The organism is Oleiphilus sp. HI0067 (assembly GCF_001635735.1).
Genome location: NZ_LWFI01001322.1, coordinates 1 through 43,241, shown reverse-complemented (window position 1 = coordinate 43,241; position 43,241 = coordinate 1). Strand labels below are relative to the sequence as shown.

The window sequence follows — 43,241 nt, the reverse complement described above, 5'->3', positions numbered from 1 at the left end:
TATGATTATCGCGATGATGTATATATTTAAAAAAATTAAATCACTCACCGGCCTCGCGCTAGAAGACATATTGCACAGTTGAGATATTATGTATTACGCCATTATTTCTACAGATGTGGAAAACAGTTTAGAAAAACGCAAATCAGCACGCCCTGCTCACATAGAACGACTTGAGCAACTAAAAAATGAAGGCCGATTACTGATCGCAGGACCGCACCCTGCTTTAGATTCTGAAGACCCAGGACCAGCAGGATTTACAGGGAGCCTTGTCGTTGCAGAATTTGCCTCCCTTTCTGAAGCACAAAGCTGGGCAGACGATGATCCGTATATTGCGGCAGGCGTTTACGCAAACGTCGTCGTAAAACCATTTAAAAAAGTACTTCCTTAATTAATTTGTAGGACAAAATTAGCCATGAAATTCGCTTCTATCATCGCAATTATTCTAAGCTTTAGCCTGAGCGCTTCTGTTCACGCCAGCACGATGTATATCGATGACACATTACTCGTTCCACTCAGAAGTGGTGAAGGCACAGGATTCCGCATCGTACACAAAGGACTTCCAAGCGGCACAGCCATTGAAATCATCGAACAAAACAAAGAAACAGGGTACTCCTTTGTACGCACAAAAGGCGGAACAGAGGGTTATTTGCCAACACGCTACCTATCTGCAGAACCTATCGCGAAAGCGAAATTGGCCAAAGCAGAAAAAGAATTAAATCAATTGCGTACTAGCAATAAAGATCTGAATACAAAACTCAACGCCTTGCAAGGTAACTTCAATGCACTTGAGAAAGATCATGCACAAACGAGTAAAACACTAAACGCTAACAACACTGAGTTAGCGCGTGTTAAATCCGTATCAGCGGATGCTCTTAACCTAGACCGCAGCAACCGAGAGCTGCGTGAGAGCAATGAAGAGTTACGCAATCAACTCGAACTACTCGAGGTTGAGAATGCTCGATTAAAAGACAAGTCGGAATCCAATATGATGCTAATCGGAGGCGCACTTGTTCTACTAGGTGTCATTCTTGCGCTCATCGTCCCGCTACTTAAACCAAGCAAAAAGAACGATAGCTGGGCTTAAGCAACTCAACATTCCCCTTCATTTGTAAAACTTCGTAGCACGGTGAGACCTAGTAGACAGTCTCACCGTCACGCCTCCCTCTTGATCAAAACTTATCCGATTCTTGGATTATTCTTTATCTATCTGCTAGATATAAAAGAAAATAACAGGATCAAGTCGCTATGGCACATGTCGCTATGACCAATGTACAACGCAATTATTCTGAAAAACGCAATTTTCGGAGAATGGCATTAAACACTGACATTGAGATTCACATGCTCGACTCAAACAAAACATACCCAGCTATGTGCTTAAACTTAAGTGGAGCTGGTCTGATGTTTAGGCTGAAAGAACCACTTGATAAAGATGCTATTTTTCGCACCACGATCAAATCTGGCACCGAACAAACAGCAGATCTAACAGCGACTTTGCGCGTCATTCGATGCGCTCCAAACGGACCAGAGGGATACGTAGTTGGAGCCGAAATTGTTGAATTCAACTAATGAGTACAAACAAAAAAGGCGTGCTGAGCACGCCTTTTTTGTTTAGTGAAAACTAACTCTCTACAAACGCTCGTTCAATAACGTAGTGTCCTAAATTACCCTGCTTAGCTTCCTCAAACCCCATCTCATCAAGGATTTCACATGTCTCTTTTAACATGCTTGGGCTACCACAAATCATGAAACGATCATTTTCAAGATCTAAGGGTGGCAAACCGATATCTGAGGCTAATTTTCCGTTACGCATCGCATCGGTAATTCTTCCTTGAGTTTTGAATTCATCGCGAGTAACTGTTGGGTAATAGATTAGTTTCTCTTTGACCTCGTCGCCAAAGTACTCGTTGTTTGGCAAGTCGTTGAGAATTTCATCTTGATAAGCCAATTCAGAAACAAACCGCGTACCATGCGTTAGAATCACATTATCATACGCAGCGTAGGTTTCAGGGTCACGGATGATGCTCATAAACGGAGCTAACCCAGTACCTGTGCTAATCAAATATAGGTTTTTCCCGGGCAAGAGATTATCGAGAATCAAAGTACCAGTTGGTTTTCTGCTAAGAAGAATCTCATCTCCTTCTTTGATTTTTTGAAGCTTAGATGTAAGAGGCCCATCAGGAACTTTAATACTGAAAAACTCGAGCTCTTCTTCATAGTTCGCACTCGCAATACTATAAGCGCGCATTAGAGGCTTCCCCTCATGTGGCAAGCCAATCATTATGAAATGCCCATTTTTAAAACGAAACGACGGATCACGACTCGTTTTAAAACTAAACAAGGTATCGTTCCAATGTTTAACGCTTGTAACTTTTTCGGTCATGAAACCCATAATCTTCTCCGCACTTTCGTAAATCTTGATGAGAAGTTTAAAAGCCACTAACATATCTGTAAAACAGGATATATAAATAAGTTTATTCGGATTTGTCGATATGCGTTTTACATTGAAACAACTCGAAGTATTTGTCGCGATAGCACACTATGAAAATGTCAGCGTAGCTTCAGAACATTTAGCGATGTCTCAGTCTGCCGTCAGTGAATCGTTAAAAAACCTGGAGCACCAGTTCGACGTAAAACTATTTGATCGAATTGGAAAATCCTTACAACTAAATGCTTTGGGTAAAGCTCTCCAACAAGAAACAAATAACTTACTAGAACGTGCTCAAATTCTAGAGTCATCATTCGCCCAGCATGTAAGTGATGTTTCACTGAATATTGGAGCAACGCTAACCATCGGCAATTATCTAGCAGTGAATATGATCTCCGAATTTAAACAATCACATCCTGATGCAAGCGTTACTCTCAATGTCGCGAATACAACCGAAATCGCGGATCGTGTTCTAAATTATGAATTGGACATCGGACTTATCGAAGGCGAAATCAACAACAATAGTTTGATCGTAGAAACTTGGTTGACTGACGAACTGGTTGTGTTTTGTTCGCCTTCACACCCTTTAGCAAAACGTAAATCTCTAAATGATGATGAACTATTGAATTCAAACTGGGTACTGAGAGAAAGCGGATCAGGAACTCGCCAGGCCTTCGATCATGCCATGCATGGATTACTAAGCTCACTAAAGATATCCATGGAACTGGAGCATACCGAAGCCATCAAACGGGCCGTTGAATGCAATATAGGCTTGGGCTGCCTTTCGCGCATCACGTTGCAAGACGCCTTTAATCGGGGCACACTAATTGAATTAAGTGTCCCCGAACGCGACTTTCTTCGATCACTTTATCTCATTCATCATAAAGACAAATTTATCAACAACACCATGAGCGACTGGCTTACCTTGTGTAGAGACAAAAACTCACTACAAGTACGCTAGCTTAACATCCATGGAAATAGGACAGAGATGTATCAAAATATTGTTTTTGCTGGAGGGGGAAACAGATGTTTCTGGCAAGCAGGGCTATGGCAAGAGCTTGCAAAACACATCGATCTCGCCCCGACAAAGATTGCTTCTGTTAGTGCCGGCTCAGCGATATCTTGTGCCATTCTGGCTAATAGACTTGACGAAACACTCAATGCGACAATGGAAGTGCAAGCACAAAATAGTAAAAACAGATATTGGTCACACGCGCTTCAAGGAAAAAACATACATCCGCACTCAGAGTTATACCGAAAGATCATCCATAAAGCTCTAGATAAGCCAAGCCTCGTTACACTTCAAAACGCCACAAAAAACAAAGTACTCTTAGCCGAGCTACCTGCCTGGCTTGGACCTCGTTCTGGGGTTCTAGTTGGCCTTGCTAGCTACCAGCTTGAAAAAAAGATTCACCACAGAGTTCATCCCCAATGGGGTAGAAAGTTAGGGTTTCGCTCTCGATTTGTTGTCGCCAATCAGGCAAAGACTATTGACGAGCTCGCCGACCTTATTCTTAGCTCCTCATGCACTCCGCCTTTCACACCAATTATGCGACACAATAATACACACGTTCTTGATGGTGGGATGGTGGATAACGTGCCGGTTCATGGCGTCGATACGAATCAAAGCAAAACTCTTGTATTACTGTCGCGTCCCTATAAAGACCTACCGAATACAGAAAAAATCACATATCTCTGCCCTCTTCAAAAAGTAGAGGTAGAAAGCTGGGATTACACATCACCAAAGAAGGTCCACTCTACTTTCGAACAAGGTAAAAGCGATGCCAAACATTATCTTAAGCAACTATTAGGCTAAGACCACGTTACTTGTGTGACCCTTATCCCAATCGTTTGCCTTTGATTTCGCTTCAAAATCCTAGCTCTATATACTAGCTGGGTTAAATTACTTTTCTCAAAGGAATGTTGTGCCCATGAGTTTTAGCGTACTGCGAAGCACTCATCTGATCATTTGTTTGGTTGCCTTTCTCGCACTGAGTGCGTGTAGTGAAACTCCACCCGTCGCTCGCGAGGAAGACGAAGTGCAGAGCATCAATGTATTTTTCAGTACAGAAAATGAATCAGGTCAAGATGTCGGTAAAGCATTCCAATTCAATCCCGAAAGTGGTCGCATCAACGAACTAGCCACATTCAATGCAGAACCAAACTCCGTCGTGGTGCTCGATACTGACGAAGATGCTCCTGGCTACGAATTCGCAGCCTACGTTGACGGAAAAATGATTAAGTTGCTTAATTATTCGAAAACAGCAAACCGTCGTTCATACGACCTCAAAGAATTTATCGATGACGTGTGCGGCGTATACGCAGCCAAAAGACCTGCATTTTCAGTATTTGATTCAGATAGTGACTACTACCTGAAGACAATCGATGATACAGCAGTATATGTCGCGCTTAAAAATGGCTCTGACTGCTCATTTGCTACAAATCGATATCACTACATAGACTTTGATATATCTCGTTCGAACATCCTTAATGAAAGTTTTAACGTCAGTAGCTCAGAAGTCTTTGGAGCATTTCTGATTGATCCAAATTTTATTTACAACGATGATGATGGTGAGCAGCAAACAGGTCGCTCGATATGGGTATCACACAACGCTGAAACAGAAGCATTGAGCGGTAGGGTTTGGAATGGACCTACATTGTTCGATTTTCCATTTGAGTATAAGTCAGAAAATAAGCCGGCAAGCGACGAAGAAACTCCCCCACCATATGTTGTAAGTGCAGGTGATGACCGCTTAGTTATATTCCGAAACCAAAAAGAATATGACAATAGCCAAATCCTCCAAGCTAGTTATACAACTCTTCATGAGTTAAGTCTTGCCACGCTCAATACTCTTATTAACTCAGAAGATATTGTGGCTAGTGAAAATGCAATCAAAGCGTATTTATCACTTGCACGCTCAACATTTGATAATGCAAACCAAGGTTCCGTCCCAAACCATGCCTTAACGGATGGTTTTATTGCATATGAAGGCGATGACACTCTCTATCGATATCAGTTTGACTCTGGCAATGATGAAGAACTCTATACAAAACAAACAGGCCTAATCGCGTTAACTTTTGCTGCTTTAGATACTGGAGATATCGTAACAATAGAAGAATTTGCTTCTTATCAATCTTTGTTGATTTTCTCTAACGACTCGAGAGCAGAAACAATCTTCGCAGTGAATAGCGCTTCGGATATTGATTTAACGACCCATGAATCTCGTATTTATATCAACGCCTTAGCCCCCACAAACATACTTGCTGAAAACATTTCTACAAACACGTGGGTCACCGCGGAATTTGAGTCTAGTCGGATAGTTAGAGTTATCGAAGGCGCTAAACTTGGCTTTTTGAATAACCCCATTGGCGAAGCCGACTTATTGATATTTGTTTCTGACGAAGACAGTTCAGATGAATATCTGATTGATCCCTATGTGGCGAAATATGATGGAAACCAGATAGATGGAATTTTTAATTTCGAAGAACTGGATGAAGATGATGAAGAACGCGTCATCTCTACAACAGATGTGATTCTAGGTCAGATCAAAGGGGATGTAAGCTCCGTATCAAATAAGATTTATGGCGCCAACTTCACTCTAAACAACGATTTTGGTGGTTTCCAAGTTGATACTCGCTTAGGAACTGAAGGCTATTTCTTTGAACCCAAGCAAACTAAAGATGAGGAAGAAAACCGAATTCAAACATTAAGCTTGGTCAGAACCGTTACAACCGGTAACCCGATCACTTTAAATTTCGCGACCGTCACCGAGCAAAAAAATAAGACATCCATTAACTTATGATTCGATCTAATTTTTTATTCGCCTTGAATAAACTTGTATTACTGGCTGCAATATTGTTGAGCCTAGTTGGCTGTGGTGAACTCGGACTAATAAGTGACTCTGACACCATAGACACGACCATAACGCCAGACTACGTGGAACCAATAGAGGCTTTTAATATTGACTCGAATGACATAACAGTTATTGAGGTCACTAACGCACTTCTACCAACACCAAGAACAGTACCCGAACTCACAAATTTGGTTAGTAATAAAAACCAAATTTTACTCTTAGATATAGATTTATCTGGCGATCGCGATAACGAAGATTTCCCATCCGATAGAGGCGCAAGTCCTGAATTCATAAGCTATTTGGATCCAAGCGAAACAAGTAAACTATATTTTCTCGACCTAGCCTCTCGAAGAGAGCAAGTCATATTCGACCTAGAATCAAATACAAATATCATTGGAGATCGCATATTTTGCCAACTGCTGGCCAACCAGATACTCGACAATGATGCTTTGAGACAAGATAAGTTCGAGCCAAAGCAAGAGCTAAAGCTCTTAGCATCTACAGCCGACACAGACTGTTCAGACTTAGCGCAAGTAAATTATTTCCGTTTTAATATTTCGCCAAATGAAGATAATCAATACAGGGTTCAGCAGCCTGTAGAGGTAGAAGTTCCAGATCCCGACAGCTCAGACCCAGATGCGACAAAAGTAGAATTTGAACTGCAAAACATCTCCTATTCAATTTATCAAGCGACACGTGAGACTGCGCCAGAAAGCCTGTTTTATCAAAGCGATTTAATCGTAAACATCCCGAGCATTGGCTATGCACTTTTAAACTACAGCGAGAGCGATTCAGTTTTAACATCACCATCAACGCTCGCTTACGACCTGCAACAACCAATTGATTCAGACAACACAAACACCTTCCAACTTTGGGAGCATACGAGCACCAATAACATATCGCTGAACGCGGATTTTCAAGTTCTAAATCCTTACCCAAACGGCAGTGATGATTTTGTCATCTTACATGGTGACAAGTTGGTACGACTTAGCCAGTCCATTATGTTTGACAAGATACAAGGCAGTGCTCGTATTAATGCATTAGCAAACCCAATTTATACGTGGACAAATCCGGCCGACGCAGACATTTCAAAACTTAATATCTTAAGCAATGAAACAATTTTAGTGCTAGATGGAAATGATCTTAAGCAAATTGCGACGGATGGAACTGTCACTCTTATTCGCACACTAGCGAACGTTGAGGAGAGAGCGCTAGTTAAATCTGATGCTGATGCACTATTACTTGAGACCAACGCAAGTAAAGTGTCTTTTCTTCTTATCAATACGGGAAGTGGCGGTTTGACCAATATCGTAGGTCAAACCGAGTCGTTACAGACGTTCGATAATCAAGATATTTTTGATTACCACCAGCTAGATTCGATGGTAGACCAACGGATAGCTCGAACACAATCAAGTGGTACTGCCTCACCTGAAATCCACGACAGTGCATGGCTACCGATCAAAAACTACCTAACCGATACAACTGAAATGCATCTGCTGCACTCTAGCAATACCGCCGGCGGCATTTTGCGAAGTGCGAGCATTTATAAATATGACGCTATGGAAAGCACCGGGCAGGGAGAATTAAAAGGCGCTTTAGAATTAGAATACGAAATAGCTAAAGTGATTGATGCAGCTATCATTAACGAACGCTTTGGCATGATCTGGGCAACCAAAACCTTTGAAGAAGGTGCGCCGGTGTATGGATATTACTTTAATCCAAGCGATGAGCAATGGAGCGTTTCACTCTCGACCACGCCAGCAAGCTCTGATTGGCTCCCTTTCATAGAACCCTAGAGCCTGAAGTCAACAAATTACCCCGCTTGTTTTCCGTCCCCCTTGCGATTAACAGCTAAGGCCACCGCTGTGTAGCCTGTATCTACACAGGTTGCCATCAGTTTTTTCAGAAATGCGTAAGGCACGTCTTTATCAGCCATAATAGTGACTGCCGGCTCTTGAATATTCACTCCGTCTGAACGGCTCAATTGATACTTAAGCTCTTCGGATACAGAGGGTTCCACATCTCCAGCAAATGCACTGAAGTCATCTCTAGAAATGATAGTCCGCCCGCCAATAATAATATCCGACACACTGACGGTAATAACTAGTGTTTCCTCTGGTAAGGTTTCAGCCAAAGATACAGGAAGATATATTTTTCCGTCCTGATTCAACACCTGAATGTCAGAACTAGAATTGATCATCAAGAAGAAAACCAAAATGGTAAAAATATCCATCAGAGAAACAAGATTCAACTTGCCGCCCGAATTAGCTGCTCTGCGTTTATGCCGCGCTATACGCTTTGCTTTGACCGATTGCTTCAAAACGATTAGTTCCCTCCAACTTCTGGGGCATCAGCAATGCCAATATCCGGGAACAACTCAGCATTAACCACATTACCCGCTATCACTTTAGGATATGCCCTAACAGCATCCATGACGTTAATAATTGTTTGGTAGGATGAATCGGGCTGAGCGAGTAATGTTATATCTCGCTTATCAGGAACACGTCTTTTCAGCTCTTGCATCGCCAAGCTTAGTGCCGAAAGATTCGGCAAGTTCTGATCTGTATTTTCTATGCGCTTGATAAGAGTATTTGCGCCCTCTTTTAGCTCAATAGCTGTTGGCAAGATCAGCACTTGGAAAGAAAGCTGCTCGGCATCAATGTCTTGCACCTGATCTGCACTAGGGAAGTTTAGCTCTATGATCGCAGTGTGCGAGAAAATAAGATTTATAAGCAAGATGGGAACAAGAACGATCATCAAGTTCATGAACGCCGTGATATCTAAATCGGCTTCTTGTTGAGACCATCTGTGACGTCGGATCATACTAATACAAACAATAGGAAGAATGTGTCTGTATTATAGGGAGTCACTGATTGCTATCAAGAACGGTGCGCACAAAACAATCTTTCGATTAAGAAGTATTATGGCGCACATCAAATAAGTTAGCTCTTTTTGTTTAATTGAGCTTTCCACTTCTCGGCATATAATCGATGCTCATAATTTCTTTGAAGTTCGTATATCTGAACATTCGGATTAGCTGGAGAATTATTACACACCACTTTCACGCCATGTTGCATCGCAATAAACTTCACCTCGTCTGGCGAGATTTGTAGATCACGCGCAGCAACCCGATACTCCTGGCGCGGATGATTGGGATTGCATAGTTCGCGAATTCCCCAGCGATCCATGGCCGGTTTGTATGCGCGATAATACTTCACATAGGACAAGTAAAATGCCAATCCGGCAATGAGCGCGACGCCAAATATACCCTCTTCAGTACCATTGCGTGCAAGAGCCCAAATCAGCGTCCCCGCTAATACCAACAAAGCACAAGAGAGCTTAATTTCGTACGGCGTAAAAATGTTTGGTGCCATCACACCATAATTATCTCCGCGTAACATCCATTTAAGTAGTCGATGAATTCCTTTAAACATGAACACCTCCAAAAGCAGGACATATCTCTAAGGTCGACCATGTATATAGAAGAGCGAATCGCAGCCCGCAATTTTCGTTTGGTTAATTTTTGTTCCCGAGTGCATTCATACTTTACTGAAAAACAGATCATAATTTGTACGAATCTGACTTGTATTTAGGGTTTTGGCTTACTTATACTGAAACAACGCGCACTCAGTTAGTAGTCGAACGCTCCTTTAAAGGTTGCCCCACAGCGGCCTTCGTAATAACAATAATTTTGGAGTCATAAAAATGGGCGAACAATTCGCGACTTGGTACAAAGAACAAGGGGAATATGTCACCGGAGCACTATTCGGTTTAATTACTCTCGATCTATTTATGTTTTTAATGTATTGCATCACTGAACGAACCAGTGAAGGATACGGCTTAGGAACTCTCTTACTTACAGCGTGCATAGGGTTTCTAGCATGGGCTGAAAAATTATATTCCGAGCAAGAACAGCACTAATCGCACCTCTCAGCAGAGGCACCCGCCTCTGCTTAAGATTCATTCAACAATTCTGTTTATCCCATCATATGCAAATTTGGTATTAAGTTTGCTCTCAATCTATTAATCAAGGGTCTGCCAAAAAATCGGCAAATTCGTTCCCCTTTTAAGTGATGAGTAAACAAGAGCATGAACCAAATTTCCCCACGAGACACAATGTTAGAGCTAGGCACTCAGCTAAAGAATGCCTTCAAAACACTCTCATCTAGTTCATCAAATACTCCTCAGCCAATTGCGGAAAGCTCCGCCGAATCCGAAATCCCGAGCACTTCCAGCATACAAGGGCTAGAACAGATCGCTGAGCAAAAGAAACGAAAAGATGTGCAGGTTAAAAACTTAACAAAGGAGATCGGTGAGCAACGCGCTTACCTCAACGAAGTCATCAAGAATAAGCTTTCAGAGTATGGTCTCGCTCCTAACACTCAGTTAAAAATCGAGAAACTTGCGAATGGAAAACTTGCAGTACAAGGTCCTGTCGTTCAAAGTCAATTAGAACGAATCGGGTTTGAGTTAAGCCAAGACAACCATTTTGTATCAGCATACACCGCAGTGAGCAAACAAAACCCGACCCTGGAATATGCGAGCAATGTCAATAAGTTAACGCAAGCATACGGCCAAACAAACAAGGTATTTCAAAGCCTGCTCAGTGAGAAAAATGAATTCAACCAATTAAAAGATATTACCTTGCGCTACCAAAGCCTGTTATCTCAAACCGAATTCAAAAGTGCGAGCGAGGCCTAATTTTATTCAAATGCGAGGGTATCTCCGGCACCTTTGCGCAGAACCATAGCTTGATCATCAGATAGATCAATCACCGAACTAGGCTCGAGACCGCAATAGCCACCATCAATCACAAGATCTAATTGATGCTCTAAAGTCTGACGAATCTCATAAGGATCGGTAAAGGGATATTCTTCACCAGGCAGAATCAAACTTGTACTCATCAACGGAGTCCCAAGTTCTTCTAACAAATCTAATGCAATCTTATTGTCAGGAATACGCAATCCAATTTGTCGACGCTTTGGGTGCATTAAACGTCTCGGCACTTCACTAGTTGCCCGAAGAATAAACGTATACGGCCCTGGTGTATGCGCTTTAATTTGTCTGTACTCACTATTACCAACTTTCGCATAGACAGATATATCACTCAGGTCACGACAAACTAAAGTGAAGTTATGCTTGTCTGTCAGTTGCCTAATAGCTCTAATTTTATCTGCGCCAGCTTTGTTTCCGATTTCACACCCTAATGCGTAAGCAGAATCTGTAGGATAAGCGATGATGCCACCCGACCTTACGATGTCGACAGCCTGTCGGATAAGTCTTGCTTGCGGGTTGTCCGGGTGGATCTGGAAAAACTGGCTCATAAAATCATCCTTTTTTTGAACCGCCCATGCAGTTTGGGGAGGCTAATTGCTTATTATCAAGTTCAGCCCACTCTGTATTGGTGTACAGATGCAATGCCAAAGCGTGAAGACCACTTTGCATTTCGGTATTCACTGCTGAATACACCGCTTGATGACGAGCCACTTTTCGTTTCCCATCAAAGTCATCTGATACCAAGACAAGTTTAAAATGGGTTTCAGAATTTTCTGGCACCGAATGCATATGGCTTTCGTTTTCCAATAGCATATAGTCAATATTGAACGCTTCCGCCAAACTTGTTTTTAACTTCTCTTCTCGGGTCATCACCTATTCCAATGCTCTAAGAGTATCTATTTATACAATGCGCATGCATAGTAATGCGGCAGTGTGATCAATGCCACATTAAACAACTTAAATTAGGGCATAAATCCGTCACTAGTTAGTCTAGATGCTATTAATCCAATGCTTTGTAAAATCCTGATACAAATCAGGGTCGGAAAATTTCAAAAAGCAACTACACTTACGCTGATAAATAAGAAAATACTAGTGGCATGGCAAGTTTCTCGCTTTGCTATTTAATCAAAGAACAGTTTAAGTAAGTCCAAAGTGGGGTTATGAATGAGAATCGCATTACTAGAAGATGAGTTGTCACAAGCCGAAACACTCGTTGCGCAACTCAAAGAAAATGGTCACGACTGTGAGCATTTTGAAACTGGAAAATCCTTTGTGTATTCGGTTCTTCATAATAGCTACGATCTTTTAATTTTGGACTGGCAACTTCCTGACATTGAAGGTACAGAAGTATTACGACAAGTTCGTGCCGAAATGAATTGGCGCGTCCCGGTATTATTCCTAACTCAGCGCGACAGTGAAGCCGATATCATTACAGCGCTTGATGCGGGTGCTGACGACTATTTGGTAAAGCCTGCACGAATTGGTGAGCTGACGGCAAGAATCAACGCGCTGAGCCGTCGATTAGGTACAGAGCAAGCTGAACAAGAAGAGCTAGAAATCGGACCTTACGTCATAAATCTGAGCAAGAGAACAATCATCTCATCTGGAGAGGAAGTCTCGCTTACAGATAAAGACTTCGACCTCGCGGTATTTATGTTCCAAAATATTGGCCGACTTTTGTCTCGCGACTTCTTGCTAGAGCGAGTATGGGGCATCTCTTCAAATATTAATACGCGAACTGTTGATACGCACGTGAGTCGTTTGCGCCGAAAACTTAATATCAAACCAGAGAACGGCTTTAGAATTAAGACTATTTATCAGCACGGCTATCGCCTTGAGCGCGGGGGAGACTAAAAGCTTCACCGCTTAAAGTGTAATACTATGAATGGTCCTGTGCAGTCAGTTCATCACCGTCTAACCCTTATATTCGCAGCAAGTTTTGTTGCGTTAGCGCTTACTTTGACTTCACCAAGTATCAATGCTGAGAGTTATGATGGATATCAAAACCTAGATTGGCACTACACAGTAAGACCAAATGATTCCTTGAAAGACGTGGCTGAGCGTTTGTTGAAACGTCAGTATTCTTGGACATCTATCTCTCATTACAACCGCCTCAAAGACGTTGAAAATCTGCAAGTCGGCTCGATTATTAAAGTCCCTATCTCGTGGCTCAAATACCAACCTCGTCCAGCGAAAATTATTAGCTCTGAAGGCCTAGCTTTAATCAAACGCCGTCAAGAAACACGCTATCATGCGATAAAAAGTAACACTCAGATCTATGTTGGGGATGAACTTTTAACGAGGGATGGGAAAATCACAGTTCAATTTGCTGATAATTCCACCGTCAAGCTTGATCCGCACTCCCACCTAATCTTCAACAAATTAAGCAAGTACGAAGACGTAGGGATGGTAGACACACGCATGCGCCTAAGCAGAGGTGGCTTGCGAACAACCGTAAGTCCTTTGGTAAACGGTTCTCGTTACGAAATAAGCACACCGAGCGCCGTTGCGGCAGTGCGTGGCACTGACTTCCGTTTAAGATCGAGCCTTATGGGAACAACGCTAGAAGTTCTCGAAGGCAAAGTTGAATTTTTCTATGATCACGGAAGACAAATGATCGAGTCAGGGGATGGTGTTCGCACAATTGTTGGCCGAGAAAATCTTGAAAGAATCAATCTATTTAACCTTCCTCGCTTCAAAGCCTCTAGTGATTTAAGCAACATTTCAGATGCAGAAGAAACGCTGAATTGGCGAGGTTTACCCGCAGATTTAAATGTCGAAGACAAAAACGCGAGCTTCAAAGCCAGTGGCGCAAGTGTTGATACGAAAGATGACGAATCTGCGTCTCAAGTTCAGACAAATGATGAAGAGGTAAACCAAGACCCTGACGCAGCGACGCTAGACTTACCTCTACCAGGGAGCATCGTTGATGCGTTTACTGCTGAATTCTCATGGGAAGTGAAACACCCAGAAACACTGTCCCGCTTTGAGCTGTCGAAAACAGATGACTTTAAGCGCTTAGCACTTCCGACAAAATGGTCTGAAAATACCAGTTACCGCCTTGAAGACTCTATCGCCGCTGGCAATTATTTCTGGAGAGTTCGTACATTAAGCGCTGGAAAAGCAGAAGCTACTAGTGCTGCAAGAGCAGTATCTATTCAAGGTAAACTCGACGTCGTTAATATTCTGACCGTCAACTATATTGGCGACCAAGTGGGAATTTTCTGGCACACCGTAGACAACGCCCAAGGCTATGTATTACAAATATCAGACGATAAAGAGTTCAGAAGATTATTAAAAGAAGAAACGCTTAGTAAAACACGTGCGTTCCTCAAGCTACCAGAAGGCAAGCATTTTTATGCCCGTGTAAAAGGCTTAGGCGACGAAATATTTAGTTCAGAGTTTGGCCCACATAAAGATATTTTGTTAGAGCCTACTCCTCAATAAATACAATAGAACTATGGCAAGCAAGCCTATAAACGATCCACATCCTTACGAGCAGCACATTCTCACTTTGGCGCTTATTTTAGTGAGCGCGCTGCTTGTATATAGCCACGTAGCAAAGCGTCTAGACCTCCTCACTTATGATGCATTTACGCATGCAGCAACGGTGGATCCAGACCCTAATACCGTTATTATTTCGATTGATGAGAAAAGTCTTAGTAGCATTGGCCAATGGCCTTGGCGAAGAGCTATTCACGCACAACTTGTTGATAAGCTGAGATATTATCAAGCCTCACTCATCGTATTTGATGTATTGTTTTCAGAGTATGACACGCAACACCCAGCGGATGACTTTCTTCTCGCTGAGGCAATAGAAGATGCAGGAAATGTTCTGTTACCTCTACATGTTCACCCCCTCGCCTATGACAAGCCGCTTTCAGAAATTCTACCTATTCCAGAATTAGCCAACGCCGCACTTGGCTTAGGGCACGTCCATGTTGAGCTCGATGAGGATGGTCTGACTCGCGGAATATTTCTCAACACAGGTGTCGGAGATGCATACTGGCCTGCGATGTCTATGGCCATGGCGGTCGAAACCAATCCCATGGTTCAATATTTACAAGAGATTCGCCAACAGACGCGTGTCCCATATGTGGCAGTCAACGCAGAATACCGCCTTATTCCGTTTGCAGGACCTCGCGGCACTTACCCGACTTACAGTTATGTTGACGTGATGTCGAATAAGATACCGGCCGAGACATTCCGCAACAAAACAATTCTTATTGGGGCAACTGCGGCTGGCTTAGGTGATATTATCCCCACGCCCTTTTCTCATATGAATAGCCCTATGTCGGGCGTTGAAATTCACGCGAACGCCTACTCTGCAATCATCAATCAAAAGATTATTCGTAGCGTTTCGGAGCGGTGGGTATATCTATTAACATTCGCATTCATTCTTGTTCCTATCTTAATTTTTCCACGTATTCGTCCAACTTTCGTCATGCCCTCAACCATGTTATTGGCGGCAGGAATATTTGGGTTTAGCTACGCTCTATTAGTATTAGATAGAACGTGGTTCCCACCGGTAAACAGTGTGCTTGGAGTATTGATTGCCTACCCTTTATGGAGCTGGCAAAGAATGCGTCACCTAAATAGTTTTTTTAGCAATGAGTTAGAAAGACTAAGTAGAGAGCCTGACCTAAGCTTTCGTCGCTTGAGCCAGCATAGCCTTGAGAAAATATTCCTAGCGCTGATCGCGATTATCAAGCCCAAAGCTTATGCCTTTACGCACAATGGAAACGTAATTCATGGATTAAACCCACACCAACTAAGCTCATACCGCATATTAGAAGAAGGGGTATGGCAGCATGACGAAAGCTCGAGTTGGATCAAGCTCACTATTGGAGATGATAAATACCGTATTGGGCTTGCCATTCCAAGCGCTGGATTTAGACGCCCTATTACTGAGTTCCTGAATAAGCTGGAGCTGCAATCTGGCCAAGAAGCCATCATCAAAAAACCATCAGAGCAGATAGCGAAGCGTATTCATCAAGTACGTGACGCCATCACTGCGATGCAAGACATGCGTACATTTATTTCTCGCGGCTTTGAAGAAATGCCTGGGGCTGTCATTGTAACCGACCCTATCGGATTAATCGTCTATGCAAATAGCCGCGCACTATCATGGTTGCAGGCTGAGAAAAAACAAATTATCTCCACACCAATATACGAGCTTTTTGCCGCTCTCAAAGCCGACAATGATGATTTTAATCAAGCAATATCAACGTGCCTGTTAGAGGGAAAAGGAAAACAATTCAATCTATCGATTGGACACAGAGATGTGATGATTCATTGCCTGCCATTTTTAGTGGACGAACATAGTGATGCCGGTTTAATGATTAGCATGTCAGACATCACTGAAATTCGTCAGCAGCAACGTGAAAAAAACCAACTGATCGACTTTCTTTCCCATGATGTTCGCTCACCACTTAGTTCTCAGCTCGCCCTACTCCAAGGCTTAAGATCTGGTCGTATTGAATTTGATTCTTCTGTCATTGATCAATTAGCGAGTCATGCAGAACGCTCACTTAGCCTTTCAGATCAATTCTTACAAATCACTCGCGCTGAACAAGCGATTGAAGAAGACTTTTACGAATTTGAATTGGTCAATGCGATCGAGAACGCCATTGATTCAATCAGCCAGCTTGCACGTCAGAAAAATATCGACATCACTCTCTCGGGGGACGAAGAGATATGGCTATTTGGCAGTGCTGAGCTAATTGAGCGAAGCTTGATTAATCTACTTAGTAATGCAACCAAGTATAGTGATGAGAGCAAACCGATTAACGTCGATGTGCAACAAAAAGATACGCTCGCCGTCATCACAATCGAAGACCAAGGTTTTGGCATAAAGGCGGATGAGTTACCGAGAATTTTTGAGCGTTTCAGAAGACAACAAGTGTCCGAAAAATCTGGTCCTAAAGGCGCAGGTCTCGGTCTAAATTTTGTCAAAGTTGTGGTCGAAAAACACAAAGGCGACATCTCAGTCGATAGCGTTTATGGTGTTGGCTCTGCGTTTACTATTCGTCTACCCATTCTATCCGATCAATAACGGGAGTAACTGTGCAAAACCCTATTCATCAAACCAAACTTTTTCTTCTATTCATTGCCTCAACGCTTATTTTGAGTGCTTGCACTGGAACGCGTCCGAAACAACTTGGAGAAGCGCAAACCTCGTTGCAAGTTTGTCCGAGCTCACCAAACTGCGTCAGCTCTCTCAAGGATGAAGATAAAGACCACTTTATCGAAAGTATTAGCTATACCAATAAGTCTTCGACTCACGAAGCACTGGTAAAAGCGATCAACTCAGACGAATCAGCTGAGCTAATCATCAAAACTGATCAGTACATCTATGCAGAATATACGAGCGCGATCATGCGTTATGTAGATGATGTAGAGTTCTTATTCGACGACAACCAACAACGTATACACGTGCGTTCTGCTTCCCGACTTGGGCATTCTGACTTTGGCGTGAATCGCGATCGAATTGAACAAATTCGTTCTCAGCTTAACGATGGGGCTCTATAACATGTCTCAAAAGGTATTGTTCCTTGGGCTTGGCGTCATGGGCTATCACATGGCAGGCCATCTTTCTCAACGCTTCGAAACATTTGTATTCAACCGCACATCAAGCAAGGCCTCTGAGTGGTCCAATGAATTCTCTGGTACTGTCATTAGCGACTTCACTCAAATTCCGGGAGATATCGCATGCGTAATGACATGTATTGGTGACGACAACGATTTGAGAGATATGTATTTTGGAGAGAATGGCTTACTTGCGGAACTTCCGAAAGGAACACTCGTTATCGACCATACGACCGCGTCTGCTGAAGTCGCCCGCGAATTGCATGAACAAGCTCTTAACCTAGGTATTGATTTCATAGACGCGCCCGTTTCAGGTGGCGAGCAAGGTGCGATTAACGGTCAACTGACTGTTATGTGTGGAGGTGACGACGCCGCTTATGAAAAAGCCGAGGAATTCATCGCAACTTACGCGAAGTCTTGCAAACGCCTAGGCGACATTGGTGCAGGTCAACTTACAAAAATGTGCAATCAGATCGCTATTGCAGGTTTAGTTCAAGGCTTATCGGAATCTATTCACTTTGCACAACAAGCAGGACTCGACCCTCAGTCAGTCATCGACGTGATATCTAAAGGTGCCGCTCAATCTTGGCAGATGGATAATCGTCATAAGACCATGATTGCTGACGAATATGAACATGGATTTGCTATTGATTGGATGCGCAAAGACTTAGCGATCTGCCTTGAAGAAGGTAGAAAAATACATGCAAAACTCCCCGTTACGGCTCTTGTTGACCAGTTCTATGCTGACGTACAAGACATGGGGGGGAATCGTTGGGACACATCAAGTTTACTAAAGCGATTGCAAAAGTAAGCATGATCTAAGCTCAGACGCATGTTGCAGAAAGCGTATTCCCGCACCAGCGGAAATACGCCATCATTCGTGTTAGCTATTTATCTGCTCAGACACGAACTCTAACGCAGCCTCAACAGCCACAACCTGCGCAGCAATACATTCTTCGCGCGTTGCACTCTCGCTATCAGGATAAACTTCAGTGGTCGTTGTGAACCTTGCTGATGTAAAACCTGCACATAGACCAAGCAGTTTAGCGTCATAATTCACTACACCGTGCTGCGATGCCTTATCGCCTAACAAGCAGCCTTCTTCATCATTTGGTGCAATATGCGTCACCGATTCAACAGCAGCAATAATACGCGCCTGAAAGGCATCTTGAGGGTTACCGCTATCTCCAACAAGATAAAACCCATCGGGAATATGTGTTGGCGTTTCTTTCTGGCCTAACTTCGCAGCAAGCGCTGGGCGGAACTCAGTAGCATCAGTATCTGTCGTTTCATGCAAATCAATATGCATCACTGGTTCAATGCCATGTTTAGCAACATATTGCATCGTAAATTGAGCCTCCTCACATAGCCCGCCATCTTTGAAGGATCGATTTGGATCAATAGTGTCATAGTTCCACCGATTGATCGTTTCGAAGCCCCAAGGACTCACGCAAGGAATAACGACTAAATTAAACTTCTCTTCGTATTGCTCTGCCTTATTAACTAAAAAAGAGAGCGCACCTAAAACACCACTCGTTTCATAACCATGCACTCCACCAGTAATAAGCACCCAGGGAAGCTCAGGATTCGGCTGAGCGGTTTTAACGGCAAACAACGAATATCGAATAGGGTCGTGAGAAAGAGAGCCGTAGTTATCGATATGAAAGCGATCAGAGAGTCGATACAAATGATCAACAACTTCAGTTTGATACGAACGATAATAGCGTACCGCAGAACGCCACTGTTCTATTTCGGATGCACCCCAAGGTTGACCTGGGGTGCCAATTGCATACGCCATGCTTAAACCCTATTTCTTTTTTGCAGCTTTCTTTTTAGCAGGCGCTTTCGGCTTAGCAGCAGTCTCGACCCACTTACCATCTTGGTAATAGGCCGTCCAACCCGTTGCTTTTGCTTTTTCACCGTCCATGACTTCAGACATCAAGTACTGCTCTTTAGTCTTGCGACTAAAGCGAATAACACTTGGATGTCCATCAGGGTCTGCTACTGGCCCATCAAACAAGAAACTATATTTTGGATCTATCTCATTTTTATGCGGCAACAACTCCGCAAGTAAAGGTGGACGGGTCTCTCTGTTCTTAGGGAACTTACTGGCCGCCAAGAATAAGCCTGCAGCACCATCGCGCAAGATATACGTATCATCGACTTTCTGACATTGAAGCTCTGGCATTGGGACAGGATCCATCTTAGGTGGCGCTGGATTCCCGTCTCTCAATAATTTACGTGTATTCTTACACTCTTCGTTGGTACAACCAAAGTATTTGCCGAAACGGCCTGATTTAAGTTGCATCTCCGAACCACACTTATCACATTCAAGTGTTGGCCCGTCGTAGCCCTTAATATGGAACTTCCCTTCCTCTACTTCGTAACCTTCGCAATCTGGATTATTCCCGCACACGTGAAGCTTTCGATTCTCATCAATCAAATAGCTTTCCATAGAAGTACCACAAATTTTACAACGGCGCTTCTGACGAAGTAGCTTAGACTCGCCTTCATCATCGTCTGCGCTCGCGACTTCGTCACCGGGGACAAGGTTCATTGTATTCTTGCAGCGCTCTTTTGGCGGCAAGGAATAACCAGAGCAACCCAAAAACACACCGGTACTAGCTGTACGAATTTGCATATTGCGCCCGCAATTTCCACAAGGGATACCCGTTTCAACCGGATCGTTACTGCGCATACCATCGTTGGCGGCTTCAGCTTTATCTAGCTGAACCGTGAAGTTACCATAGAACTGATTAAGAACGGATTTCCAGTCCTTGTTACCAAGCGCAATATCATCCAACTGCTCTTCCATCTGAGCAGTAAAGTTGTAGTCCATCAAATCAGGGAATGATTCTGCGAGGCGATCCGTAACAATGTCACCCATTTTTTCAGCATAGAACCGGCGATTCTCAACACGCACATAGCCGCGCTCTTGAATGGTCGAAATAATCGCAGCATAGGTTGAAGGTCGACCAATACCACGCTTTTCGAGTTCTTTTACAAGCGCCGCTTCTGAATATCTAGGGGACGGCTTGGTGAAATGCTGTTTAGGATCAAGTCCGCCGAGAGATAATGCATCACCTACTTTGAAGTCAGGCAAAATCACATCGTCATCTTTTTTGCTGTTTGTCGGCATCACTTTAAGGAAACCATCAAACTTCAAAATACGGCCACGGGTACGAAGGGTATAGTCACCAGCACTTGCTTCAACTGAAGAGCTCAAGAACTGCGCATCTGTCATCTGACAGGCAACAAAGTTTCGCCAGATCAATTCGTACAAGCGCTCAGCATCTTTTTCTAAACCAGATATATGCGTCGCTTTTACCGTTACATCAGAGGGACGAATTGCTTCGTGAGCTTCTTGCGCACCTTCTTTACTGCTGTATGAGCGTGGTTTCTCAGGAAGATAATCGTTGCCATATTTGTCTTGAATATAATCACGACAATTAGCAACCGCCTCAGCACTTAAGTTCGTAGAGTCGGTACGCATATAGGTGATGTAACCCGCTTCATATAGACGCTGCGCCAGCATCATCGTTTTCTTAACGCTAAAGCTAAGTCGAGTACTTGCTGCTTGTTGCAAGGTAGAGGTAATAAACGGCGCGTTAGGACGAGACTTAGTGGGCTTATCTTCGCGCCTCGTAATGTTGTACGCGTCAGACTTTAGTCGCGCCAAGTGTTCATTCGTCTCAGCTTCTGAGACAGGCCTAAATGCCTTATCTGCATACTTAGAAACTTGAAAACGTGCATCGCCCTTTCCAGATGCCTTCAAACCGGCGAACACTTCCCAGTATTCTTCTGGAACAAATGCTCGAATCTCACGCTCACGCTCAACAATAAGCTGAACAGCAACAGACTGTACTCGCCCGGCAGACAAACCACGAGCGATCTTAGCCCATAGCAACGGAGACACCATGAAGCCCACTACTCGATCTAGAAAGCGTCGCGCTTGCTGAGCATTTACTCGGCTTTGATCCAACTCATCTGGCTGCTTAAACGCTTCTTGAATCGCTTTCTTAGTGATCTCATTAAATACCACACGTCGATAGCGAGACTCATCGCCACCAATCGCTTCTTTTAAGTGCCAAGCAATCGCCTCTCCTTCTCTATCCAAATCCGTCGCGAGATAGATAGTTTCGGCATTCTTAGCCAACTTCTTTAATTCATTTACCACCTTCTCTTTACCGGGAAGGATTTCGTAATGTGCTGCCCAATCCTTTTCAGGATTAACACCCATTCTATTAATCAGCTGATCTTTGCTCTTCTTCTTTTTATATGCAGCTTTTTCATCGGGACTCATTTTGCGTGTTGCAGCCGCTTGCTTTGCTCGCTCAGCAGGCGTAGATGTCGAAGCGCCACCAGAGGTAGGAAGGTCTCGAATATGTCCGACACTTGACTTAACGATGAAGTCCGAACCGAGATATTTATTAATCGTTTTCGCTTTGGCAGGCGATTCCACGATGACTAGAGACTTAGCCATATCACTCCAAAAAAAGCTCAAAATAGAAAAAGGAAAGCAAACAATTACGCTTTCAACATATGGTTAGAGGCGTACCTAACGCAAATTTAGCGCAACATATATATTGATTTGTAGCTGAGTGGTCAAGCTCTTGCAAAGTTTTTTCTGCATCAGCCATCATTTTTACTTCCAAACAGACAAAAAAATCATCAAGCACTTAAACGCAAAAAAGCACGGATAAACCGTGCTTTTTTAGATTTCGATTGTTTAATCGAAACGCGCTTTAAACTTAGTAGCTACAAGCATCAAGAAATTTTGGTTTCAGGCTAGGCGAAAGTTAGAGAAGAGGCGCAGTTTACATAAAGTAAATGAGCATTCTGAGCTAACTTTCAACAATGCGTGAAAGCCAAAATAGCAGATGCGACAACTAAACGATTATAGGCGTTCCCAAACAGTCGAAATACCCTGACCTAGACCAATACACATAGTAGAAACGCCGTACTTGCCGCCATTTTCTTCTAGTACGTTGATCAAAGTTGTAGAGATACGTGCACCTGAACAACCTAGTGGGTGACCCAATGCGATCGCACCACCTTTCAAGTTTACTTTCTCATCAGCAACATCTAGCAACTTAAGGTCTTTCATTACTGGCAATGATTGACCGGCAAATGCTTCGTTAAGCTCCCAGAAATCGATATCTTCAACTTTAAGACCTGCACGCTTAAGTGCTTTCTTAGTTGCTGGAACTGGGCCGTAACCCATGATCGCTGGATCACAACCTGCAACAGCCATAGATACGATACGAGCGCGTGGCTTAAGGCCAAGCTCTTCTGCTTTCTCTGCAGACATAAGCAACATTGCCGCTGCACCATCAGTCAACTGAGAAGACGTTCCTGCAGTTACAGTACCGCCTTTCGGGTTGAACGCTGGACGTAGCTTAGACAATGACTCGACAGTTGTTTCTGGACGAATTGTTTCATCGTCTTCAACTAATACTTTAAAGCCGTTGTCGTCATGGCCTTCAACAGGAACGATTTCGTTCTTGAACTTGCCATTGATTGTCGCTTCGTGCGCTAAACGGTGTGAACGTGCACCGAACTCGTCTTGTTGCTCACGTGAAATACCGTGCATTTTAGCAAGCATTTCAGCAGTCAAACCCATCATGTTAGATGCTTTTGCAGAATACTTAGACGCTGCTGGGTTGTGGTCGAAGCCTTCAGTCATAGGTACGTGACCCATGTGCTCAACACCACCAACGATGAATACATCGCCGTTACCAGTTTGGATAGCTTGTGCTGCAGTGTGGATTGCAGTCATAGCAGAACCACATAGACGGTTAACAGTCTGTGCAGATGAAGTGTGTGGAACCTTTGTCAACAAAGAGATTTGACGAGCTACGTTAAAGCCCTGCTCTTTAGTTTGGTTAACACAACCCCAGATAACGTCCTCAACCAAGTTAGGGTTAAGACCTGGGTTACGGTCAAAGATCGCATCGATCAATACCGCAGAAAGGGTTTCAGCTCGTACGTTGCGGAAACAGCCGTTTTTAGCTCGACCCATTGGGGTACGTACCGCATCGACAACGACGACGTCTTTTGGATTAAGACTCATAGATATTCTCCGTAATCTTGTCTCAGCGCTTAGCCGAAAAACTTCTTGCCAGTTTTAGCCATCTCACGCATACCTTCAGTCGGCGTGTAGAGAGCACCTAGATCAGCATACTTGTCTGCGATCTTGTTGAATTCTTCGATACCGATAGAATCGATGTAACGAAGCGCACCACCACGGAATGGAGGGAAACCGATACCGAAGATCAGACCCATGTCTGCTTCAGCCGCAGTATCAACAATACCGTCTTCCAAACAACGAACAGTCTCGATGCAAAGTGGAACCATCATACGTTCGATGATTTCTTCATCGGTAAACTCATTGCTGCTTGCAACAACTGGCTTAATCATGTCGTAAACAGATTCATCTACAACTTTCTTCTGCTTACCCTTACGATCTAACTCGTAAGCGTAGAAGCCTTTGTCATTCTTCTGACCAAAACGACCAGCTTCAAACATCACGTCAATCGCTGTTTTGAAGTCTTTACCCATACGATCTGGGTAGCCTTCAGCCATTACTTCACCGCCGTGATTAGCTGTGTCCATACCTACAACGTCAAGCAAGTAAGCAGGACCCATTGGCCAACCGAACTTCTCCATGATCTTGTCTACACGCTGGAAGTCAGCACCGTCACGCATAAGCGCAGCGAAACCACCAAAGTAAGGGAACAAGATACGGTTTACTAGGAAGCCCGGGCAATCGTTAACAACAACAGGTGTTTTACCCATTGCTTGAGCGTATGCAACTGTTGTCGCAATCGTCTCTTCGCTTGTCTTCTCACCGCGAATTACTTCAACCAATGGCATCATGTGTACTGGGTTGAAGAAGTGCATGCCACAGAAGTTCTCTGGACGCTTCAAGTTCTTCGCAAGCAAATCAATAGAAATCGTCGAAGTATTAGATGTAAGGATCGTATCTTCAGATACTTGATCTTCTACTTCACGTAAAACGATATCTTTAACTTTTGGATTCTCAACAACGGCTTCAACAACTAGGTCAACTTCACCGAAGTCACCGTAGCTAAGTGTTGGATCGATTGCGTTAAGAACGTCAGCCATCTTGTCAGCTTTCATGCGACCTTTGTCAACACGCTTAGCAAGAAGCTTCTTCGCTTCATTCAAACCAAGATCGATACCTGCTTGTGCGATATCTTTCATAATGATTGGCGTACCTTTCAGCGCAGATTGGTAAGCGATACCGCCACCCATGATACCTGCACCAAGAACCGCTGCTTTGTTAACCTTTGAAGCTTTAGGAGCAAGCTCTTTCGCTTTAGACTTAAGCGCTTGATCGTTTAGGAAAAGACCAACCAATGATGCCGCAACAGACGTTTTAGCCATCTTAGCGAAGCCTTTTGCTTCCACTTCGATTGCTTTATCACGTGACATACCCGAGTGCTTCTGCATTGCTTTGATCGCTTCAACAGGCGCTGGGTAGTGAGGACCAGCTTGGCCAGCTACGAAACCTTTAGCAGTTTCGAATACCATCATGCTTTCCATTGGGTTCAAGCTCAGCTTGCTAGTTTTCTCTGCACGACGTGCTTCGTAATCTAGTTTGCCAGCGTTAACTTGTTCAAGAAGGTTGATTGCTGCGTCCATCAATTTCTCTGGACCAACAACTGCATCTACTGCACCAAACTTAAGAGCTGCATCTGCTTTGTGCTCTTTAGTTGCTGCAATCCACTCGATTGCGTTATCCGCACCGATCAAACGTGGAAGACGAACAGTACCACCGAAGCCTGGGAAGATACCTAGCTTAACTTCAGGAAGACCAACTTTCGCTTTAGTCGACATAACACGGTAGTCAGTCGCTAAACACATTTCGAAACCACCACCAAGAGCAATGCCATTAATAGCCGTTACTGTTGGGAAAGGCAGATCTTCGATCGCATTGAATACAGAGTTTGCTTTCAAGTTGTTTGCGATAAGTTCTTCTTCAGGACCTGCAAACAAGCTAGTGAATTCTGTGATATCCGCACCAACGATGAATACATCTTTAGTACTTGTAACAACTAGACCTTTAACATCTGCACCTTTAAGTGCTTCTGCTGCTGCGCCTAGTTCTTCGATAGTCAGCCGGTTAAATTTGTTTACGGATTCGCCTTCGAGGTCGAAGTTCAACTGCGCGAACCCACCGTCGATTTCTTTAACCGTGATGGCTTTACCTGCGTAAATCATCAACTGTTCTCCAAGTTTATAAGTTCGTGCCAGTACAGAGGAAAGCTGCCTGACAATCTGTTTAACCCCAAGCAAATGGGGTGAGAAAACAAAAATTCATACGATCGTTTGAATCGTGAGGCGTGTACCTTGTAGAAAACTCAATCGTTTGTCAATGCCAAAAAGGCTTACACCGTTTTCAGGCCGTTTGTGTATGAATGTTTTAAAAATTATTTAATGGAGGCAAATTAATGAAAAACAACCACTTATTACACAATTTGAAAGTTGTAAGTCAGGCATTCATAACTACACTAAATTCTTATAATGCATATATAAGTTGTATGCAGAAATAATAGTCGGAGAAAATAATGCAAATAAGACAAATCATTCATACCGCAGCGGCTATAGCATTAAGCGCAATGACGCTTAACGTGCAAGCACTCGAAAAAGGTCAAGCACTCGGCGCCATGGAAAAAGTGTATGAAGCAACTATCAATAGTTATTACTCAATCAACGGTTTCTATAATTTCAGTGCAAATCAGGCCGACAAAGAACAACAGCAAGAAGTACAGTTTGCAGTAGGAAGCGTCGAAGATCTTATGATCGATATCGCTGGAGCGCTGTCAGATTCAGATTTAATCTCTCAAGTTGATGCCGCTCGTGACGCATGGCTTACCTATGAAGACTCATTGAACGAAAATATTGAAGTGGTGAATGACACAGGTTACACCGACCTTCGCTTGGTCGGTGAACTGGCAAACTACAATATATCATTCAATGATGCGCTGAATATTTTATACAAATCGATTGCCGAGCAAACAGCAAGCGACGACGTATCGAAAGAAAACGAAAGCCATAATGCTGCGAAGATGGTTGCCTTAATGATGACCAAATACTCCGCACGAAGCACATCGACAGTGAGCCAAGTATATTCGCGTGAAGATGAGTCGGACATTACTTTAGATGTCCTTGCGAAAGATTTCGACGGAACACTCAATGGATTGCTTAGCGAGCAAGGCAACCCAGAAGCAGCGAAACTTCTCGACTCTGCCAAGACTAAGTGGGAGTTTATTCAACCGTCACTCGTAAACTACAACGAGAACCGCGTTAACTTTATCGTTAACCTATATTCCAAAAAGATTATTGAAAACCTTCAGCTAGCTAGCAAGATTTAAGACTAGCTGAAACAAAAAAAGGGGGCTATTGCTTTACGCAGCGCCCCCTTTTTTTATGATCTCAAACTCAGCAAGCCGAATGTAATTGCTTAATACATTCCAGTAAGCCGTCTATATCTTCTGCGTCACCACTTTCATCCCACAACAGACCTACCCCATCAGGATAAAGCACTACCCCACTAATTTGATTTGGAATATGTTCCTGATTTGCCAACACACGAGCTTGATCACCATCCATGTTTCGACGATCGAGTTCATGCAATTCAGCACTGCTATGCACCTGAGCTGCCTTCATCCCTCGCCCTTCTTTTACAGGTAATTGATGTGTTTCGTAGATCACATAACCGCGATAGTCATCAAGCCATGGAAAAAACTTATCCTTGAGTTTTTCGTCAACAAGACGAACCCGCAATCCCTTCTTCATCGCCTCTTGCCGTAAAGCAGTGATACGCAATTCGCGCTTCGACGGCTTAATCCAAAGAATAGAACCCGCAACCACCAATGTGCCGAAAATCGCTACCAGCCAACCCAACATGTCTCTCCTTTACTCACCAGCCATCTCTTCAAGCTCCATCCATCGCTCAATAGTTGCTTCAAGCTTTTCTTGCAAAGACGTCAACGCTGTTGTTTGCTGCTCGACATAGGTATGTTCTTTTGAGTAAAAGTCAGGTCTAGACACCTCATTTTGTAGTGCTGCAACCTCTTCCTCCAAATCTGCAATGAGATCCGGCATCTGATCAAGCTCCCTTTGCAACTTATAGCTCAGTTTCTTTTTCTTTAGCGGTTCAGCCTTTTTCTGAGCAACCTGCGCTTTAACTTCAGGTTTAAGAGCTTCAGTTTGACCTTTGTTTAACAAAGCTTGCTCATCAACCAATGCGCCACCCGTTTGTCGAACCCAGTCTTGATAGCCTCCGACATATTCTCGAACCCGGCCATCACCTTCAAACACCATCGTACTGGTTACCACTTGATCAATAAAATCTCGGTCGTGGCTTGTTAGAAGAAGCGTACCGTCAAATTCACCAAGTTTCTCTTCCAGCAACTCTAAAGTCGACACATCCAAATCATTGGTCGGCTCATCCATAACAATAAGGTTTGCAGGCTGCGCAAACAGCTTGGCCAACAACAAGCGATTCGTCTCGCCTCCAGACAGCGCACGCACGGGGGTTCTCGCGCGCGCTACAGTAAACAAGAAGTCATTTAGATATCCGATGACGTGCTTACTACCGCCACCCAACTCAACAAAATCATGTCCATCAGCCACATTCTCGATCACGGTTTTATCCGCATCTAACCCATCACGTAGCTGATCAAAATAAGCAACCTCTAACTTAGTGCCTAAATTCACTGTACCAGACTGCGGTTCCAGCTGACCTAGGATGAGTTTTAGCAAAGTCGTCTTGCCCGCACCATTCGCACCGATCAGACCTATACGATCTCCACGCATAATCGTGGTCGAGAAATCTTTTACCAGCTGACGCCCGTCTTCAAACGCAAAATCAACATGCTCTAACTGCGCTACTTTTTTGCCAGACTTATTTGACGCTTCAATTTTAAAACTCGCGGCGCCTTGTTTTTCGATTCGTCCTTTTCTTTCTTCGCGCATCGCTTTTAAGGCGCGCACACGACCCTCGTTGCGAGTACGACGTGCTTTTATACCCTGACGAATCCACGCTTCCTCTTCAGACAGTCGCTTATCGAATAACTTATTTTGCTTTTCTTCCTCTTCTAGCAGCTTTTCTTTTTCGACTAAATACTGAGCATAACTACCATTAAAGGCGCGAATATGACCTCTATCTAACTCGATAATTCCTGTTGCCAAAGACTTGATAAAAGCCCTATCGTGACTCACAAATAACAAAGCACCCTGAAAATCTGACAAGGTCTTTTCCAGCCAACGGATGGCGTTGATATCCAAATGGTTGGTTGGCTCATCTAGTAGCAGCAGATCAGGCTCGCTGATCAAAGCCTGCGCAAGCATCACTCGACGACGCCATCCACCTGATAAAGAAGACATCGGCGCATCAGGTTGGATATTAAACCGCTTTAAAATCTGCATAACGCGATTATCAAACGTCCACCCACCTTGAGCTTCGATACTTGTTTGCAAGCGCTCCATTCGATCCAAGTCTTCGCCACCAGCATCCACTAAAGCATGATACTCGCTCAATAAAGCTCCTAACTCAGGCAAGCCTTGCGCCACAACATCAAAAGCCTTTTGCTCATCAGCATCAGGTAAGTCTTGAGATAAAAAACCGATTTTCAGATTCTTATCAAAAATCACAGTCCCACTATCGGGCTCAGCTTGCTTCATAAGCAAACGCATTAAGGTCGACTTGCCCTCACCATTCCTACCCAACAAACATAAACGCTGGGAGCGCTCTATTGCGAAATCAACTTCATCAAGCAATGGCTTTAGGCCATACGCAAGAGAAACACCTTCAAGGCGAACAATACTCATTAAACAACCACTTAATTTCTACGTTAGCTTTTTCAAAGTGTTCGACTATTCTTTTGAGCACTTTGCAGCGGACACGTATTAGATCATAGCGCGAGAAGATACTAAATGACTGAACCAGCTTTAGACACAAACATCACTCAGCTCGAGTGGCAGCAAGTTCGATCTACCATCAATTTGCTCACCCTCGCGGTATCACAAATTGAATGCACAATGACTGATGGTGAAAAGTCTGTGGCAGAGTTGACCAAATCATTTTCTTACATAGCAGAACAAATCAGCCACTTGACCGACTCGTCTGACGAACAAGCCGCAAACAACTTTAGCTCCCAAGCCCAAGAGATCCATAACTCGATTTTCAATTCCATCGTGGCGTTTCAATTTTACGATCGATTATCACAACGACTTGATCATGTGAAACGTGACCTAGGCTGGCTGAGCGAATTGGTGTCAGCCCCTAACAGCGCCAACAATCCAAGCGCATGGGAAAAACTGCAAAACGACATTAAGTCGAACTATTCTATGGAAGAAGAGCGACTCATGTTTGAACACATTATGAATGGAGCCTCAGTGAATGAGGCGCTCGAAATATATCGCCATCATTTCGAAAAGACCGATGAAGACGATAGCGATGATGAAGTCGAACTATTCTAATATTTCGACCAAGTCGCCTAACGATATAAGTCCCTCGCCACGCTGAACTAAATTCTCACCAAAGCACGCGCCAAATTGATTCAAGCGGTACTGCGCTAAAGTCTTTAAGGGCTCCTTATTAAACACCCCCCGTTCGTCCAAGGTAATCATACTGCAGCGTGAACATGGCTTAGCGACATCAAACTCGATCTCCCCTATCTTGATTCGGCGCCATTCCGATTCTTGATATGATTCACTCCCACTAATCACAATATTCGGACGAAAACGATTCATTGCCACCGCATTTTCCAACCTCGAATTCAGATCGAGCAATGACTCCTCACTACACAAAAGAATTGGAAAACCATCAGCAAAACTGACTCGTGCTGATTCCGGTGAAAAATCAGGATCAACCTGTCGATAGGTGCTTGAAGGCATGAAGATTAAACGGACAGACTCATTCAAATACACGGATAATCGCTTATCAAAGTCTTTCGATGACATCGCCAAAGCATCAACACTATCCGACCACACTTCAGCCATCACTGGAACATCAAACTCAGAAAACAGTAATACTGTCTCTATGCCATCGAAATTCACTGACAGCGTGCTTTCACTTACTAAAGCAGAGACTAGTGCCATTTTGGGGTGCGTTCTTTGAGTGACATGCTTTCCTTGATCATTGATGACCATAAAACGCCTATCCATATGTGGCCCGAACGCGTCTAAGCTCATCGACTGGTGCGATAAACCGCAAAACGATTTAACAGGATAAGAAAACAGACCAGAGACAGTAATCATCAAGAAACTCGCGCAAAAGCTCAAAACTATAATGCGACTTGGCTAAGAAGAACAAGGCGCAAGTATAAATTGTGTAAACGGCATGACTAAACAGAGATACAGGAATATCAACAATTAAGACATTGAGCTAAGCGATGGATAAGCTTTCTTCGGGCGCGGCAAACCTTGAGGAAGTTTAGTAACAATAAACGACGATAGGTTTAACAAAGTCATAAGAAAATTTGGAGCGGGAAACGAGATTCGAACTCGCGACCCCGACCTTGGCAAGGTCGTGCTCTACCAACTGAGCTATTCCCGCTTAGGAAGGCTTTGAAAAAACTCTGTAAAATCAAGTATTAAGAGAACTTGAAAGAGCTCGTTGCTTCAAAGTGGGGCGTATTATATGGATGCATTTTTCAGTATGCAAGCATTTATTTATACACAATGCTGTTTTTTACGCCCCACCAAATCAAAGCTACTAGTTTTGAGACTCCTGTCTAGTCTTTCTTATCATCGTCTTTTGAAAGATCATCGGTATCACCAATATCAAAGTCTTCAAGATTAAATTCTTCATCATCAAACTCCGGATCACTCAAATCTAGAGCTGCCTCAATTTCCTCAGATAATGCATCATCTTGATCTTCAGCTGCTTCTTCAATCGCCTGCGCAATACTAGCCGCAACCTCAGCTTCATCCTCGAGCACCGGTTCATCTTCGGCTGGCACCTCTTCAGGCTCGTCGCTAAGATTCTCCAATTCCTCTACAACGTCATCCAAGCCCCCAGACAAATCAATATCATCTAAATCCAGGTCATCTGCATCTGGCTCCGGTTCAGATTCTGGCTCTGGTTCTGGTTCTGGCTCCGGTTCTGGCTCCGGTTCTGGTTCTGGTTCTGGTTCTGGCTCTGGCTCTGGTTCTGGCTCTGGCTCTGGTTCTAGCTCTGGTTCTGGCTCAAATGACAATTCTTCTGCAGAAGTGTCGGTTAACTCGTCCATCACTTCATCAGAGATAATTTCTTCTTCCGGCTCTTGCGCTGCTTTTTTCTTACGCACGAAGTAAATCAAGGTACCGAGTAATGCGACAATCGATGCGACACCCGCTGCAATAGCCACCCAAAGCATTTCATTACTTTTTTCATCCTCCATACCATGCGTAAAATCAGCCATTTTAGTTGCTTCTTCACTCAAGTCTGGCGCAATGTTCTGCTCAGGTTCGACAGTCTCGCCTGGCTCATCAAGCCCTTCAACCGGCTCGACAGCTTCTTCTTCAACTGCGATGATTTTATTTGCTTCGCCCATTGGAATAGGGAAAGCCACTTCGAATACTTTAGGTTTTAAATTAACAGGTTCCCCAGCTTCATTGACGCCCTTCACTTTCACCGCCAACTTATAAACGCCATCACCCGCTTCGGGCATGATATTGATCGCCCAGCGCGCTTCATCTCCAATTCGTTCGACAGCTTTGATTAAGCTATTACCATCGGGAGATTTCACCTTCGCAAACACACTAGTCTCCTCCAGCAATATATCAGTCGATAAAGCGCTGACTACTAGCCTATGCATTGGCTGGTCACCCCCAACCACAGACAATTCAAAATCAAATGGAGGACGCAAGGTCACTGTTTGTTCAAACCGACGCTTAAATGTTTTTCCATCAACATCAACAGCGACAATGTAAGTACCTTCGTTTTTCAATTTAGAGATTTGATCTCTAAACACACTGTCAGAACCGAGTTTCATGGCTCGACTGCCTGATTGCCCTACTTCATCAGTAACACTTAAATCGACCTCTAAGATGGACAGAAAGTCGCTATCGGTGATTAATTCACCCTCATCGAAGAAGCTGGCATTAACATCCAATACATCGCCTGCAAATACGTTACTTGGCAATGTCGGGACATCCATCTGCAAATTGCTCACAATCGTGACACGGCTATCCGGACCAACGTCCGCATCAATCACCCACTCTCCCTCATCAGGCTGCGTGACTGTTATCAATTCGTAACCCGAGTCCTTGTACCAACGCACCTCTTCACTCGAACTATTAGCGTCAAACTCTTCCATACCAGGCGCAATTAAGCGAACCTGCTTAGAGCTAGAGTTGGTAAAGACCAAAGCAGTAAATTCTTCAATACTCGAATCTATAACAAAAGCATTCCCTTCAATTGGCACTTGCTCTTGTGGAACCGCTTTATCAAAGGCCTGCAAAAAGACACGATTAAGATCGTCAGAGGTTTCAGCTAAGGCCGACTGGCCGCCTGTTTTTACAGCCAGCTTATCCATGAGTGTTTTATCCGCATTACTAGATAACGCGACTGCATGAATTTTTGCGCCAGACTCGGCAATTCGATTAAGCACTTCGCCCAGAATACGCTCACGTTCTGCTGTATTTTTTGCAGGATCTTTGTCAATGTCGACCATACCATCGGTCAGAAGAATAAAGTGAGTATTGCTGCTATCTGCCTCCAGATCCGCTGATGCGGTCTCAAGCGCTTTTCCTATATTTGTATGCAGTGCAACAGAGTTGATTTCATTAGCTTTCGTTTTTGCCATGGCACGCCAATCAGCATCCACAGCCTGGTATTTCACGAGATTGTTGACCCACTGACCAAAGGTCCAAACACCTACCTGACTCCCCTCAGGAACCAATTCAGTTAGCAAGTTGACGGCAGGAACACGAAGATTTTTCGGATCATTTTTCTTCATACTGCCAGATATATCGATAATTAATCGAACATCCGGTTGCACGTTTGAGTCAGCAAACGCATACCCCGAAGAAAGAATTAAGAGACTGGAAAACGCCACTGCTACGTATTGACGCACTTTTCGCAGACGCAAAAAAACCATTAAAGCCACCCTAACTACTCCTCGCGGAGTCAAAAATAAAATTCAGGAAATAACCTTAGGTATAGCAGAAAATACTATAAGAACAACGCGTAAGCACAAGTAAAGGCTTAAGTATTCAGACTTTTATGAGCAGATTACAATTACTTTTGAGTAAGGTATTGAAAGCGAGGTCGACGCACTCCGTCTAACTCGACATCCTCAGCAAACATTGCATAAGGTCGCACCCATAATCCATGCTCCCCATATAAAGCTCGGTATACAACAAGCTCTTCTTCTGTTTCTGAGTGTCGAGCCAAACCAATGACTTCGTAGCGTTGGCCTTTGTAATGCTCATAAATTCCCGGACGAATCATTCACCGTACCTCATACCTAATAAGCGTCGCGCGACAGACTCTAACAGCACCATCAGCACCATAAAACCAACCGCCGCCCCCATGACCGAAAACGATTGTTGAACAATATCCAATTGATTTTGAGCCAGCGCATAGGCAGCAACTAAAAAGGCCGGCGCAAGCCATAAACCATTTGCGATGATATTCATGGGCGTTAAAAGGGTTACTGCGATAACAATTCGAGTAACGCGACGCGTGCGACGCCATGTCCAATTTCGTGTCATACGCCAAACAACAATCAGCAAGCCAACACTTCAGAGCAAATAAACAAGCCAGGCTACGATGTAAGAAGGTAAATCAATCAACACTATTTTTCCGTAGAGAATTCTTCAATGATGTACAGTTCAAGCTCTTCTTCCGCAACAGTATCTTCCGACACCACTCGACCAAGCGCTGACATCCCTTTTTTATGCACCGAATCAGCATCACCACTTACTAGAGGGTGCCAAGACGCCAAACCACGACCTTCTGATACCATACGATATGCACATGAACTCGGCAGCCAATCAAGCGCGTCCAAGTCTTCCTGAATCAGATCCAAACATTCTGGAACATGCTTTAACCTATCTCGATAGACAGTACACCGACAAGTTTCAAGATCCAACTTTCGACACGCGACAGAGGTATAAAACACTTCGTCTGTCTCATCATCTTGAAGCTTATATAAGCAACACTTAGCACAGCCGTCACACAAGCTTTCCCACTCGCTAGACGTCATTTGAGCGAGCGTTTTTCGCTCCCAAAAAGGCTGTGTTAAATCCGAATTAGCCATTTAAGGAGTCGCGCGGAGCCATCGCCAAATTTTCCGCAGATTCGGAGTCAACTGGCGGCATTTGCAAATAAAATTCTTTTTCCGCAATCGCCTCTAATACCGTTGACGCGTCAGCTCTCGCCAGTTCTTTTTCAGGCGTCAAAATCAAATCCAAAACTTTAGTTGGCGTACCAAAAGCTTGCATCAAAGCTTCTGGCAACTTACTCACATCCTGTGAACGATCAACATATAAATACATTTCAGCACGCTTGCTGCTTTTATAAACAGAGCAAAAACGTTTTGTCGCATTTGTATAAGAAGTCATTCAATTACTCGTCATCAATCGTAGATAAATAGAAAACTAAACAGAACTTATAGCACTGTTGCAGCCAATTCGGTAAGTGGCTGACCTATTAAGTCAGAACGCCAGCCATTAATAAGATCAGGGAGATCTGGATTTTGATCACGCCAATAGTGAATCACCCATGCCTCCATCTGTTTTCTGCCCGCAATCAAGGCTGGGTCTATATTTGCCGTCGCGGCTTGCTTTGCTACAAGCGATTTAATCTTCTTATAAAACTCTAGTTCTTTTCCTTTAATGGGTTTCGCTATTGGCGTAAACCCTTCAGGAACAACTTCTTGCTCGTTAGAAATCAAAGCAATTGCATCGAGACCAAAACGCTTCACCGACTTTGGCTTCACTTTGGGCAAGGAAAACAGAGAATTTTGCGCAGTCGGACGGGTACGCGCCATCTCAATCAGACTAGCGTCTCCGAACACCCAACTTTTAGGAAGATTCTTACCAACAGCCATTTCATCACGCCAGCACACTAGCTTTTGCAAAAGAGCTTGCTTTGTTAAAGGTAAATCCCACGCCCCTCTCAGCTTTAAATATGCGTTTTGTGGATCCGCCACTGCCGATTCAATCGACTCGACCTGACGCGCGCAATCTTCCTCTACAGCAGACTGCCAAGGGCTTTTAATAAGCCTCTCTAACAGATTCTTGTAGATAGTTTCCAAGTAATACACGTCGGCAGCTGCATACTGAAGCTGTTTTGAACTTAAGGGTCTTTTCAACCAATCAGAACGTGTCTCGCCTTTATCAAGTGCGATATCAAGCTCGGCTTCCACCAGACGTTGATACCCTACCGAGGAGCCATTGCCTAAAAATGCATTCGCTATTTGCGTGTCAAACACATTAGAGATATGACAATCACAGGCATAAGAGAGCAGATCAATATCCTCGCTCATAGAGTGCAGAACGATGACCACTTCATCACTTTCAAGCACTGCAGCGAGAGGTTTCAAACTCGTCAAACTTAGAGGATCAATAAGATAGGTTAACCCCGATGCCGCAATTTGAATGAGGCCAGGTTTCGCGTAAAAAGTAGTGCTACGCTCAAATTCAGTATCAAGAATGATATAAGGCTCTTGCAACCAAGACTCAACACACTCATTGAGCTTTGTATCGCTATCCACCCATGTAAAATCTATTTCTTCAAGGGCGCGCAACTGCGTTTCATCAACCATCGCTAAGCGGCTTCCTTCCAGAAAATGCGTGGCCAAGCGTACCGCCATCCACAAAACCTAATTCGCCACCAAGCGGAATCCCATGCGCTAGACGTGTCGCTAGAATACCTCTGTTTTTCAGAATTTCAGAAATATAGTGCGCTGTCGCCTCTCCCTCTACGGTTGGGTTCGTCGCAAGAATCACTTCAGAGACCTGAATTTGGTCAAGATAAGAAACGAATTGTCCGATACCAATTTCTTCTGGACCTCGCCCATCAATTGGCGACAAACTGCCTCCTAAAACAAAATACTTTCCGGCATATTGCTGTGATTGTTCTATCGCAAGTAAATCACTTGGCGACTCAACAACACAAAGCAGGCTGTCATCTCGACGCGTATCACGACAAATTTCACAGACATCTTGCTCTGTAAAGTTCCGACACTTTTCACAGCGCTGCACTTTGTGCATCGCCTCTGACAAGGCTTTCGATAAGCGCACTCCGCCATCACGTTTGCGTTCTAATAAGTCGAGCGCCATGCGCTGTGCAGACTTCTGACCGACGCCAGGCAAAACGCGCAGTGCGTCGATCAATTCATCAATGGTTACACCAAACTTCATCGTATATTTTCCGCCTAGAAAGGCATCTTAAATCCTGGTGGCATTCCCATTCCTGAAGCTAAACCAGACATTGCTTGCTGATTCTTCTCTTCAATTTTACGCACAGCATCATTAACCGCAGCAGCCAACAAGTCTTCTAAAAACTCTTTGTCTTCGGTCATCACACCCGGGTCTAGTTCCACATTCTTAACATCATGGCGACCATTCATTGTAACTTTGACCATACCAGCGCCTGACTCGCCAACCACTTCTGCGTTAGCCATGTCTTCTTGCTGCTTCTGAAGCTGCTCCTGCATTTTTTGAGCTTGCTTCATTATGTCATTCATATTTTTTCCACCGAACATACTCTTCTCCTATTCAATGGTGCCGAGCGCTACGACGCTATCTTCGATAAGACGGCCATCAAACTCAGCGATTAACTGTTTTACGTTTTCATCGGCGTGCAATTTTTGCTTCGCCTCTATAAGTTGCTCTTCACGCATTCGTTCACGCCACATTGCTGGCGTTTCTTGTCCTGCATCGACACCATCCTTGAACTCAATCGCACCATTCCAAGCAAGCGCATCCTTCAATGCTTGCACGATTTTCTTCTTATGCGTGTCGTTTAAAATTCTAAAATGCCCAGTTTCGACAGCTAATTCCATAACCTCACCATGAATACGCTTCACCATATTCATAAGTAGGTTTTGAGTCATGCCTGTCAAACCAAGTCTAATGGCCTGACGCGGCCAGCTCATGCTATCTAAGTCTTGAGAGTCATCGAACTTAGGTGTTTTTTTTTGACTCTCGTTCGCTTGCGTATCAACAGTTGAGTTGATCTCAGATGGCATAGGCGCAGCTTCAATCATTGCTTCGACAGGCTCTTCAACCAAGCTTTGCTGATTGTCTATTGCAGGTGCAGGATGTTCATCTTGCAATGGCGGAGCTTCGTTCATATATGCAGGAACTTGCTCAACAGGCGCTGCGGCAACATCGTTTTGCGGTTCTATTTGCGACTCTGAAGTCTGCTCTGATTCCTGCTGCATTTCTGCTACTTCAGAATTCACTGTCAGAGGCTCTGGCTGTACACTCGTTTGATCACTCACATCGGCTTCACTTGAAGCAGTTTCAACCTCACCCTGAACTTCATGAGCTGGCGGCGCATGTGTCGTTGAAACCTCAGGCGCTAGTGCCTGCGTCACCGGCTTAGTAGGTGGTGCCATGCAAAATGCCATCATGCGTAACAAAGCCATTTCGAACCCTGAGCGCGCGTCCGGTGAAATCGCTAAGTCTTTTCTCGCCACTAGCGCAATTTGATAGTAAAGCTGCACATCTTCTGCACTTAAGTTTTGCGCATAAAAGGTGATACGCTCCTGATCGCCTTGGCTATTATCCGTTGCACCAGCTACTGCCTGTTCAATGGCAACTCTGTGAAACACCGAAACCAAGACCTCAAGCACTGAGGCGTAATCGGGCGCAAATTCTGCTAGCTCAGCTACAACGCCTAGCATTGCTTTTGCATCACGCGCTACAAGCATGTCGAGTAAACGATACACCTTCTTCTGGTCCACTGTACCAAGCATGGCACTCACGGCGGTTTCACCTAACTGACCTTGGGTATAGGCGATAGCCTGATCCGTCAGACTCAAGGCATCACGCATACTGCCATCAGCACCCCGAGCTATCGCCCATAATGCGGCATCTTCGGCACTGACTTGCTCTTGTGATAAAACAAACTTCAAGTGATGAACGATTCTTTCCGGCGTCATATTCTTCAGATTGAACTGAAGGCAACGTGATAGGATCGTAATCGGTAATTTTTGAGGATCGGTGGTCGCAAATAAGAATTTCACATGCTCTGGCGGTTCTTCCAGAGTTTTCAGCAAGGCATTAAAACTATGCGTCGACAGCATGTGTACTTCGTCGATCAGATAGATCTTAAAACGCCCTTCAGTTGGCGCGTACTGAACATTCTCAAGAAGCCCTCGCATGTCTTCGACTTTGGTTCGCGAAGCCGCATCGATCTCGATAAGATCAACATAACGCCCTTGCTCGATTGACGTACAAGCTCCGCACTCGCCACAAGGCTCTGAGGTAATGCCTCGTTCACAACTTAAGCAACGTGCAAGAATCCGTGCAATAGTCGTTTTACCGACACCTCTAGTGCCGGTAAACAAATAAGCGTGGTGAAGTCGCTGCGATTCTAAAGCATGGATTAAGGCCTGCAAGACGTGTTCTTGCCCAACCATTTGCTTAAAATTTTTCGGTCGCCACTTTCGAGCGAGAACCTGATAACTCATGAGATAATTAAGACGAGTGAAATTCTCTCTATCTTACACGCTCATGAGCCTTAGAAACAGAGCTTAGTCATCAAGCTTGATACAAGCTAAGCGATGTCGATACGTTTTTAATGTGTCTACAGCTACACGTAGCTTTTCTGTATCGAAATCCTCATCAAATTGCTCAAAACCTGGCTGCATCGCCTCTCTTAATCTTTGCAATGCGGCTTTGCCTGAAGACGTAATTTCATAGTGTGCATGAATTTCTGGATAATGCTCATCGCTTATGATGGCCTCCGCTGCTATGAGCTCGTTCAAAAGGTGATGCGCATAAGATTGCAATAAATGCTGTTCTTGGAGCAAGGTATTCATCCGGCACTTACCCTGCTCATTCAAAAACTGAAGAATCATCCAAGCTCTGGCCTCCCAATCAGTGATCACGCCGAAGCTTTCTTTTAAACGCTCTAAGTGACGGTGCACGCCCAACACCTCTAAGGTAAGCTGCTATACCAATAAAGAATCTGACATAAATCCAAAACCTCTGTTCAAAATTGAATATGGAAGATAGTCAATATTGCGCATTCGAAAAGAAATCTTGTACAAACTAAATCGAGGCCGCCAGTTATCACGCACGTGAGTAGAGACGTTCTAAAATTTATGACAGTGACTGCAACAAAAAAGACCCATTACATTCAAAAAAACGACTCAAAAATGACTTTTTCTCCAAATACTTTAGAAGCCGCCACACCTTTGCTGGCTTTATAAAAACGACAGGAGGAAATCATGCGGATAATATTAATACTTCTCACTATATGCGTGTCATTCAATGTAAGCGCACACAACTCAAATACATACAAATCAAGCCATCACGCTGAATCAAAAACGATAAAAAAACTAGAACACAAACTTCATAAAACAGAACGAAAACTTCATCAAAAAGAATCGCGCATCGCTAAAAGACTAACAAAAGTTCAGCTTGGACCTCGGCCGTTCTTTCTGGTTGAAGATATGACTGACAGCAAATTAAAACGAAAGCTTCAAAGTTGTAAGTCGGGCCCATTTGCGCCAAGCAACTTCTCGATCGGACATCGCGGCGCCCCCATGCAATTTCCCGAACATACTAAAGAGTCTTATATCGCAGCGGCTAAAATGGGCGCTGGTATCATGGAATGTGATGTCACCTTTACAAAAGATCGCGCGCTAGTGTGTCGTCATGCGCAATGTGATCTCCACACAACAACAAACATTCTTGCAACGCCACTCGCCCAGAAGTGCTCTGTTGCGCCGGAATTCAATTCAGAAGGTGAACTTATTAATGCATCAGACATTAGATGCTGTGCTAGTGACATCACTGTTGCCGAGTTCAAATCACTTGAAGGCAAAATGGACGCGGCCAACCTAGCAGCAACAAGTATTGATGAATATATGGATGCCACAGCTAGTTGGCGAACAGACGGATACAGCGGTCGCGGTACATTGCTGACACATGCCGAAAGTATTCAACTCTTTAAAGAACTAGGCGTCGATTTCACGCCAGAACTAAAATCTCCTCAAGTGGAGATGCCATTCGAAGGCGATTACACACAGCAAGACTATGCGTCACAGTTGATTGAAGAATATCAAGCTGCAGGCATCTCACCGCGACGAGTATGGCCTCAATCATTTAATTATGATGACGTGACATACTGGATACAGCAACACCCTCACTTTGGCAAACAAGCGGTCTATCTTGATGGACGATATGACATGAACGTCAGCCTTGCTGAAATGGAGTCTTGGGTAGCTGATGGCGTCAATGTACTCGCCCCTCCGATGTGGATGTTGCTCGAGGTTAACGCGCATGGCGAAATTATCCCGTCTGACTATGCAATGAATGCCAAACAAGCAGGATTAGACCTTATCACTTGGACGATTGAGCGATCTGGACTGCTGAAAAACAATGGTGGTTGGTACTACCAAACAACGAACGGCAGCACTGGTAATCCTGACGTCATTGATACTGATGGAGACATGTATGAAGTGCTCGATGTGCTAGCGAAAGACGTTGGCATCATCGGTATTTTTTCAGACTGGCCAGCAACAACGACCTACTATGCGAACTGCATGAATTTGTAATCTCGTCTGTGTGCTGCTGGAAAACCCGCTAGCAGCACACTATCTCAAAAAATCAGAGAGCTGACTTTTCGTCTCATTAAAATGAGGATTAAAGGTCAAGCGAGCATGAAGCTTACCTGCTTCCTGATAACCGTATGCCGAGTACCACACTTGCGTTGCGTTTTGGCACAATGAAACTTCCACCCCTTGGCCGTTATTACAATGCCGATACTCGCCTTTCTCACCGTAATAAGGGTTCATAGGAGAAAACAAAGGTCCCATGTGTGATATTGAGCTAACGCGCATTTCTGGCACCTTTGCATTTAGGACATGAACTCGCGCATCATTAATATGTAGAGGCTCTCCAAACCAAATTAGTCGACTATCTTCGTTAGTAAATTTTTCATGAAAGGTATTTGCCACAGCTTGGCTATCTACCACGCTGTCTGCCTCGCTAAGAATCAACATTGCAGGTCGATCAAACGCATTTCGCACTAGTTCATCATTCAATGACTCAACAGTTGCGTAGTAGGACGCAGCAGCCTGAGCCGTCAGCGAATCATAGCGTGCGATATTTTCTTCAGGGTCAACATCCACCCAATCAATAAAATAAGAGGCAAAAGAAGAGAAGCGAACCAGATTACTGGTAGGGTGAAATGCTGGCGCATAAAGCAATAAACCATTAATGCTTTCATCTTCAAGAGAAACGCTAGTCACTAGATTTGCACCAGTAGAAAAACCACCCAGCCACACTTCGTCGAATTCTTTTTTGAGCAAAGCTACATGTTGATCAATGCTCTTTTGCCAATCGCGTTCGCTTGCCCACAACAAGTCAGCCGGACGCGTTCCATGACCCGCTAATAAAATCGCTCTTACAACAAAACCTTGCTCCGCAAGAATCGGCGCTACATCAATAAAAGAGTATGGCGAATCGCCCAAGCCGTGCACCAGCAATATCGCTCTCTTGGTGTTTGCCTCAGTAGATGGCCGTAATTCAAAAGGCATGTTTACTTCTATCTCACGCGCAGGATCGTCTGAAATAAACGCACGATTTTGAGTTAAGTATGCCTTGGTTTGCGTCAAGTAGTCTTGAAAACTTATATATTGCGTTGGTGGTCTATCAGGCGACACCGAAAAGGACGGAGACTGAGGAACTTGTATGCAACTCACAAGCACCGTGAGTAACATCATCGCAAGGCTATGCTTAAGGAACACGATGTCGAATCAGAAGAAGGAGAGAGTTAAGAGCATGAGCGCTGAACATAAGAAATANTGATTTCATTGTGAGTCCTTTTGATGGGGGGTGGTGGGCAAGTATAATTCTAGTTTCCTGCTGTGCTTTTTATAAATCGTTCGATTCTTTTTTGTTGAGCTTGCTGACAACCTTTGCGTTAGAGCCCTCCTTATCGGTAAACTCTGCAGTACATAAAAACACAGCTAATAATCTTCAAGTAAAAGGAAAGAATAGATGTTGAAAAATACGCTAGCAGCCGCTTCGGGTTTGTTGTTGACTGCGCCGGCATTTGCGCACCCAGGACATGATCATGCACATTGGTTGAGCGATCCTATCCACCTACTTACTGCCTTAGCGATTGCGGCTGTTGCTGTGACTGGTGTTGTCGTCGCTAAGCGTAAAAAAGCAAAGCTGGATAAGTAAAATCCTGAAGGGCGCGGATTCTTTCTTGATTATCTGCGCTCATGCTCTTAACTCTCTCCTTCTTCTGATTCGACATCGTGTTCCTTAAGCATAGCCTTGCGATGATGTTACTCACGGTGCTTGTGAGTTGCATACAAGTTCCTCAGTCTCCGTCCTTTTCGGTGTCGCCTGATAGACCACCAACGCAATATATAAGTTTT

The 43,241-nt window shown here is 44.0% G+C and carries 42 protein-coding genes and 1 tRNA gene; 18 read left to right on the top strand and 25 right to left on the bottom strand.

The genetic code is table 11. The annotated features are described in order from the left end of the window. Window positions 1–88: 88 nt before the first annotated feature. The 3 genes from A3739_RS20765 (at window position 89) to A3739_RS20755 (ending at window position 1,566) form a co-directional block, all read left to right on the top strand. Entirely contained in the window at window positions 89–388 is a 300-nt protein-coding gene (locus A3739_RS20765) for a YciI family protein (protein ID WP_068479545.1), read from the top strand. Between the two features lie 24 nt (window positions 389–412). Then, complete coding sequence (locus A3739_RS20760; protein WP_068479543.1) at window positions 413–1,084, top strand: TIGR04211 family SH3 domain-containing protein; 672 nt, start codon at window positions 413–415, stop codon at window positions 1,082–1,084. A gap of 161 nt (window positions 1,085–1,245) precedes the next feature. Further along, window positions 1,246–1,566 carry a PilZ domain-containing protein gene (locus A3739_RS20755; protein WP_068479541.1) on the top strand — a complete coding sequence of 107 codons (321 nt, stop codon included), beginning with the start codon at window positions 1,246–1,248 and terminating at the stop codon, window positions 1,564–1,566. 52 nt (window positions 1,567–1,618) lie between these two features. Here the strand turns inward: A3739_RS20755 and A3739_RS20750 are convergent, their stop codons facing one another. Beyond that, window positions 1,619–2,392: a ferredoxin--NADP reductase gene (locus A3739_RS20750; protein ID WP_369819801.1), complete on the bottom strand. Its 774-nt coding sequence runs from the start codon at window positions 2,390–2,392 to the stop codon at window positions 1,619–1,621. A 97-nt stretch (window positions 2,393–2,489) separates the two neighbouring features. On the opposite strand from A3739_RS20750, the gene A3739_RS20745 reads away from it, so the two are divergent. The 4 genes from A3739_RS20745 (at window position 2,490) to A3739_RS20730 (ending at window position 8,075) form a co-directional block, all read left to right on the top strand. After that, window positions 2,490–3,386, top strand: a complete 897-nt coding sequence (locus tag A3739_RS20745; RefSeq protein WP_068479537.1) for a LysR family transcriptional regulator — start codon at window positions 2,490–2,492, stop codon at window positions 3,384–3,386. A 27-nt stretch (window positions 3,387–3,413) separates the two neighbouring features. Next, window positions 3,414–4,241, top strand: coding sequence for a patatin-like phospholipase family protein (locus tag A3739_RS20740; RefSeq protein ID WP_068479535.1), 828 nt, complete (start codon window positions 3,414–3,416; stop codon window positions 4,239–4,241). A 115-nt stretch (window positions 4,242–4,356) separates the two neighbouring features. Beyond that, window positions 4,357–6,228 (top strand): hypothetical protein, encoded by a 1,872-nt coding sequence (locus A3739_RS20735; RefSeq protein ID WP_068479534.1) that lies wholly within the window; start codon window positions 4,357–4,359, stop codon window positions 6,226–6,228. After that, the gene (locus A3739_RS20730; protein WP_068479531.1) at window positions 6,225–8,075 is read left to right on the top strand and encodes a hypothetical protein; all 1,851 of its coding nucleotides are present in this window, start codon (window positions 6,225–6,227) and stop codon (window positions 8,073–8,075) included. The genes A3739_RS20735 and A3739_RS20730 overlap by 4 nt, the downstream gene beginning before the upstream one ends. 17 nt (window positions 8,076–8,092) lie before the next feature. Here the strand turns inward: A3739_RS20730 and A3739_RS20725 are convergent, their stop codons facing one another. From A3739_RS20725 to A3739_RS20715, 3 genes are all read right to left on the bottom strand, one after another. Next, window positions 8,093–8,599, bottom strand: coding sequence for a biopolymer transporter ExbD (locus A3739_RS20725; protein ID WP_068473188.1), 507 nt, complete (start codon window positions 8,597–8,599; stop codon window positions 8,093–8,095). Window positions 8,600–8,604: 5 nt separating this feature from the next. Then, window positions 8,605–9,102 carry a biopolymer transporter ExbD gene (locus tag A3739_RS20720; protein WP_068473191.1) on the bottom strand — a complete coding sequence of 166 codons (498 nt, stop codon included), beginning with the start codon at window positions 9,100–9,102 and terminating at the stop codon, window positions 8,605–8,607. Window positions 9,103–9,221: 119 nt separating this feature from the next. Next, on the bottom strand, window positions 9,222–9,713 hold the full coding sequence (locus A3739_RS20715; RefSeq protein ID WP_068502631.1) for a hypothetical protein: 492 nt from the start codon (window positions 9,711–9,713) through the stop codon (window positions 9,222–9,224). Between the two features lie 271 nt (window positions 9,714–9,984). Between A3739_RS20715 and A3739_RS20710 the strand changes: the two genes are divergently transcribed. Both A3739_RS20710 and A3739_RS20705 read left to right on the top strand, forming a co-directional pair. After that, window positions 9,985–10,200 (top strand): hypothetical protein, encoded by a 216-nt coding sequence (locus A3739_RS20710; RefSeq protein ID WP_068479528.1) that lies wholly within the window; start codon window positions 9,985–9,987, stop codon window positions 10,198–10,200. Between the two features lie 168 nt (window positions 10,201–10,368). Beyond that, window positions 10,369–10,980 carry a hypothetical protein gene (locus A3739_RS20705; RefSeq protein ID WP_156502725.1) on the top strand — a complete coding sequence of 204 codons (612 nt, stop codon included), beginning with the start codon at window positions 10,369–10,371 and terminating at the stop codon, window positions 10,978–10,980. A gap of 2 nt (window positions 10,981–10,982) precedes the next feature. On the opposite strand, the gene A3739_RS20700 is transcribed toward A3739_RS20705, so the two are convergent. Both A3739_RS20700 and A3739_RS20695 read right to left on the bottom strand, forming a co-directional pair. Then, window positions 10,983–11,603, bottom strand: a complete 621-nt coding sequence (locus A3739_RS20700) for an L-threonylcarbamoyladenylate synthase (protein ID WP_068479524.1) — start codon at window positions 11,601–11,603, stop codon at window positions 10,983–10,985. A 4-nt stretch (window positions 11,604–11,607) separates the two neighbouring features. Beyond that, complete coding sequence (locus A3739_RS20695) at window positions 11,608–11,925, bottom strand: BolA family transcriptional regulator (RefSeq protein ID WP_068479522.1); 318 nt, start codon at window positions 11,923–11,925, stop codon at window positions 11,608–11,610. Window positions 11,926–12,219: 294 nt separating this feature from the next. On the opposite strand from A3739_RS20695, the gene A3739_RS20690 reads away from it, so the two are divergent. Genes A3739_RS20690 through A3739_RS20670 form a run of 5 tightly spaced genes read left to right on the top strand, consistent with a single transcriptional unit; the run spans window position 12,220 to window position 18,454 of the window. Beyond that, entirely contained in the window at window positions 12,220–12,909 is a 690-nt protein-coding gene (locus A3739_RS20690) for a response regulator transcription factor (protein WP_068479520.1), read from the top strand. A 27-nt stretch (window positions 12,910–12,936) separates the two neighbouring features. Beyond that, window positions 12,937–14,502 (top strand): FecR domain-containing protein, encoded by a 1,566-nt coding sequence (locus tag A3739_RS20685; RefSeq protein ID WP_068473013.1) that lies wholly within the window; start codon window positions 12,937–12,939, stop codon window positions 14,500–14,502. 13 nt (window positions 14,503–14,515) lie between these two features. Further along, the gene (locus A3739_RS20680) at window positions 14,516–17,110 is read left to right on the top strand and encodes a CHASE2 domain-containing protein (protein ID WP_068479518.1); all 2,595 of its coding nucleotides are present in this window, start codon (window positions 14,516–14,518) and stop codon (window positions 17,108–17,110) included. An 11-nt stretch (window positions 17,111–17,121) separates the two neighbouring features. Next, window positions 17,122–17,586: a DUF1499 domain-containing protein gene (locus A3739_RS20675; RefSeq protein WP_068479516.1), complete on the top strand. Its 465-nt coding sequence runs from the start codon at window positions 17,122–17,124 to the stop codon at window positions 17,584–17,586. Between the two features lies 1 nt (window position 17,587). After that, window positions 17,588–18,454 (top strand): NAD(P)-dependent oxidoreductase, encoded by an 867-nt coding sequence (locus tag A3739_RS20670; protein ID WP_068479514.1) that lies wholly within the window; start codon window positions 17,588–17,590, stop codon window positions 18,452–18,454. Between the two features lie 72 nt (window positions 18,455–18,526). Here A3739_RS20670 and A3739_RS20665 read toward each other — a convergent pair whose 3' ends face one another. From A3739_RS20665 to fadB, 4 genes are all read right to left on the bottom strand, one after another. After that, window positions 18,527–19,441, bottom strand: a complete 915-nt coding sequence (locus A3739_RS20665) for a M14 family metallocarboxypeptidase (RefSeq protein WP_068479512.1) — start codon at window positions 19,439–19,441, stop codon at window positions 18,527–18,529. A 9-nt stretch (window positions 19,442–19,450) separates the two neighbouring features. Continuing rightward, window positions 19,451–22,126 carry a type I DNA topoisomerase gene (gene topA, locus A3739_RS20660; RefSeq protein WP_068479510.1) on the bottom strand — a complete coding sequence of 892 codons (2,676 nt, stop codon included), beginning with the start codon at window positions 22,124–22,126 and terminating at the stop codon, window positions 19,451–19,453. 414 nt (window positions 22,127–22,540) lie between these two features. Next, the gene (fadA, locus tag A3739_RS20655) at window positions 22,541–23,716 is read right to left on the bottom strand and encodes an acetyl-CoA C-acyltransferase FadA (protein ID WP_068479508.1); all 1,176 of its coding nucleotides are present in this window, start codon (window positions 23,714–23,716) and stop codon (window positions 22,541–22,543) included. 29 nt (window positions 23,717–23,745) lie between these two features. Continuing rightward, window positions 23,746–25,890, bottom strand: a complete 2,145-nt coding sequence (fadB, locus tag A3739_RS20650) for a fatty acid oxidation complex subunit alpha FadB (protein ID WP_068479506.1) — start codon at window positions 25,888–25,890, stop codon at window positions 23,746–23,748. A gap of 347 nt (window positions 25,891–26,237) precedes the next feature. Here fadB and A3739_RS20645 point away from each other — a divergent pair, with 347 nt between their 5' ends. Beyond that, window positions 26,238–27,044 (top strand): hypothetical protein, encoded by an 807-nt coding sequence (locus A3739_RS20645; RefSeq protein WP_068479504.1) that lies wholly within the window; start codon window positions 26,238–26,240, stop codon window positions 27,042–27,044. A 67-nt stretch (window positions 27,045–27,111) separates the two neighbouring features. On the opposite strand, the gene A3739_RS20640 is transcribed toward A3739_RS20645, so the two are convergent. Continuing rightward, on the bottom strand, window positions 27,112–27,579 hold the full coding sequence (locus A3739_RS20640) for a hypothetical protein (protein WP_068479502.1): 468 nt from the start codon (window positions 27,577–27,579) through the stop codon (window positions 27,112–27,114). Between the two features lie 9 nt (window positions 27,580–27,588). Next, window positions 27,589–29,505, bottom strand: a complete 1,917-nt coding sequence (locus A3739_RS20635) for an ATP-binding cassette domain-containing protein (protein ID WP_068479500.1) — start codon at window positions 29,503–29,505, stop codon at window positions 27,589–27,591. A 105-nt stretch (window positions 29,506–29,610) separates the two neighbouring features. On the opposite strand from A3739_RS20635, the gene A3739_RS20630 reads away from it, so the two are divergent. Further along, on the top strand, window positions 29,611–30,156 hold the full coding sequence (locus A3739_RS20630) for a hypothetical protein (protein WP_068479498.1): 546 nt from the start codon (window positions 29,611–29,613) through the stop codon (window positions 30,154–30,156). On the opposite strand, the gene A3739_RS20625 is transcribed toward A3739_RS20630, so the two are convergent. The 12 genes from A3739_RS20625 to A3739_RS20570 all read right to left on the bottom strand — a co-directional run bounded on the left by A3739_RS20625 (window position 30,148) and on the right by A3739_RS20570 (window position 39,770). Beyond that, window positions 30,148–30,936 carry an MOSC domain-containing protein gene (locus tag A3739_RS20625; RefSeq protein ID WP_068479496.1) on the bottom strand — a complete coding sequence of 263 codons (789 nt, stop codon included), beginning with the start codon at window positions 30,934–30,936 and terminating at the stop codon, window positions 30,148–30,150. The genes A3739_RS20630 and A3739_RS20625 overlap by 9 nt on opposite strands. A 222-nt stretch (window positions 30,937–31,158) precedes the next feature. Then, window positions 31,159–31,234: transfer RNA gene (locus A3739_RS20620), tRNA-Gly, on the bottom strand. Between the two features lie 178 nt (window positions 31,235–31,412). Next, complete coding sequence (locus tag A3739_RS20615) at window positions 31,413–33,761, bottom strand: vWA domain-containing protein (RefSeq protein WP_156502724.1); 2,349 nt, start codon at window positions 33,759–33,761, stop codon at window positions 31,413–31,415. A gap of 140 nt (window positions 33,762–33,901) precedes the next feature. Further along, window positions 33,902–34,114 carry a DUF1653 domain-containing protein gene (locus tag A3739_RS20610; protein ID WP_068473223.1) on the bottom strand — a complete coding sequence of 71 codons (213 nt, stop codon included), beginning with the start codon at window positions 34,112–34,114 and terminating at the stop codon, window positions 33,902–33,904. Then, complete coding sequence (locus A3739_RS20605; RefSeq protein ID WP_068502623.1) at window positions 34,111–34,398, bottom strand: hypothetical protein; 288 nt, start codon at window positions 34,396–34,398, stop codon at window positions 34,111–34,113. The genes A3739_RS20610 and A3739_RS20605 overlap by 4 nt, the downstream gene beginning before the upstream one ends. A 62-nt stretch (window positions 34,399–34,460) precedes the next feature. Beyond that, complete coding sequence (locus tag A3739_RS20600; RefSeq protein WP_068473229.1) at window positions 34,461–34,925, bottom strand: YcgN family cysteine cluster protein; 465 nt, start codon at window positions 34,923–34,925, stop codon at window positions 34,461–34,463. After that, on the bottom strand, window positions 34,918–35,229 hold the full coding sequence (locus A3739_RS20595) for a YcgL domain-containing protein (protein ID WP_068473233.1): 312 nt from the start codon (window positions 35,227–35,229) through the stop codon (window positions 34,918–34,920). The genes A3739_RS20600 and A3739_RS20595 overlap by 8 nt, the downstream gene beginning before the upstream one ends. Window positions 35,230–35,276: 47 nt before the next feature. Then, on the bottom strand, window positions 35,277–36,482 hold the full coding sequence (gene rnd / locus A3739_RS20590; RefSeq protein WP_082878526.1) for a ribonuclease D: 1,206 nt from the start codon (window positions 36,480–36,482) through the stop codon (window positions 35,277–35,279). Beyond that, window positions 36,427–37,032 (bottom strand): recombination mediator RecR, encoded by a 606-nt coding sequence (gene recR, locus A3739_RS20585; protein WP_068473239.1) that lies wholly within the window; start codon window positions 37,030–37,032, stop codon window positions 36,427–36,429. The genes rnd and recR overlap by 56 nt, the downstream gene beginning before the upstream one ends. 14 nt (window positions 37,033–37,046) lie before the next feature. Further along, window positions 37,047–37,376: a YbaB/EbfC family nucleoid-associated protein gene (locus A3739_RS20580; RefSeq protein WP_068473244.1), complete on the bottom strand. Its 330-nt coding sequence runs from the start codon at window positions 37,374–37,376 to the stop codon at window positions 37,047–37,049. A 9-nt stretch (window positions 37,377–37,385) separates the two neighbouring features. After that, window positions 37,386–39,311: a DNA polymerase III subunit gamma/tau gene (dnaX, locus tag A3739_RS20575; RefSeq protein ID WP_068473247.1), complete on the bottom strand. Its 1,926-nt coding sequence runs from the start codon at window positions 39,309–39,311 to the stop codon at window positions 37,386–37,388. Window positions 39,312–39,374: 63 nt separating this feature from the next. After that, on the bottom strand, window positions 39,375–39,770 hold the full coding sequence (locus tag A3739_RS20570) for a hypothetical protein (protein ID WP_156502723.1): 396 nt from the start codon (window positions 39,768–39,770) through the stop codon (window positions 39,375–39,377). A gap of 528 nt (window positions 39,771–40,298) precedes the next feature. On the opposite strand from A3739_RS20570, the gene A3739_RS20565 reads away from it, so the two are divergent. Then, entirely contained in the window at window positions 40,299–41,405 is a 1,107-nt protein-coding gene (locus A3739_RS20565; protein ID WP_197469407.1) for a glycerophosphodiester phosphodiesterase family protein, read from the top strand. Window positions 41,406–41,444: 39 nt separating this feature from the next. Here A3739_RS20565 and A3739_RS20560 read toward each other — a convergent pair whose 3' ends face one another. After that, window positions 41,445–42,575 carry a carboxylesterase gene (locus A3739_RS20560; protein ID WP_068473255.1) on the bottom strand — a complete coding sequence of 377 codons (1,131 nt, stop codon included), beginning with the start codon at window positions 42,573–42,575 and terminating at the stop codon, window positions 41,445–41,447. Window positions 42,576–42,852: 277 nt separating this feature from the next. On the opposite strand from A3739_RS20560, the gene A3739_RS20555 reads away from it, so the two are divergent. Beyond that, on the top strand, window positions 42,853–43,041 hold the full coding sequence (locus tag A3739_RS20555; protein ID WP_068473259.1) for a hypothetical protein: 189 nt from the start codon (window positions 42,853–42,855) through the stop codon (window positions 43,039–43,041). The last annotated feature ends 200 nt before the right edge of the window (window positions 43,042–43,241 follow it).

Excerpts from the sequence above, each read along its gene's own strand:
- A3739_RS20560 (WP_068473255.1), bottom strand. The coding sequence starts at position 42,575 with ATGATGTTACTCACGGTGCTTGTGAGTTGCATACAAGTTCCTCAGTCT.
- A3739_RS20630 (WP_068479498.1), top strand. The coding sequence starts at position 29,611 with ATGACTGAACCAGCTTTAGACACAAACATCACTCAGCTCGAGTGGCAG.
- A3739_RS20755 (WP_068479541.1), top strand. The coding sequence starts at position 1,246 with ATGGCACATGTCGCTATGACCAATGTACAACGCAATTATTCTGAAAAA.
- A3739_RS20740 (WP_068479535.1), top strand. The coding sequence starts at position 3,414 with ATGTATCAAAATATTGTTTTTGCTGGAGGGGGAAACAGATGTTTCTGG.
- A3739_RS20635 (WP_068479500.1), bottom strand. The coding sequence starts at position 29,505 with ATGAGTATTGTTCGCCTTGAAGGTGTTTCTCTTGCGTATGGCCTAAAG.
- topA (WP_068479510.1), bottom strand. The coding sequence starts at position 22,126 with ATGGCTAAGTCTCTAGTCATCGTGGAATCGCCTGCCAAAGCGAAAACG.
- A3739_RS20710 (WP_068479528.1), top strand. The coding sequence starts at position 9,985 with ATGGGCGAACAATTCGCGACTTGGTACAAAGAACAAGGGGAATATGTC.
- A3739_RS20705 (WP_156502725.1), top strand. The coding sequence starts at position 10,369 with ATGAACCAAATTTCCCCACGAGACACAATGTTAGAGCTAGGCACTCAG.
- A3739_RS20735 (WP_068479534.1), top strand. The coding sequence starts at position 4,357 with ATGAGTTTTAGCGTACTGCGAAGCACTCATCTGATCATTTGTTTGGTT.
- A3739_RS20610 (WP_068473223.1), bottom strand. The coding sequence starts at position 34,114 with ATGATTCGTCCGGGAATTTATGAGCATTACAAAGGCCAACGCTACGAA.
- fadA (WP_068479508.1), bottom strand. The coding sequence starts at position 23,716 with ATGAGTCTTAATCCAAAAGACGTCGTCGTTGTCGATGCGGTACGTACC.
- A3739_RS20665 (WP_068479512.1), bottom strand. The coding sequence starts at position 19,441 with ATGGCGTATGCAATTGGCACCCCAGGTCAACCTTGGGGTGCATCCGAA.
- A3739_RS20555 (WP_068473259.1), top strand. The coding sequence starts at position 42,853 with ATGTTGAAAAATACGCTAGCAGCCGCTTCGGGTTTGTTGTTGACTGCG.
- fadB (WP_068479506.1), bottom strand. The coding sequence starts at position 25,890 with ATGATTTACGCAGGTAAAGCCATCACGGTTAAAGAAATCGACGGTGGG.
- A3739_RS20720 (WP_068473191.1), bottom strand. The coding sequence starts at position 9,102 with ATGATCCGACGTCACAGATGGTCTCAACAAGAAGCCGATTTAGATATC.
- dnaX (WP_068473247.1), bottom strand. The coding sequence starts at position 39,311 with ATGAGTTATCAGGTTCTCGCTCGAAAGTGGCGACCGAAAAATTTTAAG.
- A3739_RS20695 (WP_068479522.1), bottom strand. The coding sequence starts at position 11,925 with ATGACCCGAGAAGAGAAGTTAAAAACAAGTTTGGCGGAAGCGTTCAAT.
- A3739_RS20730 (WP_068479531.1), top strand. The coding sequence starts at position 6,225 with ATGATTCGATCTAATTTTTTATTCGCCTTGAATAAACTTGTATTACTG.
- A3739_RS20765 (WP_068479545.1), top strand. The coding sequence starts at position 89 with ATGTATTACGCCATTATTTCTACAGATGTGGAAAACAGTTTAGAAAAA.
- A3739_RS20645 (WP_068479504.1), top strand. The coding sequence starts at position 26,238 with ATGCAAATAAGACAAATCATTCATACCGCAGCGGCTATAGCATTAAGC.
- A3739_RS20580 (WP_068473244.1), bottom strand. The coding sequence starts at position 37,376 with ATGTTCGGTGGAAAAAATATGAATGACATAATGAAGCAAGCTCAAAAA.
- recR (WP_068473239.1), bottom strand. The coding sequence starts at position 37,032 with ATGAAGTTTGGTGTAACCATTGATGAATTGATCGACGCACTGCGCGTT.
- A3739_RS20615 (WP_156502724.1), bottom strand. The coding sequence starts at position 33,761 with ATGGTTTTTTTGCGTCTGCGAAAAGTGCGTCAATACGTAGCAGTGGCG.
- A3739_RS20680 (WP_068479518.1), top strand. The coding sequence starts at position 14,516 with ATGGCAAGCAAGCCTATAAACGATCCACATCCTTACGAGCAGCACATT.
- A3739_RS20640 (WP_068479502.1), bottom strand. The coding sequence starts at position 27,579 with ATGTTGGGTTGGCTGGTAGCGATTTTCGGCACATTGGTGGTTGCGGGT.
- A3739_RS20625 (WP_068479496.1), bottom strand. The coding sequence starts at position 30,936 with ATGATTACTGTCTCTGGTCTGTTTTCTTATCCTGTTAAATCGTTTTGC.
- A3739_RS20760 (WP_068479543.1), top strand. The coding sequence starts at position 413 with ATGAAATTCGCTTCTATCATCGCAATTATTCTAAGCTTTAGCCTGAGC.
- A3739_RS20690 (WP_068479520.1), top strand. The coding sequence starts at position 12,220 with ATGAGAATCGCATTACTAGAAGATGAGTTGTCACAAGCCGAAACACTC.
- A3739_RS20700 (WP_068479524.1), bottom strand. The coding sequence starts at position 11,603 with ATGAGCCAGTTTTTCCAGATCCACCCGGACAACCCGCAAGCAAGACTT.
- A3739_RS20670 (WP_068479514.1), top strand. The coding sequence starts at position 17,588 with ATGTCTCAAAAGGTATTGTTCCTTGGGCTTGGCGTCATGGGCTATCAC.
- A3739_RS20685 (WP_068473013.1), top strand. The coding sequence starts at position 12,937 with ATGAATGGTCCTGTGCAGTCAGTTCATCACCGTCTAACCCTTATATTC.
- A3739_RS20565 (WP_197469407.1), top strand. The coding sequence starts at position 40,299 with ATGACTGACAGCAAATTAAAACGAAAGCTTCAAAGTTGTAAGTCGGGC.
- A3739_RS20745 (WP_068479537.1), top strand. The coding sequence starts at position 2,490 with ATGCGTTTTACATTGAAACAACTCGAAGTATTTGTCGCGATAGCACAC.
- A3739_RS20595 (WP_068473233.1), bottom strand. The coding sequence starts at position 35,229 with ATGACTTCTTATACAAATGCGACAAAACGTTTTTGCTCTGTTTATAAA.
- rnd (WP_082878526.1), bottom strand. The coding sequence starts at position 36,482 with ATGGCGGTACGCTTGGCCACGCATTTTCTGGAAGGAAGCCGCTTAGCG.
- A3739_RS20715 (WP_068502631.1), bottom strand. The coding sequence starts at position 9,713 with ATGTTTAAAGGAATTCATCGACTACTTAAATGGATGTTACGCGGAGAT.
- A3739_RS20600 (WP_068473229.1), bottom strand. The coding sequence starts at position 34,925 with ATGGCTAATTCGGATTTAACACAGCCTTTTTGGGAGCGAAAAACGCTC.